Raw genomic sequence first — 57671 nt, 5'->3', positions numbered from 1 at the left:
TTTGCTCAAGTTAGTAGGACTGGATGGTGAAAACCGTAAAATCGGAGCATTTTCACGAGGGATGAAACAACGCTTAGGCATTGCACAAGCCTTACTAAACGAACCTCAACTACTGATTTGTGATGAACCAACTTCGGCCCTTGATCCCATCGGACGGAAAGAAATTTTGGATATTTTACTGACTATCAAAGGCAAGACCACGGTTGTCTTCTCTACTCATATTCTGTCAGATGTTGAAAGGGTCTGCGACAATCTAGCCATTCTACATCAAGGCAAGTTAGCCCTTCACGGAACACTTGCTGAACTCAAGAAAAACTATAGCTCAAATGCCTTTATGATTGAATTTTCAAATGAAAAAGAATTGAATAACTTTTTAACATCTACTCACTTAAAAGAAAATGGCGTCACGCTTATGAAAGATAGAAATACCATAACTGTTACTCTTCAAGATCAGAATAAAAATGGAGCTTTCTTGATTGATATTCTTGCACAAAATAATCTAGTTCCCGTCAAATTCGAAAAGCTTGAACCATCACTAGAAAACTTATATGCGGAGGTGGTCCAATGACACACTATGTAGCTTTTCTAAAAAAAGAAATCTTAGAAAGCATTCGAACTTATAAACTCTTTATTATGCTTGCAGTATTTGCTATATTCGGTCTACTTAGCCCCTTGGCAGCACTCATGACGCCATACCTGATTAAGAATCTCTTACCAGGTGGGCAATTAATTCCAATACAAGACCCTACTGCAATAGATTCATGGACTCAATTTTTCAAAAACATCACGCAAATGGGTGTCATGGTCATGGTGCTTATTTTTAGTGGCATAGTGATTACAGAGATTTCCAAAGGCACTTTAATCAATATCTTAACCAAAGGACTATCCCGCACGGTTGTTATTCTGGCTAAGTTTACTTTGATGGGGGTGGTTTGGACACTTAGTCTTCTGCTTGCATTTTTCATTTGCTGGCTATATACTGCATATTATTTTTCTGCTGATGATATTCATCATTTACTTTTTTCAATCTTTTGCTTGTGGTTTTATGGCATTTTCCTGCTAGCCTTGTTACTTTTAGCCTCGACCCTTACCAACACAATCTATAGCTGCCTAATGATTGTTGGGCTTGTCTTTGTGACTTGTATGTTATTGAATATTATCCCTGATGTTCAGCAATACAATCCTGTAACTCTTTCCTTACGAAATATGGATTTGCTAGTCAATCATCTTGAACCAAATTTTTTCTACCCTACTATTGCTGTTACAATTGGATCTATTATTGCCTTACTTACCTTTTCTATCCTAGTTTTTAGAAAGAAACAGATATAGGTATTTGAATTGAGAAAAAGACTGTCTTAGTAGAAAACAAAAGAGTTTCCGAGAACAGAATCAAAAATAAGAACGGTGGCACCGCCGTGAGCCAAGGTCTCACGGTCTTAGCTGTCTACGTGACTGTAAATCGGCTAAAGCCGAAACAGTCACTGTGCGTCAGCTATGCTTTACACCGTTATTGCTGATTCTGTTCTCGGAAACTCTTTTGCATTTTAGTAACTAATTTATAAGTCAAATATTTTCCCCATCTCCCTTAATGATTTATAGTTGCATATCCAGAAATTATCCATTATCAGTATTCTAATTGTTAAAATTTTTCTCCATATAAAAAATTAAAAACCCAAACTAAAAATAAGACTTGGTATTTTTTTGTACATCACGTAGTTTTTGATTAATTCGCTTTGCTTGAACTTTACCACTAAAATAAAAACATGCCCAAATTCCAAAACTAATCGTTATTGCTACTATTACGTAAAGTATAATATTATTTACGCCTTGATTTGTAGGTATCCATTTGAAGTAAAATGCCAAAGGAAAATATACAGCGAATCCAATAGACATATGAATTGTAACTTTTTTCCACAGTGGTATGGTGTCAGATTCGTAAATTAAAGATGGTATAGAAAAAGCAATACCGACTAACATACTGCCTAAGCTTTGCCAAACATAGTTGTTTACAATGGGCTCCAAGATTTGTGGCCCGCCAATAAGAAAAAGTATCATGCATGTTATTGTAAATAATAGACTGCCTAAGGCAATACCACTACCAATAGTTGCAAGAATTCGTTTCATTATGGTTCCCTCCTTTTTATATTCCAACTCTTGTTTTAAAGGCTTGAACATATCTTCTTGAAATAGATTCGACACACCCATTTTTTGTTACCACATCCAAAGTACCAACAATATTCGTATCTACATGGTCTATTTTCAAAAGATTAACAATGGCACTCTTTGAAATACGAATGAATTCATTATTTAACAGGGCTTCAATTTCATATAATCTTTTTGTAGATGTAAACTTTTGTTTTGACGAATCATAAACACAAACTTCTTTTCCTTCAGTTCGTATCAGTTGAACATCACTAATGTTAAGAATAAACAATCTTTCATTTTGCTTCACTGTGAGTATTTTACCTTGTGAGTTTTCAATCAGCATCACTACCTGTTGAATTTCCTCGGTTAGCTCTTTTGTATGTATGATTGCATAAGGTTCATCAATATCAGATGACAATCTAATCTCAACTCGCACGATATCCCCCTCCATTTCTTTGTATGATATGTCTACATTTACTACTATAAGTATACCATATGGACTGATTCTAGTTTCACATGTAGTAGTTCGTTTTCAACCGCTTATCATCGAAAATCAACCGTTTGTCCAAAAACACCCTTTAAAAATTTTTTTATTCGTATACTTAAAGTACCAAAATAGAAATGGAGGTACCTACCAATGAATAGTGAAATTCAAGTAGATGTAAGACATCTAAATGTATCCTATGGGAAAAATGTTGCTGTTCGTGATATTTCTTTTGACGTAAAAAAAGGAGAAATTCTGGCGATTATTGGTCCTAACGGATCGGGAAAAACTTCAACAGTGGAATGTATCGAGGGCTTACGTAAGCCTACTTACGGACAAGTGAATGTATTTGGGCTAAACCCACAAACACAAAGAAAAGAAATTTATAAACACTTAGGCGTTCAGCTTCAAGAAACCCAGTACCCTGACAAAATCAGAGTTCAAGAGCTCTGTGAACTATTTGCTTCTTTTTATGAAGAAGCTGCAGATTGGGAAATTTTACTAAGAAAATTGGGACTAGAGGATAAACGGAATCGTGATGTAAGCAAACTTTCAGGTGGAGAAAAACAAAAGTTATCTATTTTGCTGGCATTATTGCCTAAGCCTCGTGTACTGATTCTTGATGAACTGACAACTGGTCTTGACCCCGAAGCTAGACGTTCCTTATGGAATAGCATACGTGCTGTAAAAGAAGCGGGAATATCTGTCTTACTTATATCTCATTTTATGGATGAAGTTGAATATCTTTCAGACCGTATTTTGTTTTTAAAAAAAGGAGAATTGTTTTTTATAGGAACTTCTTTAGAGATGAAAGAACTTGCTAAAAGTACCTATAGCTTTTTAGGACATAAGGATAATGTATCACTTGAAGATGTCTATCTTGCTATGGTTGGCAAACAGGGTGAATTAGATGTGGAGGTATTGTTATGAAATCATTTTTAGTAGCTTTTAATATCGAGCATAAACTGTTTTGGCGCGGTTTCTTTGGACCCTTCTTCACCTTGGTTTTCCCTTTACTGATGCTATTTTTATATGGAAGCATATTTGGAAATGAACCTGACCCTGTCTATGGTGGATATGGTGCTATGGACGTATCCATTCCATCCTATTGTGCTATGGTAATTGCTGTTACTGGCATCATGGTTTTTCCTCTGACCATGGCTGAATACAAAAGTAAAAAAGTGTATAAGCGTTTAGACGCCACATCACAAGGGAAAAACACAGTTATTTTGGCACAATTAGCTGTCAACGTGCTTATGAGTGTTATTGGGATTGGTCTATTAGTTATTGGTGGGCTATTGTTTTACAATGTTCAGATAGATGGGAATCCCTTCATTATTGCACCGATTCTTTTATTAGGGATTACAAACACCTATTCTTTTGGATTTTTACTTTCTGCCATTGCACCTGACTATAAGACAGCTCATGTCCTTTGCTATTTAACTTACTTTATTATGATTTTTGTATCAGGAACAACGATTCCTATTGAACGGTTTCCTGAAAGTTTACAAACATTTGCCAAAATCTTGCCTTTAACCTATGTCACTGATGTATTTCGTGCAGTATTCGCTGGAAAACCAATGACAGATTATGTATCGGATATTGTTATAGTTGCCGTTCTTGGTCTCACTTTCAGCGCCATAGCAATTGCTATAAACCGTCGCAAAAGATGGGATTGAAATTCTTTTGTTATGTTTGTAAGTCAAAAATTTACCCCAATTTATGCTGGAATTCGAAAAAATTATTATACTCTTATACGGTTTATAGTTATCTAGTCCTTATTCGTTTAAAATACTTTTAGGTGCTTTGAACGAATAAGGACTAGATAATAAACGCATAGTAACAAAACAAGAGAGTTCCTGGTAAAAATTCAGAAATCAAGAAGTGTCACCGTCTAAAGTCGAAACAGCTACTGTACATTGGTTGTGCTCTACACCGTGATTTCTGAATTTTTCTCGGAAACTCCTTTGTGGTTTAGAAATGGTTGTTATTTTTTAAGGACTTTTTTTACCCAATCCCTTTTACATATTTGAAAATACTGCACCCCTGATTTACTCTACTGTACAAGTAAACCCTTGAGCTTCAAAAGCACTAACGGTTTTTTGGAGAGAAACAAACGCAACTTTATCCGTATCTTTTGCATTTAAGAGTCCAAGTTGTCTTAATGTTTGAATGCTAGTTTTCATAAGATCATATTCTGCTATATCTTTTATTTTTGTATCACCAACTTCCTCAAAGTGGGGTGTGATACCCTCAAAAGAGTTTGCTGCTTCAATGTTTGCATTGAATTCTTGCATTGCTTTATCACGTTCTTCCTTACTTGAAAACTCAATCATTCCCTCGAAAGTTATCTTTTTCACTATATCATATTTACTACTATATGTTTGTTTAATTGTTGAATAATCTTGAAAAGGCGTATCAATGGAACAGACAGTTGTAATTGTTTTTTCACTTTCATCCACTTGTTTTGTTGTAGAAACTTGTTCACTTGTTGCTGCTTCTTTAGTTGTACTTACCTCTTCCGTTGTAGATGAAGTTTCTTTTTCTCCACTACCACAACCAACCAGCACAAACGCTACAAAAACTAAAATCAATGTCTTTTTCATTTTCTTCCCTCCTTTAAGATACCCTTATTATAATGAAAATCATTTTAACATTCATGTTTTTCTCATGTTCTTCTATAGTAGTTGTCTGAATATCTTGGTCCCTATTTGCCAATATTCATGTACAAAAAAAGACGCTAAATGCGTCTTTTCTTCGTATCGTATCTTATAGACAAAGTCTATTCTACTGAACAGGTAAATCCTTGTTCTTCTAAAGCTTTAACCGTTTGTTCAACAGAGATTGCTTTTGTTTTCTCGTTAGCCGATGATTGTAGCAAACCAATTTGGATTAATGTTTGTAAGCTAGCTTTTTCCAAATCATAACTTGCAATATCTTTAAGCGTGACATCATCAACCTTTTCATAAGCAGCTGAAACACCTTCTAAAGAGTTAACTGATTTTACAGCTTCATCAAGTTGGGGCAGTGTTGCTTCAAGAATTTGATTATTTGGCATTACCATAACCCCCTCAAATTCTATTTTTTTCGCAATGTCACCTTCACTAATAATTGTTTGTTTGGCTGACGAATAACCTCTATAAGGCTTATCTGTGGTACATACAGTTGCTGTTGTTGTCTGCCCTACACCGTTACCGCAGCCAACCAAGGCAAATGCTGCAAGTAATACAACTAATCCCTTTTTCATGACATTCCCTCCCTTAATATAGCTTTATAAAATGAAAATTATATTAAACATTGAACTTCTCTGCAACAATTTTTTACGTGTCCTTATTCTTATTTATGAATATCCATGCACAAAAAAGACACTAGATGTGCCTTTTCTTTATATCCTATATCACTAACCTATTCTACTGAACAGGTGAATCCTTGTTCTTCTAAAGCTTTAACCGATTGTTTAACAGAGATAAACTTAGCTTGTTCATTCGTTTGTCCATCCTCTGTTGTTTTCATCAAGCCTACCTGTTGTAGGGTTTGTAAACTAGCTTTCTCTAAATCATACTCTGCCATATCTTTGATAGTTGTGTCATTAACTTTTTCATAAGTAGCAGTAACACCTTCTAAAGAGTTAGCTGATTTCATAGCTTCATCAAGTTGTGGTATTGCTGCATCCAGTGATTCTTTATTCGGTGCCTCTAATATTCCCTCGAACTCTATTCTTTTCGCTATGTCACCCTCACTAACAATGGTTTGTTTAGCTGATGAGTAGCTTATATAAGGCTTATCGATAGAACAGACAGTCGTTGTTGTTTTTTGACCTTCACTGCTACTGTTAGCGTTACCGCAACCAACCAAGGCAAATGCTGCAACTACTAAAACTAGTGTTTTTTTCATAAATTTCCCTCCCTTAATATACCCTTATTATAATGAAAATCATTTTAAAGTGCATGTTTTTTCTATATGCAAATGCCTTTATTTTTGTCGCCGCTATTGATTTAATACCTGATGTTGACTAATTTCTAATAAGTTTTTTCCATCTTTTAGTTCAATAATTTTCTTATAAATTTCCTATGTATCCTTGGTTCTACTTGTCAATATCTATGTATAAAAAAAGACGCTAAATGCGTCTTTTCTTTATATCTTATATCACTCCCCTACTCTACTGAACAAGTGAATCCTTGGTCTTCTAGACCTTTAACCGATTGTTCTACAGAGATTAATTTTGCATTCTCGTCATCTGTTGATTCTAACAATCCGAGTTGTATTAATGTTTGTAAGCTAGCTTTTTCTAAATCATAACTTGCAATATCTTTAAGTGTGATATCATCAACTTTTTCATATCTAGCTGAAACACCTTCTAAAGCGTTAACTGTTGTTACAGCTGCATCAAGTTGTGGAAGTGCTGCTTCAAGACTTTCTTTATCTGACGCTTTCAAGATTCCCTCGAAATCTATTTTTTTCGCAATGTCACCTTCACTGGTAATTGTTTGTTTGGCCGACGAATAAACTTTATAAGGCTTATCAATGGCACAAACTGTCTTTGTCGTTTTTTGACCTGCACCGTTACCGCAACCAACCAAAGCAAATGCTGCAAATACTAAAACTAATGACTTTTTCATATATTTCCCTCCTTTTAATATACCCTTAGTATAACGGAAACAATATTAAAAGTCATTTTTTCCACATAAACGATAAAGTAATACTATAAATATCATTTATTAGATGATATTTTCGGAACTTATCGTCTGTTTAACCAAACAACTAACTCACGTAATATACTATACCTTTTTAGTTTTTTTGACCTGTTCAAACTTGCTCATTAAAATTTTCTTCAATCCTTTTTGAGCTAAACTACATAAATTAATTTATCTTTAAACATGAGCTGGGATATCACTAATCACAAATCATGGTAAACAGGTACCATTTTGTCAAAACTGCAATATTGTTTGAAGCCTATTTCTTTTAAGATTTGTAAAGATTCTTTGATATTAAAACCTAGGTGTTCTGGTTTGTGGCTGTCTGACCCAACTGTAATAATCGTCCCACCTAACTCATGATAGAGCTTCAAAATTTCGATTGACGGTGTTAAGCCTTTGACACCATAACGCACGGAGGAGGTATTGACCTCAATCCCCTTCCCATCAGCAATAACAACTTTCAAGATTTGTTCAATCCATTCTTTGGTGCTTGGGAACATATCCACTTCTTTATCCAAGTAGCGTCGCATCAAATCCATGTGAGCCAATACACTGTAGTCTTTATAATGAGTCACTAGCTTATACATTTCTGAGTAATATCCCTCGTAGGACTGCTCATGGCTCAATACCTTTTGATAATCACCCGTCCAAAATTCCTTATCGTCTACTTGATGGATGGATAGTAAGATAAAATCATAGGTATAGGCATCATAAAGAGCTTGAAATTGTGGAATAGTATGAACTTGCATACCAAACTCTAATCCTGCCTTGATAGCAATTTTCCCTTGATACTTTTCCTGCAATTCTCTTAGTTCCTTGAAATAGCGCTCATAAGGAACATTTCGTATCAGGGTATTTTTCCCTACCAAATATTCTTCGCCCTCTTGCCAATCATCCTTCACCCCATAATCTACATGGTCCGTAAAACAAATCTCAGTCATGCCCATCTCGATAGCGTCTTTCACAACATCTTCCATCAAATACCAAGAGTCGTCACTATAGTCTGTATGCACATGATAGTCCGCAAAAAATTCTTTCATTATTATCCTCCGTTCCTCTTTATGGTTACATTTTTCACTTCAATTTTACCATAAAAAGACCCCGATTCAGAGAAATCCAAATCGAGGTTCTGCTTTAAAATAGTTCTTTGTAGTAAGAAATTGTTTCTTCTAAAGTTGGTGTAAATGGATTGCCCGGTGCACAGGCATCGATCATGGCATTCTTAGAGAGGTATTCAAAGTCAAACTCCTCTTCTGTGATGCCTAAATCAGTTAGTTTAGTAGGAATGCCCACTTGTTGAGAAAGCTTAAGAATCTCAGCAACCGCATAGTCAGCACATTCCGTATCACTTTTTCCTACAATATCCATTCCAAGAGCTTTTGCTACTAAACGGAATTTTTCAGGAACACGTTTAGCATTTTCACGCTCAATAATCGGTAGCAACATAGCACAGCAAACCCCATGTGGTAAATGGTAAACAGCACCCAGTTGATGTGCCATGGAGTGGACATAGCCAAGACCGGCATTGTTAAAGGCCATACCTCCTAAGAAGATGGCATTGACCATATTGGTTCTACCTTCCAAGTCATGTCCGTTTTCAACGACTTTAGGTAAGTTTTCTTTGATTAATTCAATAGCTCCCATAGCCAATTTTTCAGTTACTGGATAGGCACCTGGAGTTACAATGGATTCAATGGCATGAGTCAAAGCATCCATACCCGTTGCAGCCGTTAAATCTTTTGGTTTGTCTAGCATTAATTCAGGGTCATTAACAGAGAGGACAGCCAAACTATTCTTGTCCACCATTACCATCTTAACCTTACGTTCTTCATCGGTAATCACGTAGTTAATGGTAATCTCAGCAGATGTTCCAGCTGTTGTATTGATAGCAACCACTGGCAAGCCCTTTTTTTGCAGACTTATGTAAGCCTTCGTAATCCTGAGGTTTTCCACCATTTGTAGCAATGATAGAGATAGCACTAGCAGCATCTTGCGGTGAACCTCCACCGAATGAAATGATGAAATCACAGCCATTTTCTTGTAGCATGCTAACACCGTCGTTTACATTTTTACAAGAAGGATTAGGATCAACATCCTTATACAATACATACTCAATACCTGCTTCATTTAAAGGAGCTGTTACCTTGTCCAATAATGCACTTGTTGCTAAAAAATTATCCGTTACCAATAGGGCTTTTTCATAACCCAAGTCTTTCACATAAGTTCCTAATTCCTTTACTACACCCTCACCAATCAGATTCACTGCTGGTACATAAAAAACAGCCATTTCTCTTCCTCCTAAAATTTATTTTGTTATCGTTTACACATATCATTTTAAAGGTTTTTATTTGTGATAACAATAGCTAACAGGATTTTTTCTAAAACTTGTCTCAGTTCTCATTAGTATAAACAACATACTGGTCAAAAATTCTTATTATGACTAAACAAAAGAGTTGCCGAGACAGGCATCAGAAGACGGTGTAAAGCATAGCTGATGCACAGTAGCTGTTGGGGCTGGGCAAAAAGTCCAAATGGTCACTAAATAAAATAGTTCCCCAGAAATCTATCCGAAATAACGGTGTATAGCATAGCTGACGCACAGTGGATGTTTCGGCTTCAGCCGATTACAGCCACGTAGACAGCTAAGCCAGTGAGACCAAGGCTCACGGCGGTGCCACCGTTCCCATTTCGGATAGATTTCTGGGGAACTATTTTATGATTTAGAACTATTTTATGATTTAGAATTCTTTTATTTTATTACAGAGTCTTTGCCCAGCCCCTTACAAATACGTAGACAGCTAAACCGAAAGACCTAGGCTTTCGGTGGTGTCACCGTCCTCATTTCTGATGCCTGTCTCGGCAACTCTTTTGTGATTAAAAAGCAGATAAAATTCTATACAAACTTTTGCCCATTCCCAATTTTCTAAAGATTCCTTTCAGTTTGTATTTCTTGACTTGTATTTTTCTAGCAAAAAAGCAATAATAACAAAAAGACTTAATGAAGGAGTGACTCGTATGCCCAAACCATTTAAAAGAGCTTCCTCTAAACAGTTCCATACAGAGGATGAAATTATTGCTGAGTTAATTAATCTTGAAGCTATCTTAGACTTACCCAAGGGCACGGAGCACTTTGTCAGTGATTTGCATGGGGAATATTTCTCCTTCCAACACATTCTGCGCAACGCTTCAGGTAGCGTACGAGTTAAGCTGCACGACCTCTTTGATGGCCGCTTGACCCAGCCTGATATCTCAAAGCTATCTACACTCATCATTTATCCCGAAGAAAAATTGTCCCTAATTCAAGAGGAGTTTGACTCACTTGAACTGCTACAAGATTGGTATGGCATCACCATCTATCGCTTGATTGAGTTTTTAGAATTTGTTGCTAGTAAATATACTCGTTCGAAGGTGCGTAAAGCTTTGCCGACTCGCTTTGCCTATATCATCGAAGAACTCCTTTACAAATCCAATATTGGCGGCGACAAACAGGCTTACTACAAAGCAATTTTGGACAATCTTATCGAACTGGGGCAAGCAGACGACATGATTGTTGCCCTGTCCTATGTGATTCAGCAGTTAATTGTTGACCATCTACATGTGGTGGGTGATATTTATGACCGTGGCCCCTACCCAGACAAAATCATGGAAACCCTGATTCACTACCATTCGTTGGATATTCAGTGGGGCAACCATGACATGATTTGGATGGGGACTATGAGCGGCTCTCTAGTCTGCATGGCCAATGTCATTCGGATTTGTGCTCGTTACAACAATTTGGATATTATCGAGGATCAATATGGCATTAATTTGCGACCACTTTTCAATTTTGCTGAACAGTATTACCAAGACCAAGCGGTTTTCCGTCCTAAAGGTTCTGAAAAAAACACCTCCTCTAGCGACCTTGCCGAGGCTATACAAGTTTCCAAACTGCATCAAGCTATTACCATGCTACAATTCAAATTGGAAGCAGCCATAATTAAACGTCGTCCAGAATTCCAGATGGAGCATCGTCTACTCTTAGATAGGATTAATTATTCAGAAAATACCATTTCCATAGATGGTGAGACCTATCCTCTGGAAGATTTTAATGCAACAACCATCAATCCCTTGGAGCCAACAAGTTTGACTAGTGAGGAAGAAGAGCTGCTCAATAAGCTTTTACACTCTTTCCAAAACAGTGAAAAGTTGCGCCGCCATATTGATTTCCTATATGAAAAAGGTAGTTTGTACCACATCTACAATGATAACCTACTTTTACATGGCTGTATCCCACTCAATAAGGATAAAACCTTTGCCAGTTTGACCCTTGAAGGAAGGTCTTATCATGGGCGGGCACTCTTGGATCAGTTTGAAAGCTACGTTCGTGCTAGTTATCAAAATCCAGAAACCACAGACGACTTCGCTACTGATATTGTTTGGTATTTGTGGACTGGGTCTTACTCTTCTTTATTTGGAAAACAAGATATGCGAACCTTTGAACGCTACTATATTCATGACAAAGGTGTTCATAAAGAAGAAAAAAATACCTATTACCAAGCTAGAGAATCACTAGAAACTGTTACTTCCATTCTAAACGAGTTTGGTCTGACTGGTCCTGACAGCCATATCATTAATGGCCATACTCCCGTTGAAGAAATCAATGGTGAATGCCCCATCAAAGCAGAAGGCAAATTAATCGTTATTGATGGTGGTTTCTCTCACCCTTACCACAAAACAACTGGGATCAATGGCTACACCCTACTCTATAATTCTTATGGCATGCAGCTGGTGACTCATCAACATTTTGAGACCAAAGAAGAAGCTATCAAGAATGAATTAGATGTTTTATCTACGATGAGGATTGTTGACCGCGTGCTAGAACGCAAACGAGTTAGAGATACCTCTGTTGGTGAACAAATACTAGAACAAATTGCTGGGTTGAAAAAGAAGTTGAAGTAGAGTTAGTAGATGAGCCAAAATTATCAACTACCAATAAGCTGGACAAGAATTCCAGAAAGAATAAAGGTGAAAGTGTTATCAGTTATGCAGATTACGCTATCGCTATGGTAGATGAAATTGTTTCGGGAAATCATATTCAAGAACGTATTTCAGTTTTACAAAAATAATAGTCATTTGATGTGAGTGACTAGTAGCAAGAAAAATAGGCAAAACGTCTACATTATAACCAAACAAAAGAATTTCCGAGAAAAGAAGCAGAAATGATGGTGTATAGCTTAGCTGACTGGGACTGGGCAAAAAGTCCAAAAGGCAACCAAATAAAAGAGTTCCCCAGAAATCTATCAGAAATAACGGTGTAAAGCATAGCTGATGCACAGTGGATGTTTCGGCTTCAGCCGATTTACAGCCACGTAGACAGCTAAGCCAGTGAGACCAAGGCTCATGACGGTGCCACCATTTTAATTTCTGCTTCTTTTCTCGGAAACTCTTTTGTGATTTAGAAATAGATATATTTTTTTGCTTTTCTACCAACCTCTTCAAGCCACACAAAATTTTTGTTCAATTTTAAAAATAAGAACCATTATAGATAGGCTAGCAGCATATTCAATAGCGGCACAACTATCACAAACAGCAAGGTAGATATGGTTACTACATTGGTAGCATATTCCACATCACCATGGGATTGACTGGCTAGAATAGGTAACACAGCTAGAGCTGGTACAGCAGATTGAATAATCAAGGTATGGGCTTCTATAGTCGGTAAGGCACCAAATACTCCTGAAGCACCTAATACTAATCCAATCATAACCAGTGGAGCGAACACAAAGCGACCTAGCATGGCGACGATAGTATCTCTATCAAAATGAATACTCTTCAATCCGGCAACCTGTAAGCTTATTCCAATATAGATTAAGGATAAGGGTGTTACAGTCTCCCCTAGATAGGTCAGCGTAGAATTTAGTGCAATTGGAACAGGGATATCAAAAATTAAAAATACTAAGGCTACTAAAAAACCAAGCAAGGGAGCTGGTAAGAGTTTCTTCCAATTGAAACTGTTCCCACCTTGACTTCCCTTTTCTTTAGTTGGGTCATCTTGAGCTATAATAATTGCACCGATAGCCCATGTCGATACTGTATTGGTTACATAATAGACTAAGAAATAAGGTAAACTATCATCACCAAAAAGTGCAATATTCAGTGGCAGACCGATAAAAATAGTATTGGCATTGACAATTGTATTGATAAAAATACCACGGCGTCCCGGCTTAATCTTCATAAGTTTCACAAGGGCAAAGGCCATAGCATAACCAATAATGATAGAAGAAAATGAATAAAGTAGACCACTTGATAAAGAGAGCAATTTGTCCCTCGTTAGGTATTTCAAAACAGAGACAAACACTGATGCTGGAAGTGCAGCATTCATGATATACTTCGATAAATCAGCTGGAAATTTTTCAGAAAACCATCCTCTAGCATTGAGAAAATAGCCTAGAGCAATCAATAAAATAATAGGTACAATACTTTCAAGAGAGGTAAGAATTGCCATAAGAAAACTCCTTTTTTAAGTTGACCAATCCCAAACTTACAAGGTTCCCGTTTAATATGGGAACCTTGTTTCGTCTTAGGAACAATTGTTAGATTGAAATAGTATTAGGTAAGTTCCTTATATACTGGCTCCCATTTCATATCTTCAATGGCTTTTTTAATATCGCTAACGGCTTCTTTGTTTAGTCCTTGGTCCAAAGCACTTTGACCTGTTGCAATAGCAACTGTTTCAGAGAATTCGGTTAACTTGGACACTGGTGGCAAGACGCCCGCACCTGGTTTGCTAGTGTCAATCAATCCACCAAGAGAATGTGTAGCTTTAGAAATCATGGTATCATTAAGAACTCGTGCCGTTGATGCTAAGGTTCCTAAACCTAATCCAGGATAAACTAAGGCATTATTAGCCTGACCAATATCATAGGTCACCCCATTGAATTCAATTGGTTCATAAGGAATTCCTGTTGCAATCAAGGCTTTACCATCTGTCCAAGCTAACAAATCTTGTGCAGTAGCTTCAGCTAGTTTTGTTGGATTACTTAATGGAAAAATGATTGGACGTTCCACATGGGCAGCCATTTCTTTAACAATTTCTTCTGTAAAGGCACCATGAATGGTAGAAGTACCCACTAATGTCGTTGGATGAACCGCCTTAACCACAGCTAGTAAATCCGTTAATTCATCCGCATTACTAAACTCACTTCTTTTTCTGGTAAATGGAGCTTGCTCAGGAGTCAACCCTTCTGTGTCTTCAAAAAGTAAACCTTGTTTATCCACTAAGTAAAACTTAGCTTTTGCTTCTTCTTCAGATAAGCCTTGTTCTATCATTTCTTGATAAATTCGCTTAACGATTCCGGCACCAGCAGTTCCAGCGCCAAAGCAGACATATTTTTGATCAGTAAATTTCATCTTAGAAATATTGAGTGCTCCTAAAATACCCGCTAAGGTAATGATACCAGTTCCTTGAATATCGTCATTAAAGGTAACAATCTTATCTTTATACTTGTCAAGAATATTAGCAGCATTAAGTCGGCCGAAATCTTCCCAATGTAGATACAATTTAGGGAAAAGTTTTTCAATTGTAGTTACAAATTGGTCAATAAAGTCATAGTAGCGGTCACCACGGACTCTTTCTTGTTTATTTCCTAGATAAAGATCATCATCTAGAAGACTTTGTCTATTGGTTCCTGCATCAATAACGATTGGCATAATAGATGCTGGGTCAAGACCTGCTGCTGCTGTGTAGACCATAAGTTTACCAACTGAAATGTCTACCCCGTTAGTTCCCCAGTCACCTATACCAAGAATTCCTTCCGCATCAGTCAATACTACTTCCGAGATTACTATTGTAAACATGAAATATTGTCGTATAAATTCAGCATGTGAAATACACCTTATGCAATTTTTTCTACAAAAAATCCATCAATTTCGTCCTTATAGACCAAAATTGATGGAAAGTTTTATAGAATTATGCAGCAACTTCACCTAATTCTTCTTTAGCTAACTTGCGGTCATACATGATAATAAATGGTAAGTAGATGAGTAAGGATACCACCACACAGATTAGGCCTAAGAAGAAGGCATTGACATCACCACCGGTACCGATAAAGGCACCAACCCCACCTGGAGAAGTCCAAGGCACTTGGGCAATCATTTTCTTAACAAAACCTAAGCTAGTTGCAAAGTAACCTAGAGAAGCTGTCACCATTGGAGAAAGGAAGAATGGAATCGCTAGATATGGGTTATACACGATTGGTAAACCGAAGATGATTGGTTCATTGATGTTGAATAACCCGGGCACTACTGATGCTCTTCCTAGAAGTTTCAATTGTTCAGAGCGAGCAAAGAAGGCAATGAAGAGTGTCAAACCTAAAGTACCACCAGAACCACCAATTGTTACCCATGCATTGGTAAATTCACCAGCGAAGGCAATATTAGCACCATTAATATTTTCTTGCATATTGATAAGAAGGATTGGGTTAACGAAAGCCATAACGATATTGGCACCGTGAATCCCTACAATCCACAAAGCATGAACTAGGAAGTAAATAACCATAATACCTAGCCAAGAGTTGGTCATATTGATTACAAATGAGAATGGAATAGCGATAACTCCAAAGATATCTGTTCCTAAAACGATAAAGATTCCATTGATAATCATAACTACAAAAGCGACCATGAAAGCTGGAATCAAAGCTGCGAAGGCACGTGAAACACCTTCTGGAACAGAGTCTGGCATCTTGATGGTCAGATTTTTAACAATACAGAAACGATAGATTTCAACAGCTACAACAGCCATGATGATAGCTGCAAAGACCCCAATAGTACCAAAACGAGCTACACTGTCACCACCCATTGCCCAACCATGAATAATGGTAGCGGTATCTGACACTTCATGAACTAAAGAAATTTTACCATCTGCCCAAGTCAATTGTGGTACACATAGGAAGAAAGCAAACATACTAAGTAGGCCAGCATTCAATGGACTGAATTTTACTTTTTCTTCTTGTTCGTAGATTTTAGCATACTCATAGGCAATAACAATAGCAAAATAAATAGCTAGCATTCCCATGGTTGTCTTGTAGCCTAACATAAATAGGTCATACACTCTAAAAACTGTGTTGTCGAAGAATGCTTGTGTACTAGGAAAAGTAGTTGGAATATTCCCAAATACTAAGAACATAGACCCGACGATAGTAAATGGTACACTGGCCATCCCAGCACCCATAATGGCACGAACAATCTTAAAGGTCGCAATTTTCCCCATTGGTCCCATAAGATACTTTTCCAAAAAATTAAATATTCCTTGCATTTTTTTCATCTCCTTATTGATTCATTTTCTTCTCACTACTCTTTGACACTCTTTTCATAAGCCTGAATTTTTGCATAGAGTCTATCCCTTTTTTCTGCCACTCGTTTTAATTTAACTAAGCCAATCATTGAAAGTAATATACCACTTAGTAATATTAATAAGAGAATATTTTGTGTTGTTGGACTTTTTACAATGAATGGGTATAAATTGCTAAATAATGGGGTCATAACCATCACGCCACTGATTACATTGATGGCAACTGTCACTTGTAATAAGCGTTTGGTATGTGGTGCTTCATGTTCTCTTGCTCGGAATAATCTGACTTGTTCAGCAATAGCTGGCAAACTGACGGCCAATGGAATAATCGGCAAAATCCATGCCCAAGAAAATCCGCTGAGTATTAAGGCAATTAACCAATAAACGTTCGTAACAATCAATAAGGCACTCAGATAACGAACCCCTAAAAAACGGTTGTAATAAAAATTATCCACACTAGTTTTCTTACGATGCTTGTCTATGGTGTCTTTCAACTCTGGCTTCACGCTTTCACCTCCTTTATTGTTTTACAGACTATGCGATTGTTGCTAGTTTTCTATGAAGAGCCAACATTTCAAAGGCCACTTCTCTTAGGGTCATGGTCGTCATCAGGTGGTCTTGTGCATGTACTAGGATGACTTCCATGACAATCTCCTTACCACTAGCATATTCTTGTAGTAGGCCAGTTTGGGCTTTATGGGCTAGAATTAATTCTTCATTGGACTCTTCTAACTTTTCTTCAGCTAAGGCAAAGTTGTCTTCTCGCATAGCCGCAAAGGCCTCATGTACAAGAGTTCTGGCATTACCACTATTTAAAATGATTTCAAATGCAATGACTTGTATTTCTTCACTCATCTCGACTTCCTCCATTTTCTATAGCTTGTTTAAAGAATCAGTTTGGAAAACTCTTCTCTAATTGTTTGATAATCTTGACTTTCTATCATCTTTTTTTGAATGTCTGGCTGTTCAATCAGGGATACGATAGCTTGGCTAATCTTAATAAGATTTGGATTTTCCTGTTTACTCGGTGAAAAAGAAAAACAAACTGAATCTTTTGAAAGTCTTTATTCCAGGCTAGACCTTCTTTAATAATAGCCAAACCTACCTTTCCTTTTTTGCTGATACCTTTTAGGGGATGTGGCACGGCAATCGCCTCTGAGAAGACAAAGGAACTTAATTGCTCTCTTGACTCAATGAGACTGGATAGCTCTTTCCTATAAGTAGCTGCTTCTCCTTGACTAAGTTCTTTTATCAAATCCACAAGTACCATTTCTTTACTGGCAGACGTGTAAAACAGAACAGAATTTTCTTGGAAGTAATGATCAAAGATTGATTTACCTGTTTCTGCTGCCTCGTTTATCAAATCAAGTTTTTCTCTCTGGCTATGTTTTGTTTTCAACTGATTGACAGCTTGTTTCAATTGGTCTCTTTCCTTGTCCTTCAAAAAAACGCTGACATGAATCATTGGGATCGTAAAAATCAGATTGGACAAGTCGATTGACGTGACAATTAGGTCAATATCCCTCAATTTTTCTTCGTTCAAGTCATAGTAACTAATGACATCGGCAATCAAAACAGATGAACCGAATTCTGATTCTATTCTACTCTTCAACATCTGTGCACTTCCATAACCTGTGGCACAGATGACCAACAGTCTTGGCGTATTCTCTTGGCTGTGTCTTTCCAAGGATGCCATAATATGCAAAGCAACATAACCTACCTCATCATCCGAAAAATGGAAACCGGCAAAAGCTGGGATTTGCTCAAACAAAAATTTAGAGAGTAAAAAGGATTGGTAATACTCTTTGATAATCTCTTCTTTTAGAGGATTTTCCAGTTTCGTACCATTCGCTAGGCGGATATACAATTGTTCTAGATGGGTCAAAATCCCTATTCTTAGCTGTTGATCAATGACTAATTGGCCATTGGTTTTTAAGTGTAAAGCTTCCAAAGCTTGATCCACTTGTTGGCCTAATTCATCATTAGTTTCTTGACCATTTTGCTTTAATTGAAGGTTTCTCGACTTGCCTAAGAGGTGGATAGCTAGGTAGTTGACTTCATTTACTGGTAAGACAATATCCGTAGCTTTTTCAATCCGGCTTAGAATTCGTTGAGCAACTTCAAGTTCCTTATTAAGGGCACAAGGGCATTTCATCTCCAAAGGCGCAATCTCAAAACCATCTGCCACTCGTCTTATGGCTAAGGAAATATGAACCACAATATTTTGGATAACAAAATCCGATAAACGTAAGTTAGCTTCACGGCATTCATCTAAGACAATCAAGGTAATCTCCTCAAAGCTGATGGTATTGATGAAAAAACTATTACCAATATAATGATTGATGGTATTGAAATACTGTGCACTAAAAAAGTAGTCCATAATAAACCTACGCTTGTTGGTCTCACTACCTTCAATCACCAAGGCTTTATTAGACTTAACACTTAATTTTAGCTGATACGGCAAAATGGATTTTTTAATTTTCTTTATATCCCCAGAAATGGTTGAACGACTAACATACAACTCCTCCATAAATGATTCCATATGGTATTTGTCTTGCTCAAAAAGAAGTTTATTGAGGATATAGTTTTGTCTATCCCTTGACTCAAAGTTTTCATTGGGCGTTGCTGTAATTGAGAAGTTGTCTTCTCGCAGTTGATGGATAAATACATCAAACTTTTCTAGATCATGAATGTGCATTTGATAGCCATAGCCCGGCTTTGCATCTATGGTCAAGGTTGTTTTTGGAAAAAATTCCATAATGTTTTTGATATATTTTCGAACAGTTCGGTCGGACACAACAATATGATCAGCTAGAACGTTACTGGTTAAGTAATGCTCTCTATTTTGGTAGAGGTATCTAACAATTTCTTTTTCTTTTTGTGTTAACACGCACAGTCCTCACTTTTTTCGTGTATTAGACATTTTCCTTAATCAGGGTTGCCATTTTTTCTAGCCCCATTGGAATTGGAATATAGGCTTGAGGTGGGATTGAGATGATTGGTTTATCAACTGATTTGGCTGCTAATTCTAATTTAGGGAAGTACATTTTAGCTTGTGGGCTAACCATATAGAGGTCAAATTCTGAGGTTCGGATGGCTTTGTCGCCTTCACTAACGTTGATGGCATCAACTTGAATATCGTCTCCTTTGGTCTTTAATAACTCTGTTACTTTCTTTGCCATCATGGAAGATGACATTCCTGCTGCACAGATAATTAGGGCTTTTTTTGTCATGATTGTTTTCTCCTTTAATGAATATATTTTTTACTTTCCTTATCTACGCTTAGAATAACAGAAACCGGATACAAAAACTATAGAAACAGCTTCCGTATCACTACGGAAGCTGTTGTCTATTTTTTATTTAAGTCAACCTTTCGTTCCAAGAATACAGCTGACAAAGTCTGAACTGCCGGGATGACGGCTTGGCTATTGCCATGATTGTCATAGGCTTTGTACCATAACTTTCCCTTGGAATCGTATGCGTAAGCGTAGACCAATAACCAATGATTCTTATAGGAACTGCCTAAAAAACTTACTGTGCCGACGATAATGGGTAAAGGGCTCATTTTGTTAAGCTCATTAAGCACGGTTCTTTCCGTAAGAATCGTAGAATGAATACGATATGGCTGCTTTTTACCCAACATCTTCTTGAAGCCTCTAGTCAAATCCCAAAAATAGGTGCCAACATAAGGAGCAGCCCCATCAACAATTTTTAGATAACCATCAATCAACTGTTGCATATCCAGCTTGTAGCCGGTATCTTTTTTTATGGTGTAATGGGTTAGAGCTGCCAAAGCATAGGTGCCACAGACCCCGGGAACCTCTCTATTAACAAAGGGTTTATAGTAGGTAAATTCTTGCTCTGGGATACCAATCCATTTCAAATCTTGATCCAACTGGTGCTTCTTTACCGCAAAAGCCAAACCATCACGCTCCTAAAAATCCATAGACAATCAGACCAACAATTCCTGTTGCAACCATATATTGAATCGGACCAATTTTTGTATAACGAAAGAGTAGTAAGCCAATCATGATTAGCCCCACTGCCAATAGATCAAAATTGGCTGCGGTCATAGTCTGGTCGCCACCTGAAAAGATTGCAGACAAGACTAGAGAAACACCTGCCGAAGCAATAAAAGCTACAACCGCAGGACGTAAAGCCTTAAGAATAGATTGAACCAAGCTGAGCCCTTTATATTTATAGTAGAGAACTGCCAAACTTAACACGATAATCAAAGATGGTGTCACTGCCCCAAGTGTCGCAACAATTGCTCCCGGTACACCAGCAACTTTAGTCCCCACAAAGGTCGCCGCGTTAATCCCGATAGGTCCCGGTGTCATCTGAGAGATGGTAATAATATCCGTAAACTCCTGCATAGTAATCCATTCACGGTTATTGACAATCTCCTCTTGAATTAATGGCAGAGCAGCATAGCCACCACCAAAAGTAAAGAGCCCAATCTTACAATAACTTAAAAACAACTGTAAAAATATCACGACTTAGCTCCCTCCTCTTTGCTTGCTGCAGCTACCTTAGGAGGCCATATTTTTTCTGCCGTAACCCCATAAATAGCAGCAAATACAATCACATAGATAATATTTACTTTAAAGAAGTATACAGCAACAAAGGCTGCGAACATCAACACAATTGCTGGAATCCATTTTTGCTTAAAAATATCTCCCGCCATTTTGATAACCACGTCAATAATCACGGCCGCAATACCTGCCTGCATTCCACGTAATACTGCCGCCACATAGACATTCTGGCTAAATGCCAAGTAAAAATATGAAATAATCGAAATAATAATCAGTGGTGGCAAAATAGTTGCCAAGATAGCAATAAGACTGCCTCTAAAGCCCTTGAGTCGGTAGCCAATTAAAATAGATGCGTTAATGGCCATGACCCCTGGAGCTGATTGGGCTATCGAAAATAAATCAATCATTTCCGGTTCATCAATCCAATGCAGTTGTTGAACAAAACGACGACGCATTAGCGGTAACATGACATAACCGCCACCAAAGGTAAAGGCACTAATGTAAAATGTCTCTTTGAACAAGGTCCAAAGTGAGGCTTGACTAGCTTGAACCAACGAATCATCCATCTGGATATCCTTATTGGTCTCTTGAATATGGTTGGTCATTGGTTTCTCCTCTTCATGTAGTAGAATAACGTTTTATAAGAAATACTTATTGGTCACTTGTAGTTCTTTGTCCATTTCATAAACTAGTGGTTGACCTGTTGGGAGTTCAAATTTTAGAATTTCCTCTGAGGTCATTTCTTCGATATGTTTGACCAAACTACGCAATGAATTGCCATGCGCAACGACTAGAACGGTGTCTCCAGCCAACATGTGAGGGGCAATGGAATCTTGCCAAAAAGGAATGACTCTTTGTAAAGTTGTTTCCAAGGTTTCACCCATCGGAATAGTTTCTTTTTGCAAGCGTTTATAGCGACGATCATGAATTGGTGAATCTTCCTTGTCTGTCGTCAACAATGGTGGCATAACATCATAAGAACGCCGCCATAATAAAACCTGGTCAGCCCCATACTTTTCGGCCGTTTCTGCTTTATTCAAACCTTGAAGTGCACCATAATGACGTTCATTCAGGCGCCACGTTTTAGTTTCAGGTATCCAGTTTTGATTCATCTCGTCTAGAATAATATGGCAGGTTTTAATAGCTCGCTTGAGGACTGACATATAAGCACAGTCGAACTCAATCCCACTAGCTTTCAAGCGTTGCCCCGCAAGCCGCGCCTCTTCCTTTCCCTCTTCTGTCAAGTCAACATCAGTCCAGCCAGTAAACAGGTTCTTTTGATTCCACTCACTTTGTCCATGCCGTACAAGTACTAATTTCATTTCCAAGACCCCTTTATGTTCTGTTTTTTATAAATGGTAGTTTGTAACTAGTTTAATTGTAACTTTTACGAAAAGAAATTTCAAAGGATGCAGTAGGTTGGGTGATAAATACTTTAAACGACTATTGAAATTAGGATGTCTCTCGCTAGTCATTAGTATGTCAAAAAGAAAAAAACTGAGTAATTGTGCATAAGTAATTTATTCCAAATAAGAAAAGAGTCTCGAGATGAAAATAAAAAATGTGCTGCTAAGACTCATGATCTGATCTGTTTACGAGACTGTATATTTGGCTTACAGTGCGTCAGCTATGCTCATATATCTTTATTTTTAACACCTAGCATGTAACTCTAATCAATTAGGTGATAAACTTGACAAAATTCCCAGCTCCAAAACGAATTATGAGAAAAGACTCCTTTTTTTGAGCTTTTACTGGGAATAGACTAACTCTACTCCCAGTAATTTGCTGTATTTAATGCACTTTTCTCATAATTCGAAAAATATTTCATTATTAGATTACAAACGAAGAAAAGTAATTCTCACAAATTATGTTAGAATTACCTTTCTATTCTTAAGAATTTTTATTTCACCTTATTTTTAGGTCGTCTCATTTCATGGTATTTTTCATACCTTATAAATGTTTACCTAGCCACAAAAAATCCAGCTCCTCTATCGAAAACAACGGGACTAGCGTTCTATTTTCGACAGAAGAGCTGGAGATTTTATTATTCTAAAAAACTACTCTATTTTATCAAGTTCCGCACGTTTTTAAAGACATCCTTGTCCTTATCAATCTTAGCAGAATTCCCGATAACCACTAAGGCATTTTTGTCCATCATCTTTTTCAGAATTGGAGCATAATTCTTCATGTCTTGCGGTGTGGTTTCTAATACTTGTTGGCGTTGCTCTTGTACCTTTTCTTGAGATACATGAGTCAAGTAGCGGTTAACGGCGATTGATCCTTTTTGGACAACTGATAATGGTCGGTCTAAGTCACTAAAGGTACCAATCACATATTTTTCAAAATCTTCCTGACTAGATTCAAAGTTTTCTAGGTAGGCAACTGCATCATCATAATTCTTGAGCGTTTGCACTAGGTTAGGGTCACGGTAAGATAGGAAGATATTATCCCCAAGATTATTGACAATGTCAAATCCACCATAGGCACCACCCTTAACACGGATGGTATTCCATAGATAATCCAAGCCTAAAATATTTTTTAGCACATAATTACTTCCACTAAACTCGTCCCCTAGCAAGAGCTGGTTATACCCCTTAGCCACGTATTGAATTTCTTGTGCTGTTTTAAAGCCTTCATTTAATATTTCGACAGGCACCTCAAATGGTTGAATGTCCAACTCATGACCCGATAGGCTAGCATAGAAGTCTTTGCTGACTGCTCTATAATTAGAAAAGTCTTCCTCAGACCCAACAAAAGCGGTCACCAAACCTTGTCTAGTGAATAGTATCTGACTAACTTGTTTGATGTCTTCAATAAATTGGTCCAAGCGTTCATCCAAATTGGCAGCCAAATCAGCGATATAGTCATAATAGTCAAGTCCGGACAAGAATTGGTTGTACTTAGCTGGAACAGAGTAATAAGACTCTAACCGTCTAGCTGCCGCTATATGGGAAGCATGGTTCAAGTTCATTTCAAGACTGGCTTTGGAATTTAATAGGATTTCTTTGACCTTGTCCTTGCTATCCAACTTAGAAGTCAGGAGCACTTCTTGGATTAAGTTCAAGAGTTGTGGCACATACTCCGTCAACGCCTTGCCTTGAACAGTGAACTTAGGATAGTAAATCGCATCCTTAACTGATTCTACCAAAACAGTCGTATTAGTAGAAATTCCGCCTGTATAGAAATCAATTTCCGTTGATAAATCATCTTCACTAAAGGATTTCGTTGCTACTTCCGTCAATAGCTCGGATAAAAAGGCTGTGGCCGGTAGTAGTGGTGTTGGAATTGAACGCATATCAAAGTACATCGTAATGTATGAAATTCCTGCCGTGAATCCTGGAGAATGCAAGAAGGTATCTTGTTCTTCTTCAAAAATATTCAATGGATAAACTTCAGCTTTAGGTTCAAGATCAGTAATGGTTAAATGTGGAATCTTTGCCAAATCTTCAACTGAATCAGGTCTTCCTTGTCGCTCAATCAAGGCCTGTGTTTGAGCAACTAAGTCTTCAAGTTCACTATCACTGAGTGAATCTTTATAGTCTTGTAGCTTTTTAGCCAAGTCTGCTTCCTTTTGAGCCCCTAGACCAGGTTTTGGTACCAAGCTAATAACCGTTGAATGTTGGTTATCTAGTAGGTATTTTTGAATCAAGTTTTCAAAATAGCCTTGGTCTATCTCTTTAGTAATTTGCTCAAGGTGTTGTGGGAAATTGAAAGAGTCATATGGCGAACCATCGTATGCCCAAGCCGTCAATAGTCGAATGGCGTAGCCAATCCCTTTCGGTGTGCTTCCTTCTAGAGCTGTTGCTTCTTTAAAGATAAAGGCTACCTTATTCAATGCAGCCTGAACAGCCTTTTTAGGAATTCCTTCCTTAACCAAACGTTCTAGTTCTTCCCTAACCAAAGCAACAACTTTTTCTTGCGCCTCAGGATTGGTATCTTTCAAGGTGATATCAAAGATTGGTTTAAACGTGTAAGCAGCATAGCCCCCCGTCACATCAGAACCTAATCCAGATTTTAAGAGAACCTTTTTAATCGGTGCCGTATTGCTTCCAATCAATAGCTCCTCAAGAATATTCATCGCCAAAGCCTCTTGAGCATCGAAACTATTGCCAATGGCCCAGTTCATATTAATCAAAGAACGATTGTCAGTCGGTTCATCTTCCGATACTGAATAATAAGCCGTAATTTCTTTGGTTTGCTCAAATGGTGCCTGTTCTAAACTTTCAAACTCAATCGTTTCAGGCTCATATTGATCGAAATAGTCATCCAATTGAGTCAAGGCAACTTCTAAATTTAAGTTTCCATATAGAATAACCTTTGCATTGCTCGGGTGATAATAAGTCGTATGGAAATCAATAAATTTTTCTTGTGTTAAACTTGGAATGGCTTCAGGCAACCCTCCTGAATTATTGGCATAAACCGTATCAGGAAATAGCTCTTTTTCAACCAAGCGGTCTAATTCCGACTCTGCTTGTGAGTAGGCTCCACGCATTTCATTGTAGACAACCCCTTTGTAAATGATTGGGTCTTCAAGGTTTTCTAAATGATAATGCCAGCCTTCTTGCATCAGAATTTGTGGATCCTTGTATAAGTTAGGATGGAAAACAGCATCTAGATAGACAGCCATCAAGTTTTCAAAGTCCTTCTCATTCCGAGATGCTACTGGATAAATGGTCTTATCTGAAAACGTCATAGCATTCAAAAAAGTATTGAGTGAGCCCTTTAATAAGTCCACAAACGGTTCTTTAGAAGGGTATTTTTCTGAACCGTTTAGAACTGAATGTTCTATGATATGAGCAATTCCATTGTCATCATATGGTGGTGTTCTAAAAGAGATAGTGAAAGATTTGTTGTCATCCTCATTGCTAAGAAACAAGACTTGAGCCCCTGTCTTCTTGTGTTGATAGAGGTAACTCTTAGTATGAATAGCATCAAGATCTTTTATTTCTTCGAGTTCGAACGCTTTTTGTAGTTTTGAAGATAGTTCTGTCATTTGTCATCCTCATTTCAATGTATTTGTGATTCCTATCTACTATTCTACCATTTTCCAATTGTTTTTTCGCCTTATGCAACCTTGAATTCTTAAGTAATCTGAAAAGACGTGTTCTAAGCCGTCCTTGGCGTATTTTTTCAATATCAGCTTTTACTTTAACTGGGTAGTCCGTTATCAGTCCATCCACTTCTAGTTGGGCGGTTTTTAGGATTGCTTCATCGTTATTAACGGTCCAGACGATTGATTTTTTATTGGCTTCTGTAATACTGGCTAACTTGGCTGGCGTGGCTTCTACCTGCTCTATCAGCATATAATCTCCTAGTAGATTCTTGATGTCCCCTAGAGAAATAAAATAAAGTGGGCCAGTTGCTATCTCTGGTGTTCTGGTTTCAATTTCGACAATAATTGGATAAACAAAGGTGATGATAACTGTTTCTGATTGCATGCCCAACCTTTTAATCAAAGCAACGACATCCTGTCCCATTTTACTGTCTGCAGTTGGTGACTTTAATTCAATAAAGACTTTCATCTTTCCCTTTGCTGCTCTGAGAAATTCTTCTAAGGTTGGAACGGTTGCTGTTTTTCCATCATGGCTTAAGGTTAGTGCCTTAATCTGACTTAGGGTCATATCGGTCACTTTACGGCTATCATTGGCCACTCGTTTAAAGTCAATATCATGATTAAGAACATAAAAGCCATCTTTTGTACGATGCACATCAATTTCTACGGCATCTACTTTTTGGCTAATAGCCTCCTGTAAGCCCACAATGGAATTTTCTGGGCTAGTAACACCACCTGTTCGATGAGAAATCAAGCTGATAGGTGGTTTGTCCATAATGCGATAGGCTACATAGAAAACAGACATGGATAAAGCTGTAAAGAATAAAAGAAAAGTCGTAATAATTTTATGTTTGAAAACCCATTTTTCTAACCCTAATCGTTTAGTTCTTGCCTCCAAGTTAGGATAGGCATGGCTAAGGTATTGATAGGTTGGGTCAATGGCGACCAGTTCGTAAAAATGACAAGTTAGGTCATGAATCGTTACCGGTACAGCTATAAAACTAGCAAAGACGAGTCCGCCTACATAGAGGAACATGGTCTTTGCTAAGACAACAATACTTACCCATACGATATCATCTTCCGTTAGCCGGTTAACAAAAAACTGATTAAGAAAAGTAGAAAGAAGTACAAGTACCACAACCATTAAGAAGGCCAGAAGGAGTATTTTCAACATATCCCCAATAATCCGTCTCAAATTCCGCTTAACTAGCCTTGCACTAGCTCGCATAGCTTGAAAGGTTCCCATATTGCCAATAATAATGAAATGAAACGTAAAGAGAGACGCAAACATAATGAGTGTTAAAATACCTAAAACCGCTCCATAAATAGCTAAATAGGTATAATTTGCAAAAATAACACTAGTGATAAAATCAGGAATCTTTAGTCCTTTTAAAAAACTAAGGCCAATCCCCATATCGGTTAAAGGTGCAACTAGAGCAAATAAGAAGATAACTAAAAAACCACCAAATCCTAATAATTTACGCATCAAGCCAAAATTATATTTGACTAGAGAAGTAAACTTGATTCGTCTTCTAGCCTGAATCATATTACTTCCGGTAATAATAACCCCACCAATTTCAAAAGCAAGTCCAAAAACCACCAATAGAATTGTTAAAACTAGTAAAGCCACTCCTGGAAGAGTTAGGACAAACTTAGCAATGGATTCATTGGTTAGTACAGTATAACCTCCTGCTTTTAACAAAAAATTTCTAAGTAGTTGATAGGCTGGTAAGATAGCAAGTCCCATAAGAAGCTTAATTAAGATTTCATAACGTATCATCTCTGGAAAATACGTTCTAGTCTCCTTTATTCTATTAATGAATCTATTTCTGAATTTATCTTGTTTATTTTTGGATAATTTGTTCATTTACAGCACCTTCCTTTGCACCAGTATACAACAGTTAGACTTATATAAGGAAGAGAACTCTACTTATCTATAGGAATCTTTAGATGTGGTTGGTAACAACTCAAATCCGTTTCAAAACTGCAAAGACTATCCAGATCAGCTATCAGAAATAAAAGTGTTAGCATAGCTGGAAATCTAAATCTTTTGCCTTGACAAGATATGTTTACGGATGTAAACTAACGATATAAACAAATTACACCTGTAAACAATTTCTTTGGAAAGGACGTCAGTCAAATGGAAGAAAAATCAATGTCTCAAGCGGAATGGCAGGTTATGCGTGTTTTATGGGCACACCCAAAATCTAGTAGTAATTATATTATTCAAGCCTTACAGGAAACCTATTCATGGAAACCTGCTACCATTAAAACCCTAATTGGTCGACTCATCAAAAAAGACTTTATTCTTGCCGACACCAGTAACACTAAATTTCTCTATTCAGCCAGTATTCCAGAAGAAGCACACACACAGAATCAATGGCAGAATTTATTTGACCATATCTGCAATACCAAGCACGGAATGATTATTGAGGATATGATAGAACAGGTACCCATTTCGAAGTCGGACTTACAAGCTATCATCAAGGTCGCTCAAGAAAAGTTGGACCAAGCTCCGGAAACTATCACTTGTCAATGTATTCCAGGCCAATGTACTTGTCGACAACATGCGTAAAACATACATTTAGGAGGAAACAACTATGATAAAAGAAAGTTATAAAGTAGAAGGAATGACCTGCGCCTCCTGTGCTATGACGATTGAAAATACACTTCAAAAACTAAAAGGAATCGCAAAGGTCAGTGTCAATCTCGCTAGTGAAAAATTAACCGTTGAATACGATGGAAAAATAGTAACTCCAGAAAAACTAGAACAGACTGTCAAAGATGTAGGCTATACCCTTGTGCTTCCTCAAAAAAGTGAGCAATTGCGTTTTGCTATCGAAGGAATGACTTGTGCCTCTTGTGCTGCTACTATTCAAAGTGCTGTGGACAAACTTGACTTCGTTGACAATGCTAGTGTGAACTTGGCTACTGAATCTATGACCGTACAACTTGGTAGTTCTGCTACCTTGTCTAAAGAAGATTTGATTGAGACAATCGAAACAACGGTTACTAACGTTGATTATAAAGCTATCTTCAAGCAGGAAAAGGCTAGCAACTCTTATCAAGAAGATGCTCAAAAGAAAGAAAAAGAACGTCAAAGTTTGTGGCGCCGCTTTTTAATTGCCGCCATTTTCACAGTTCCTCTTTTATATATTGCTATGGGGTCCATGTTAGGTGCTCCAATTCCTCAAGCTATTTCACCTGATCATTACCCTCTGCGCTTTGCCTTGCTCCAATTAGCCTTAACCGTTCCAACCGTTATTGTGGGATTTGACTTCTACAAGCGAGGATTCAGGAATCTCTTTAAGGGCCATCCTAATATGGACAGCTTAATCGCTATTGGTACTGGCGCAGCTTTCGTTTATGGGCTCTATGCCATTTACCATATTAGTCAAGGTCACGTTCACTATACACATGATCTCTATTTTGAATCTGTTGGCGTGATTATCACCTTGATTCTTCTTGGTAAATTCATGGAAGCAACTGCAAAAGGGCGGACATCTCAAGCCATTAAAACCTTGATTGACCTAGCACCAGAAAAAGCCAAAATTCTACGTGATGACCAATGGGTTATCATCGATACGTCAGACCTAAAAGTTGGCGACATCATCCAAATCAAGCCTGGTGACAAAATGCCAGTTGACGGTGTCATTGTAAAAGGCACAACGACAGTTGATGAATCAATGATTACTGGGGAAAGTGTTCCGATTCAAAAAAGTATTGACGACACTGTTATCAGTGCCACCATCAATAAAAATGGTGTCATCGAATACCGTGCTACCAAAGTTGGTGACGACACGACTTTAGCGCAAATCATCAAATTAGTCGAAGAAGCACAAGGATCCAAAGCGCCAATTGCGGCCATGGCTGACAAGATTTCACTTTATTTTGTACCAACCGTAATTGTTTTAGCTACCCTAGCCAGTCTAGCTTGGTATTTCATCGGTGGTGAGCCACTTAATTTCTCCCTTTCCATTTTCATCGCAGTTCTTATCATTGCCTGTCCATGTGCTCTGGGATTGGCAACACCAACTGCCATCATGGTCGGTACTGGTAAAGGAGCTGAAAATGGTGTCTTAATCAAATCTGGTGTCGCTCTGGAAACCGCTCATGAAGTGGATACAGTTGTCCTAGACAAAACTGGTACCATCACAGCTGGTCAGCCAACCGTTACTAATCAAGTCGCATACAATGGATGGAACAAGCAAGATGTCTTACAAATAGCAGCTTCTGCTGAACAAAGTTCTGAACACCCTCTGGCTCAAGCCATGGTAGATTTTGCTAAGGAAAAAGAAATCAGTTTGTTTGATAACCAAGACTTTGAAGCTATTCCAGGGCACGGAATTGTAACCACTGTCGACAGTCACCAAGTCGCTATCGGTAATGAAAAATTAATGGAAAAACAAGGCATTGATGTTCAAATGGCAAAAGATGACCTTAAGAGTTTGGCTGTAGAAGGTAAAACACCTACCTTAGTTGCTATCAATCAAGAGTTGGCTGGCATCATTGCCGTAGCTGACCCAATCAAACCTACAAGCAAAAAAGCTATTGCTGCTATGCAAGAAATGGGTCTTGAAGTTATCATGATGACCGGAGACCACCACGATACTGCTCAAGCGATTGCCAAACAAGTTGGTATTAGCCACGTTCTAAGCCAAGTGTTGCCTGAAGACAAGGCGGCTCAAGTAGCCAAACTTCAAGAAAAAGGTAAAAAAGTTGCCATGGTTGGTGATGGTATCAACGATGCCCCTGCACTAGTTCAAGGGGAAATCGGAATTGCCATTGGTTCTGGAACAGATGTTGCTATTGAATCAGCTGATATTGTGCTAATGCATAGCGATTTGCTAGATGTTCCTACAGCTATCCAACTTAGCCATGCAACCATTCGAAACATCAAACAAAATCTCTTCTGGGCCTTCGCATATAATACCCTAGGAATCCCAGTGGCTATGGGCCTATTGCATCTTTTCGGCGGTCCATTACTAAATCCTATGATTGCTGGACTTGCCATGAGTCTAAGTTCCGTATCAGTTCTTATTAACGCTCTACGACTCAGAAACTTTAAACCAAAATTCTAAACAATTATGAATGGAGAGAAAAATCATGATGCAAACAATAACTATCGAACAAATGCACTGCCAAAATTGTGCCAACACTGTAACCCGTAACTTTAAAAAAATGGAGGGTGTGCAAGAAGTAACGGTCAATCTTGAAGCGAAACAGGCCAAAGTTCAAACTGATCTTGCACATTCTAAGGAAGATTATGCTGCTGCCTTAGAATCAACACCTTATCAAGTAACTGCGGTAAGCTAAAAATTTAAATAAAGAGTTGGTCAAAATTGTATTCGAGGCACTAACTGGGTTGTCAGAAATCAGAACGATGGCACCGCCGTGAGCCTTGGTCTCACGACTTAGCTGTCTACGTGGCTGTAATCGGCTAAAGCCGAACAGTCACACTGCGTCAGATATGGCTGATACACCGTTATTTCTGACAACCCAGTTAGTGCCTCGAATACAATAAACAAAAAGTTTTTCCGCACCTGTCTGTTATCACTAAATCATTAAGACAGTAGATACAGTATCAAAAATCAATAAAACAACTCCCTGATAAATGGATCCTTAAAGTCCATTTATCAGGGAGTTTGTCTTTTCTGGGTATTTCCGCCACACAAAAAGGACAAGTATCGCAAATTTTGCTTTGTTCTGCTAGAATACATAGTATAGAAAAACAATAGACATTCGGAGAATGGAGTCTCTACATTGAAAAAATTATTCAAACAAATTGCAGCATTTACCCTTGTAGGACTAGTAGCTACTGCTATAGACTTTTCCATCTATTTTATTTTAACTTATCTTGGTCTCTATCATTTACTATCAGCAACCATTGCTTTTATCCTAGCGACTCTATTTAACTATCGAGCTAGCTTATCTTATGTTTTCGAATCAAAATTCAAGGATCAAAAAAATATAATGGAACTTATCTTATTTGTTCTCTTAAGCGTTATTGGACTGGCTTTAACCGTATTCTTCTTATGGCTTTTTGTTGATTATTTCAAGCTCAGTCATTTGTTAGGGAAGATCCTAGCAACTGCTATTGTCATGGTCTGGAATTTTGTCAGCCGAAAACTACTTATCGAAAACAAGTCACCAAAGGGCAGTTCCCGACTTTAATGAAACCCTAAGGAAATCATAAGGTTTACGTCTGTTTCTTATGGTATACTAAACTATTGGATTCTACTTATTTTTGAAAAATATCCATTTTAAAAAGATACTCATTAACTCTTAAAGGAGTCACCATGAATAATATATTCTTTATTAAACAATTAAAGGGCTTGTCCAATCAAGAACTAGCCCTATATCTTATCTCCGTTTCTATCTTCTTGCCTTTTTATTTATTTTTAACTTTATTTATTTCTTACTTTATCCTATTAATGGTAACAGGGAAATTAACCACTATCTTGAAATCCATCACCAATCAACCTTTTTTACTTGGTTTTATTGGTTATAGTGCTGTCCTATCTATTATTGCCAGCAACTGGATCGGTTTAGTCGTCACGGTATTTTTCTTTTTATATTTTATTTTTTTTAAGTACTACCAGAAGATAATCACACCTAATCTCTTTCATATGATTATTCAAACTCTTATCGTATTCAGCTTATTTGCTCTTGCCTTTGCTTTCTTAGAGCATTACATGTTGGTCAATAAATTTGACTACAGTTTTATTTCCCCTACCCTTCAACGTATTCATCAAAACCGAGCTGAAGCAACTTTTTTCAACCCAAACTACTATGGACTTGTTTGTTGCTTTTGCATTATGCTCGCCATGTATTTCTTCTTTGTCACAAAGAATTGGAAATGGAAGATTATCTGCTTTATAGCAATTATATCTAATAGTGTTGGTTTGAACCTTTCTCAAAGTCGTACTGCATTTCCAGCTCTGATCTTAGGTGCAATTGTCTATCTCTTTGCAACCATCAAAAATTCTAAAGCCTTCTTGATTAGTTTGGCGGTCTTTGCATTTGCTATCTGGCTTTTGTTCTCCTCCAATCTAGGCATGCGTATGGGAAGTCTGGAAGAAGCACTTGATGACAGAGTTCTAATCTGGACATCCGCCTTGGAAATGTTGTCCAAAAATATGTGGTATGGCAAAGGCCCATTGACCTACCTGCATGAATACCAATCCATTGGGGCTCCCTACCACGAACATGCCCACAGTCTTTACATCGACACACTCTTAAGCTATGGCTATATCGGTCTTTCTCTCGTTCTAGCAAGTCTAGTCAATCCTATCAGACAAGTTATTCGTTTATCAGGTGACTTTTCTAAAAGGCCAATCGTTGGCTTAATTCTCTCTTTCTTTGTCGTTGTAGCTGTACATGGAATTTTTGATATTGCCATCTTGTGGATTCAAACAGCTTTTATCTTCTTTCTCGTCATCACCACCCTTCCAATATGGGGAAAGGCTGACAAAATCACCTATCCACTAGATAACTTTGAATAAAACATCTAAAGTATTGAAAAGCATGAAAAATCACTCTAATCTAGACCGTGATTTTTCATGCTTTTTTAGATGCTACTTATTTTACTTCGCTATACCCATATCCTTCATATAATTTAATGACTGATTCTAAAGAATAGGTATCATCTTTAACATCTTTTATCTCTTTTAACTCAGAAACATTGGCTTTATTTTCAGCATCTAACATGATATCTGTAAACCCAAATATTACTGTGTTGGTACTATCAAGCTTTGTTTCTGCACCACCCGTATATTTTTTTACCGTAAATACTTTAATCAAGTTTCCATTATCCGTACCGTTGAATGTCCAAGCAGAACTACTTGCTTCACTCTCTTTTTTAAATTGGCGGTACATTTCTTTTTCTTCTTGTATTTCAAATCTATACCCATAACTGTATTCCGCGTAAAAATCTTGGTATTTTCTCTTAATCCCCTCATCAATCATACGTTCAATATCTGCTAGATTGGCAATATCTTTGGCATTGGCCGCTACAATTTTTAATCCTTTCACTTCAAAGGTCGGATTAAAGCCTTCTTCAGGCAAATAACCCATTTGTAGCAAACTCTCTTCATCTTGCTTAGATAAAACAATCTTAGCCTTATCACCATTTTTCAATTGTCCATCATTTTCTACCGTGAACTTCACACTATTTAAAGGACTATCAAACACATTATCGATTTTAGCTATTCCACGACCACTAACGCCATTGAAATTCAATACTAAGTGTTGCTCAACATCTTTCGTGGTTATTCTTTTGGCTTCTTCTAATCCTTCAACTTCAATGACCTTTTCTCCAGATTTATATTTTTTAGTCTTATTTTCATCAACGGTAACAACCACTTTAACCTTATCACCATTAGACAAATTATCCGTTTTATCGACAACAATTTTATAGGCGCCATCTAAGGCTGCTAGTTCCTCTAGATTAGACATAGCCTTACTGCGATCGTTATTTGCTTCATCCAGCAAAAGTTTTTCTAAGTCTATACTATAGCTTATTTTCCCTTTTGTATTTACTCCTGAAAAAGAAACATCTACATAATCAGATAAATCTTTTGCGTTAGCACACGAAGTTAAGACAAGTAAACTCAACAGACCTAAAACAATAAGCAAATACTTTTTCATCTCTTTCCCTCCCGTAAATAACTATTATGTACTTGTTAATTATATCACACCAAATTCTATTTAGCATACTATACCTATGTTCCTTCAGAATTATTAGTGCCTTTTAGTATGTTATTACTTTCAAATTTCTAGAATTCGTAGCATTATACCTAGTCTTTATCTCATTTAGCTTTCAACAGTTTTGCATTACTTACTCTTAAGGGGCTGGACAAAAAGTCCAAATGGTAACCAAATAAAATAGTTCCCCAGAAATCTATCCGTACAGAACGGTGTATAGGATAGCTGACGCACAGTGGATGTTTCGGCTTCAGCCGATTACAGCCACGTAGACAGCTAAGCCAGTGAGACTTCGGCTCACGGCGGTGCCACCGTTCCCATTTCGGATAGATTTCTGGGGAACTATTTATGATTTAGAAGCTTTTTTATTTTATTACAGACTTTTTGCCCAGCCCCTTGATAGAATTAGTTTCCAAGACATAAAAGAGTCCCCCAACAAGAATCAGAAATGACGGTACTACCGTTTTATTTCGGATGCTTATTAGGAGACTATCTTGTTAAACTCATAAAATGAATTTTTTGACTTACTTTTTCTTGCTTAATTCTTATTCATAAAATGAATAGTAGCCTTGAATACCTTTTACAACAGCATCAGCTAATTGTTCTTGGTAAGCTGCCGTTCTCATTTTGGCATTATCAGATAGGTTGTTCATAAAGCCTAATTCCAAAAGGACAGCAGGTGTGGCCGTTTCACGCAAGACGGCAAAGGTGTCGCGTCTAACGCCACGATTAAATGCACCTGTTTTACTAATTAGACTATCTTGAATCAGTTGTGCTAATTTTTGACTTCTAACTAAACGTTCTGAGTTTTCATGCATAACAGCATTAATTTTTGGTTGATAATTTGGGTCATATTCATACCAATACGTTTCAATCCCATTAGCCGTTGTTGGTGCACCATTGATAGTTGGCATGGCATTGAAATGTACACTCACAAAAATATCCGCATTGGTTGCATTTGCAAGAGTAGAACGCTCTGTAGTATGGTCTACAAAAACATCAGTCGTACGACTCATAATAACCGTATAACCAGCATTTTCCAGTTTTTGCTCAATCAATTTTGACACACTAAGATTCAGATTCTTTTCTGAAATGCCAAAGTAAGCAGCACCTGAATCTTTTCCGCCGTGACCTGGATCTAAGAAAATAATTTTACTTAATTGCGAAAAATCTCTAACACCTTGGTTATTTGCGGTAGATGGTGGAATACCAGGATTCCCTGCATTAGCCTGAATATCTTGAGCCGTTACAAATGGTGTATCTGTTTTTCCTGGAGCCGCTTGACCTTTTTTAACCAGCTTAACTTCATAGGCTTCCAGTCGTTTACCAGCACCAATCGTACCAGCTGTTTGACCATTTGAAGCCCAATCTAACCAGCCATAACCTTCAACATTAGCGCGGTAATAAATATCGTATTGTTTGTCCATGTCATCAGTTAGATTAATGGTCATGGCTTCTAATTGATGATTGGCATTCGTCGCAAAGGTTTGTCCATTGGATTTATTGGTCACCCACCCTAAACGACTAAAATGGCCAGAATACTGAACATTTCCCTTAATCGTTGGACTAACAGCTAACTTCAACTGGAAGTTATTAATGGTCTGACCACTACCACCACTAGTTTGGCCATCCTTGGCAACACCAGTCCATCCTTGGTTTTTCAGATAAGAAGCATATTGGATAGATGTTGTTTGAGCAACTGGCTTGGATACAGTTGTTACGAAAGGTACTTCGGTTTTGCCTGGAGCAGCTTGACCTTTTTTAACCACTTGAATCTCAATCCCTTCTAAACGAAGACCTGGCCCTTGGCTACCAGACATTTGATCATTTTTAGCCCAATCTAACCAACCATGGTTCTGAACATGGACACGGTAGTATACGTCATATTCTTTCTCTAATTGTTTGGTTAAACGAATTTGAATTCCTTCCAAACGCAAGGCACGGTTTTCTGTCCCGCTGAATTGACCATTACTAGAGTATTTTGATTCCCAACCAACATTTTGAATATGGGTACGGTACTCAATGTCTCCTAAACCTACATGTGAAGTTGGAAGATTAATTTTAATCCCTTCTAATCTTAAGGCACGGTTTTCTGTTCCACTCATTTTTGGCGCTTGAACAGGAGCTTGCCACCCCACATTTTGAATGTGAGTAGAATAAGATAAGATTGGTGCTTCAAGTGCTACAACTGGTGTATCTTTATAAGAAACGAAACTCTTCTCCGTAGAACCTGGTGCAGCACTACCTTTAGTCACCAATTGGATTTCGATGGCTTCTAAACGATAGCCTTTTCCTTCTGTACCCGCGTAGTTATCATTTTTTGCCCAACCTAACCAGCCATAATTTTGCGCATGGACGCGGTAATATATATCATATTGTTTTTCTAACTCACCGGTTAATTTGATCTGAATGGCTTCAAGACGTAAAGCCCTATTCTCTGTGCCACTTAGGCTACCATTTTTTGCATAGTTGGCTTCCCAACCGATATTCTGAATATGGGTTCTGTATTCAATATTTCCTAAAGTTTTCAGTTCTTCCGGAAGATTAATCTTAATCCCTTCCAGTCTAAATGCACGATTAACAGTACCACTCATGTTCGGTGATGTTACAAATGGTTGCCAACCAACATTTTGCACATGAGTAGTGTAGCTCAGACTTGGGACCACTGTTTGCTTAGCTCTTTCATTAGCAAATGTTGTAACAGACTCCGATGTTGCAACGCTAGAGCTCTCACTTGAAGAAGTGCTTGAACTAGAATCCACTTCAATTAGTGGTTCAATATCAAACGCAGTGTGATAAGGCAAAGAAAAACCTGTTGTTTCTGCTTTGTCATTCATTTCTTTGAAAGGTAAGTTGACCTCTTCTTCGGCAACTGCTTGACCCAATTCTGTTAGTTGCTCTTGAAAATGACTTTGATTAAGCTTTTCTAAATCAATCCCTTCAATCTTGATTGGGCTATCTGTAGCCTTCTCTTTAATCTCGATAGATTGTAAGTGATAACTAGCTTTTTCTTTATAATCTTTGGCAGCTACCGTATAGGTATAACGACCACTATTTTCATCAATCTGAAAGTCTGTGACCATTTCTTTCTTATTAGCGTCTAACCATTTAGCAGAGACAGCTTGAATAGCCTCTGTATCCTTTATCCCTAAACTGATAACGGTCAAATGGTTGATATCATCTATATCTATTTGTAAAGACTGTAAAAGAGGCTTAGACTCAGCTTGGCTGGTCACGGCTTCTTCAACTAGACTAGTGCTAGTTTCATCTGTAGTTGTTTCTTGCGTCGTTTCTTGTTTGTTCTCTTGACTAGTAGCATATTCATCTGCACTAACCACTGTAGGCATGATGCTAGCCAGCAGAAAACAGCTGACGAATAATACTTTAAGATTTTTCTTCATGCTTTCTCCCCTATCCTAATTACTTTACTATTCATTGTAACATAAAAATAGAGAGGCAAATATTTCAAATTCATGAAATATTCATCTCTCTATTTAGAACTAAATTTTATTCGACAGTAAGAATTTTTTCATCTTTTATCCGGTTATACTGAATCAACTGATAATCATGGTACAAGCCAGTCTCATCAACATTCTCATGGTAGTTTCCGTCAGCATCAAAGTAGCCCCACGTCGTCATGACAGGATAACCCTTTTCCATCTCAGCCAAGAAATTATAAAAGGCCGAAGTATTTAACGGGTATTGACTCTCTTTGAGACGATCAATGGTATAAGGAATAAGATAGTTTGGACTTAAAGGAACACCTGAAGATTCAGGAATATCAAAGTTAGCCCAGACTACAAATGGTGATACGTATTTATTTTCCTTATAATCACCTGTAAAGATGCTGCTATAGAACACCTGAGAAAGGGCTGGTTGATGGTCTCCATACATAATAATCACAGTCGGTTCAGGGTATTTTTGGAAATGACTTACTAATTCAGCAAAGGCCTCATCCGTTTTCTTTACACTAGTAAAGTACTCATTCTCTGCTTCTAACCCCTTAGCATTAACTCCTACCTGAACCTCGCTAGCAACTGCTCCAGTTTGATAGCCACCATGTCCTTGCATGGTTACGACAAAGGTAAACATCGGTTTATTACTAGTTTTCTTGTCATACAAACTTGCTACGCCTTCAAACAAGGATTTATCTGAAACAAACATACGCTCATTGCTTAGTGGGAAGAGAGATTTCAAGTCTGGTGTTGAATCGAAAAAGTATTGCTTATCGAAACCTAGGTAGTTCCAAACCTTATCTCGATTATAGTTTCTACGATTATTAGGATGAAGAGCAATCGTATCATAACCAAATGAACCTAAAAGTCTGGCATAACTGGATCGGTTTTCCGTAATCAACTGTTGATATGGAAAGGTATTTGGGGGCAAAATAGCTAAAGAATTACTAGTTAATACTTCATATTCAGTGTTAGCCGTACCACCTCCAAACACAGACACATAAAGATCACCATGAATGGTATTTTCCGCTAAACTATGTTGGAATGCCATTGGGTCCGGACTAACAAAGTCATCCCTATAACGCATAACGTCCATTTGTGACTCGTTTTGAATCAAAATAATATTTGGCTGTTGTGTCGTTGGCTGTGGACTGGTATACCCCTCCAGAATTTCATCCACCTTAGCCACCGAATAACCTTCTGGTACAGTTAACTTTGATTGATTATAGAAATCAACAAAGCTCAGTGCTGCTCCATTTTCCGAATACGTTTGGTACATCTTCCAAAAGTTTAGTGTGGTTGTCGTACGGTTTGCAATAATAGAAACGGCAGAAGGAAAAATAAAGTAGGCTGCCACCGTCATGATCACCATAATTGGAATACGCTTGAGCCAATGAATTTCATAGGGCTTAACTGGCAAGAATAGTATGAAAAGAACAAAGGCCAAAGTAATAACAATCGAAATAATAATCTGGTTGTCAAATTCGATATTGACCACATCGGCAACATTAGCAGCATCCCTAAACTGTTTCAAATGGTAATACTGCAAAGGCATATCTCGAACATCAATCATCATCTTATTAACAATTCCAGCTACCAAACAAATCAATAGCGTCACAATTGCTCCTGCTTTTCGATTCATAAAGACTAAGGTCAAGGTGAACATCAGCAAAGAAACAATTAGATAATTAGCAAGATAGTATTCTTTCCCAATTAATCTTAGATAATTATAACTATTTTCTAGCACAAAAATCCCTACGATTGGTACCAAATAAATTAACTTATTAATCCATTTTCTAATCTTGATATTTTCTGCCACTGAATGACTCCATAACTTCATAGTCATAAAAAGCAAAAACAAGAAAGCTGGCAGAGTTACTATCAGTTTTTTCATGGAGAAAATACTGGTATGAATAATAATGTAAGGTCGATTCATATAGAAAAATGAAAAATAAATGGCTAGAACTGCCGAAATTAAGATAATACCTAAGTAAAGCCATTCTTTTTTGGTGATTTCTGACAAGATATTCTTCTTATAAAATTGAATTATTACTACTATAAAGAAGCTTAAAATCACCCCCATAAAGATAGCATGCCAACTTAAACCATAACTGCTATCAAACTGAATCAGTTTCGATTCTAAACTCACGGTCGGTGAATAGGTGTCAACAGACTCCAAAAGTTTGTTATCTAAGAAAACTTGAAGGACACCACCATTATAACTATAGAAATAATCATAGGTAAGATTCTGCGCTTGCGAAATGGGAATAACTACCTCGTTGTTATCTCCATTGATGGTGTAAAATTCTGTTAAGGTATTGCTATCCGCATTAATCCATGTACTTCTTCTAAAGTCTGTATGGTTAACATAGTAGCCATTTACAAAAATCCCTGTTACCGTTTGAGTAAATCCCTGTGATTCTTCATTTTTTGAGCTTGTGGCAACGAATCTCAATTCACCGCTTCCTTGCCCAACCATAAACTCATCCTTGAAAGAAAAAGCTAAAATAGCAATGGCTAGAAAGCCTAGACAAAGCATGAAATATTTTTTGATAAGTTTCATCTAATCATTACCCTCCCAATTAGATCCTTGCATGTATGATAGAAAAAACCTATAGTCATAAAACTACAGGTTTTCAAATAGGCATATTTATAATAACACAGTTTGTAGAAAAACTAAATTTCTTTCAACTGTTTGAAGGATTGAACAATGTCATTTTTCTTAACAACTAGATAGATAGCCACAACGACCACATAGATAGCTGCTGCAAGCGGAATAGAGAAATTCCAACCGACAAAGATAAAAATAACGGTTAAAGCAAGCTCATACAAAATATCACGACTAACAGAAATTTGAAGTCTTTTAGCTAAAATTAATTCAGCAATAATGCTTCTAAGTGCTAGCAAAATAACGATTGAGATTAAGGCAGCTTCTAAGTTTTTGAAAACTACTGTTGTCAAGATGGTTAAGAAAATACTGAACATCATGGCAATAAAGTTAACTTTAAAGATATCTTTTTCCATTCGTAAGGCTTTCAAATACGTACCAATTAATAGAGCCATTTTGCCTTCATAAACGGACATAGGAAATACCAAAGCCATATAGGCAAGACTTTCAGAGTAGTTAGGTAACCATGCATTTAGAATGATTCGCAATGGGAAATAAAGTAGTAAAATAATAAACATTCCCGGCATTAAAATATTTTGTAATAGAGAATAGATTTTACGAAATTGCTCTTGACTCACCCGTTTAATCAAGGGGAAAACAACAATTCCAACTGCATTGATAAAAGTCATCATAAGGTTTGAGATTGATAAAGTTAGAGAAATTTTTCCGAACGTTTCAATGTCCCAGTTCTTCTCCACCCCAAATCTAACAATTCCAATAATCAACATACTGGCCACGTTGGACAGCATTAACTGACTACCCACCCGAATATTATCAATACTCTCCCAGATATCTAGACTATAATATTTTATATTCAACCAAAGAACGTCACGACAAATATAGACACCATAAAGTAGTGAAATAAGTTTAGCCACAACATCAGACAGTACCATAACTTGATAGTTTCGATTTCCAATAGCTAATAAGAATAAAAGCAAGGAAATATAGATAACACGGTCATTGATTAAGATAAATGAGCTCAATTTTATCTTATTGGTAGCCTGTAAAAGGGAAACAATATAGGTTCGCGAATTAGTGATTAAAATGTTGAGTGCAAACATAGCAAAGATAAATTTACGATCAGGCTCTATTACAAAAATCTGGCTAAAAATTAAAACTCCAATAGCTAAAAAGCTCAGAAAAAAATTAAAAGTAACAAATTGTGAGTAGAATTTTGGCTTGTCTAAGTCAGAGTAAGATGAACCACCATACTTTAAGTAAATCCCATCAACCCAACCCAGATGGAAAAATCCAACATAGGCAGCATAAAAAATATATAGCTGCCAATAGCCATAAGCAGCAACCCCAATAAGTTTCGGCAATATTAAAATAGCAAAAGAAGAAATAAAGACCGTTAGCAAATTGGAAGATACTAAATAGCCAAAGTTAGCCAATATTCGTTTTAATCTATCATTCAAAATAATTCTCCTAGTCTTTTAGTTCATTATGTTTCGTTTGATATTAAGACCCCATGCAATAAAATGATTCAGTCTCATGGAATAAATCAAGTCCCCAATATAGGTGTTTTTTGCATTATAATAAGACAGCAATTGTTTTAATTGCTTATATGTTTTAAAAGAAAAACGGGTCAGCAAGTCTTTTCGTAGCTTGGTCATAAGAATAAAGCTATCTATTTCTTTTTGAGCCAAGAGGTTTTCTGGCGCAATTTTTTGAGCTATCTCTAGTTGTGCTTGGTAGCGTCCTAGATACTTATTTACGTCAAGAATTCTATCTTGTAAGCTGTGGTTAAAGCTTTTGCTTTCAATGGTTTTAGTAGCATTTAGTAAATGATAGCGATGTTGGTCCAAACATTGGTCTAAACAAATCACCTTACCCATCAAAACACTGGTAAAAGTAACCAAGATATCATGGAAATCCATCCCTTTGATGGTTTCCAACTGATTGTCAAAGATACAATCAATCACCTGTTTTTTCACAGCTATCTGATAGCCAGACGGCCAAACCTTCATTAAGTCATTCAAGGATTTTTCTAGTTCAAGACCACTAGTAGGGTCCTGTCCAATGATTTGGTCATTTTGATCAATGTATTGAGATTTGCAGTAAACCATCTGCGTGTCTGTTTCTTGTAAGGATGCAAGCATCTTTTCGATTTTGTTGGCATGCCATACATCATCTTGGTCAGAGAAGAAGATGTAGTCTCCTTTAGCCTCTTTGAGCAGTTTTAAAAATGTGGCATAGTGACCTATATTGGCTTCATTTTGGGTTATTGACCAATTAGCTAGTTGGTGTTCTTTCATATAGTCAGAAACCAGTGCCACAGTAGCATCCGTTGATCCATCATCTATAATAACGACTTGATCGGGTGAAACACTCTGTCCCGCAATGCTATCTAATTGTTGTTTCAAAAATTCTTGCCCATTGTAGGTCGCCATAACAACTGAAATCATTGATCCCGCCCCCTTTTTAAAATGACCACAACAAATTGTGCTGAAGAATCGGGTAGATAACCCCTTCCCGATTAGAAAACCATAAAAATGCACCAGTAGATGCTAAGACAAAACAAACAATCGCAGCCAAAAGAACCCACTTAATATAGCGCTCTTTCTTGGTTTTTGGCTTAATTCGAAAGATTAATAAACAATAAACCATGTAGAAAAAAATAAAAAAATTACGATAAATCCGGTAAAAATCTACCGTTAAAATTAACAATGGATAAATCATTGTTAAAGCAATAGCTATTTTAAATGTAAAGCCTTGAATCCGAAGATCTCTTGGGGTCATATCATAATTCCCATGTTCTATTAGATAGTTAATACCATACATAATAAAAATATTAAAGGCTAAATAGCCGACAAATAAAATCTGTGCCTCCCAGCGAATACTATCCGTAAAATATACATCATAGCGATCAAATGGTGTCTCCATAGCAGCAAACATCGGTAAGAGTAATTTTACTCCTAGAACCCCTAATACCAAGCCAATCCCACTTAAAATTGCCGTCATTTTCAAGGAAAGAAAATAAACAATTGGGATAAGGAGAAAGAAGATGGCGCTTCGATGAAAGAAAAATGCCAACAGATTTCCTGCTAGATAAACTAATAGTCCATACTTTTTCTCCTTAAATAAGAACCAAGTTGATACAAATATAATGGCTAAAGCAATAAAATTTCTGATCTGAACAATGTCCAAAAAATAGGGGAAGAAGGCATAAAGTAACATGACCCAAAAATGGTCTCTGGAAAACTGTCGGCTAACAAAAAATAGAGCCGTTAACCCAAGAAAAGAAATCAAAACCAATAAGAACTGAAAATCAATTCCTAAAGCCACAAATCCTTCAAGGAGTAAGCTAAATAATTTCTCCAACTGGTTGGTGTGAGACAGAGTATTGCCAGCTTTAATTTCTTGGTAAAAGAAATCATAAGCTGGTCTGTCAATATTAAAACTATTAAAGGCAAATAAAATCCACATCAAGAAAAATAAGACGCCATATGGTACTAATGGCTTTAATTTACTAAGTCGTTTCATATAATCTCCCATTCGTTCCTCAATCCCACTCTTCATATGGTTTATACGCTTGACGAATTCCTTGATACATAGCGCCTAATTTCTTAAGCTTATCTTTTTCAAAGAAAACAACCGCCATAGCATCATGAATTAAACGATAAGTCATTAACTTACGAAATCCAGGAAATTCTTCCTTGTAAAGTAGCATGGTCTTGACACCATTTCTGGTAATATAGAATTTACGTTTTGAGCTGTGATGATTTGGTTTAATGGTCAAAAATAAGAGTCGTTTCTTAGTTCGGTTGCCAATGGTATGAGCCAAGGTGCATGCTGCTGTGGCAAATATTTTATAGCCATGCGACAAAACACGTAAACAAAACTCTGTATCCACTTGGTCAATAAAAAATTCTTGATTAAAGTCACCAATCTCCTTGAAGATAGCAACTGGCATCATACTACCAGAAGAAATCACAAAAGACACTTCCGCCGTTTCATCTGATTTTAAGGTAATATCTTGATAGCCATTTGGTGTTAGCTTAGCAAAATGGGCATATTCTAAAATATTTTTGTCTAAATAATTAGGAGCTAAAATACCAACTGGTTCACCTTCATCTAAGAGTGTATCAAACGTCCTTGACATGCTTTCAAAGAAATCTTTTGGGATCTGAGAGTCTTGGTCAAAGAAAACTACTCGGTCAAAGTGTAAGTCTTCAAACTCTTTAATGCCGACATTTTGTGCGAAGGCTAGACCAAAATTTTTCTCTAAAGAGGTGTACTTTAATTCTTTATGATCTTGAAGCAAATCGTTGATGGCTAAAATGGTTGGGTCATTTTGATTGCTTCCATTATCTACTACTAATACTTGGGTTGCTTGACTAATGCACTCTTGAATCAGTTGAAGAACATTATTATCTGGATTATAAGTTACTATTACAGTACCAATTCTCACTTTAGATCTCCAACTTTCTATTGATTATTAAGCTATCTTCAAGAGCTTTTCGAACAGTTTGATTGACCGCATCTACTGAAAAATAGTGATTAAAGACAGACTCTACTTGCGACCTCATCAAAGGTTCATGGTCATCCGCCATTTCTAAAACATCTTTAACGGACTTGTTTAAATCATTCAAATTAATATTAACGCCAACTTGATAGTCTTCAACTAATTGCTTAGTGTCCCCTTTAATGGTATTCACAATAGGTAGATTGCCATTAAAATAATCTAAGGACTTCATGGTCAAGCCGACCGCTACCGTATCTTTCATCATGTTAATACCGTAGTGGCAACGATTGAAAATTTCTTGTTTCTCAGCATCATCAAAAATTTTGCCATGGAAAACAATCTCAATACCATGTGCTTTGAGTTTGTCCATGAATTCTTCCGTTCTTTGCCCACCACCGATAATCTCAATCTTCACCGGTCTTTGGTGATTGACTGCATCCAAAAGGCTTACGATACCATCAATATCGATGACATTATTGATAGAACCTAAATAACAAAAGCGAATCTCTTGCTTATCCAAGACAGACTTTTTATCTTCTTGACTTTTTTTACGTGCTAAATAAAAAGTAGAGATTGGAACATTTTTTGGCAAAACATCCCTTAGCATATCCTGATAGTAGTGGCACTCCGTTAAAATCAAGTCAGCATTCTTTAGACTAGAGTTCCTTAACAATGACCAAAAATAAAATGGCAAAGCTAAGACTTTTTTAGCTTTCTCTGATGGAAATGATTGTGGCCATAAATCATAGATATCCAACACAAGTTTGGTATGTGGAAACTTTTTTTTGTATTTAGCAACAAAGTAAGAAACAAAATTTGGTGGTAACATGGCCACAACTAAGTCTGGCTTAATCTCTAGTAGGTTTTGATAAACTCCTTTAGCAAAGCCATAGTGTGAGCGAACTCTATCTATAGAGATACTTTTTTTATATTGAATAACCGGAATTTGAATGGCAGCAGGATTGCTTGAAACAAATTCTCCTCTGATAACTGGGTCATAATTTGATGTGATATAAGTGACTTGATAGCCATTTTCTACTAAATAAGATTCTATTAACTCCAACCTATTGGGATAGTAATCAAAGCAAGAAACTAAGACAGCTGTTTTCATTTTCTCACCCTTTTTAAGCGATATTGTAGAATAGCCCAGATTAGTTTTAAACGACCCATAATTTTAACAGATAAGGGACGATTATGCGTATCTGTTAAGTTACTTCCATGACGAACAAATTGAATCAATGGTTGGTCTAAATAATAGAATGAGTCTGGATCATTAATCAGAGTTGTAATCCCAATCCATTGGTCATGCATTTCAATTGAATTTGGAAATGGCAAACTAATCTCACGGATTTCTGGTTTAAAGGCCATCATACATCCAGTGAAATAGTTTTTGATTATTATAGATTGGACACTCTTACTAGCTTTTAAGTGTTTATGACGCATCCACGAATCAGCAATAAGACCTAAGTTATTGTCTACCACTTGTCCATCGTGCAAAACTAACTTAACAGATGGATTTTGATCGAAAATTTCCATGACATTTTTAACCTTATTGGGCAGCCAAACATCGTCTTGGTCGGATAAAAAGATAATATCTCCATGACATTGACTTAATCCATATTCGAAACTTTTAATGACTCCCATATTTTGAGCGTTCTTAAAAACTTGAACCTGTGGGAGGTGCATTCTCTCAATGATGGCAATCGTATCATCCGTCGAGCAATCATCAACAATGACAATCTCATCTGAGGTCGTCAATTGACTAACAATTGATGTAAGTTGACGCTCAATGAAGTTAGAGCCATTATAGGTCGCTAAACAAACCGAAATCATTTTCTCACACCTTTTCTTTTAAAGTGACTGAATTTATTGCAGCTATTCCGATAACCATTCCGATTCCAATTGGACTGTTCAAAAATGGATTAATATTGGTTAATACAAAAATAGAAAGTAGGATACTAATCGGTAGTGCAAATTGCCCTATAATTTTCTTTAGCGGCAGATACTTAAACAAAAACAGGATTGGCATGAATAAAAAGTTAAGCCATAAAAGTGAACCAACCAAGCCTTGTTCTACTTGAATGTCCACAAAACTCATTTCGATACCAGTTGTCCGATCTAAAATCTTACTTCCATAGCCATTCCCTACTACAAAGGTTACTGGGCTTGAAAGGCTAATATCTTTCGATGCTTTAAACAGTTCAACCCGTTTGTTGACACTACTATCCTCAATCACAACTTCTTCTCCATTGGTTTGTTGGCCAACCTCAAAATCAATGGCACCAAATCGTGAATTGGTCATTTCACGGTACATTAAAGGAACTGAGATAATGAGCACCATATAAATGGCCAGTCGTTGTATGTTCTTACGGCTTAAAAATTGATTTTTAAAGGAACTTAGACCTTGTTGGAAGAAAATACCCAGATAATCTAAAACGGTCAATGCAGCAATTCCGATAGCAAAAACTAAGATTAAACCTCTAGTTTCTGATAGGTAGATAGATAAGTATCCCAAGATAACTAAGGCTAAATTAGGGATAATTTTTTTACCAGAAGTCAGGTCCTTACAGGCAACTAACATGCCCACCAACATCATAAAGTGCCCTTTGTAAAAAGCACCACCACTTGGTCTAAAGAAGAGTTCTTTGCCCCATAGCTGATTTACAAACTCATAGTAAGTTCCATAAGACTGTCTAAAGACGATCATACCCAATAAATCGATGGCTATTGTGAACACAGCAATAAACAGTGAGCCCCAAAGAAGATAGTTCATAATCGTCTTCTTTTGAATCAATTGTTTATCGAAATAATATCTAAATGGGAAGAAAGTCAACAAGTAAACTACGCGTAAGAGGTCAGTAATAATTAAACCGCGTGGATGATGGTACATCAAACCAAGACCAGCAGAAAACACTGACCAAAAAAGGAGCAGATAGATACTGATAGAAAGATAGTCAAATTTTAAGAAGGTATTGACTTCCTTATTCAATATGCCCCCATTTGTTAAGACTCTGATTCCATATACCACTAGCAAGAGTGCAAATAAGATAATTCGGATGGAGACTGGAGAAACACTTGAGATATTAAAGAGATGGCCTCCACCACCAATGATTAATTCAATAACCATTAGATGTAACAGTAATTTTTCAATTTTTTCTAACATAGGTTTATCCTTTAATAAATTTTTTTAGTGTATAATGAGCAATCTTTTTATCTTTTACTTTTAAGAGCTGCTTAAACATGCGCAATAATAAATGAAAACGAAATTTAGAAAATTTACTAGCATCAATTTCCTTATAAAAGCGATATTCTGAATCTAGAATGGATTGGTATCTTTGAAGAGAAACTGTATTGTAATCCATTACAGAAAGCTGATGCGGCATTTGGCTTTCTAGCACCTGAATTGGAACGTTATTTTGCGAAAGTTGAAAAAATACCCAATGGTCTAGATAATCCAATGGAAAATCTAAAGAAAATCCACCCATGTCTTTCAATACCTCTGCCTGAAAGACAGAAGCTGAATTAATAGCCATAATTCCTTCTTTGTAAACACCTGGTTCAGGTAATTCAGCAAAAGATTTAGATACTTTTTCGCTAAATATCGGAGAAATCTGCAACTGTTCCGACATCATTCGTGGCACCCATACACTAACCTTTTGAGTGTTTTTAGATACCGTAGCAAATAATTCTTCAAAATAGGTCAAACTTAAGTGCGTATCTTGATCCAACAACAGTAAGTAATCTTGATCAGAAAGCTTGTCTAAAACTTGATTATAGGCTGCAGCCAAGCCGCTATTCCCTTGATTAGGACTATAGTCACAAGAAATTTCTTTGAAAATGGTCTGCTTGTCAGATGTTTCATTAACTTCAGAACTGTTATCTGATACAGTAAGCGAAAACCCTATGTCATATTGCTTAGATAAGGCTAGCAATGGCTCTTCCATGTTCTGAAGACTTTTTATGGTCGTTGACGCATCAATCTCTGTTTTGTAAAGCACCACTACTGCATGAACTATTATTTTCGTAGAATTACTTATTTCCATCAATTTGACCTAAAAATGTTTCTAGAGCTTCTTGCCAAGTTGGAATGTGGAATCCTGTCGCCTTCGCTTTGCTCAAATCCATAACAGAGTGTTTTGGTCTATAAGCCTTTTGTGGAAATTGATCAGAAGTAACAGGTAAAACAGTCACCTCTGTATCCTTTAAGATTTCTGTTGCAAAATCAAACCAAGTACAACTATTATCATTTGAGAAGAAGTATAATCCCTGTTCAGCATGACTATCAACTAAATGTGTCATAAATTCTGCCAAGTTGCGTGTCCAAGTAGGTCTACCGTGTTGGTCGTTTACTACGGTTAAAGTATCCCTTGTTTTCGCTAGGTTTTGCATAGTGAAAACAAAGTTATGACCATATTGACCAAAAACCCATGAAGTACGAACAATATAGTAAGGTGCACCACTCTCCATAATAGCAACTTCGCCCTCATATTTGCTACGACCATACTCACTCTTTGGATTAACGTCATCTTCAATGGTGTATTCTTCTAATTTTGTACCATCGAATACATAGTCAGTTGATAGGTAAACAATAGTAGCACCTAATTCTGCTGCTACAGAAGCAACATTCTTGGTTCCAACTACATTGACTAAATGGTTTAGCTCTTTTCCTTCATCTTCTGCTTTATCAACTGCAGTGTAGGCAGCACAATGATAGATAGTTGTTGCATTGACTTCTGTTAAGAACGCACGAACATCATCCTCTTTAGTAATGTCCATTTCAGCGATATCTGCCGCAACATATGGGATATTTCTTTGGTCTAATAGGTGTCTTAATTCCGTTCCTAACTGACCATTTCCTCCTGTAATAACAATCATGGGTTTTCCCTCTTCTTTCTAATCTGTGATGGTGTTTGATAGTTTCTACTGAATAAATTCAAGTCTCCAGATCATCAGTCGGAAATCAAAACGGTGACAAGGTTCTGAGCCTTGATCTCAGAACGCACCGATTTTACATATCTGTCATTAGGCGAAAGCACCAAACAGCTATGATGTGTTCGGTGTGCTTTACACCTTGATTTCAAACAGATAAACTGGAGACTCTGTTGTGACTTGATCTTATTCCTTAGTTTTGTCCAATTCTATTGGCCAGCTTTAGCGTAGTTAGCTTCTACTGCTTCTTTTTCACTCTTCCACCAGTCTTGGTTATCTGTATACCATTGGATGGTGTTTGCTAATCCTTCTTTAAAGTTGGTGAATTCTGGTTGCCACCCTAGTTCTTCTCTTAATTTTCTAGAGTCGATGGCATATCGTAAATCATGGCCAGCACGGTCTGTTACATGTTCATAGGCATCTTTTGGTTGCCCCATTAATTCTAAGATTAATTCCATAACCGTATTATTATCTTCTTCTCCATCAGCACCAATCAAATACGTTTCGCCGATACGTCCCTTAGTCAAAATAGCCCATACAGCTGAAGAATGATCGTTGGTATGAATCCAATCACGAACATTTTTGCCTTCACCATATAATTTAGGCGTAATGCCGCTAAGAATATTAGTGATTTGGCGTGGAATGAATTTTTCAATATGTTGATATGGTCCATAGTTGTTTGAACAGTTGGAAATGGTTGCTTGCAAACCAAATGAGCGTACCCAAGCTTTTACTAAAAGGTCTGAACCAGCTTTAGTAGAAGAATATGGACTAGAAGGGTTGTAAGGTGTTTGGTCTGTAAACTTCTCACCTTCTCCTTCCCCATGACCTGGCAAGTCTTCTCTCAATGGGAGATCGCCATAGACTTCATCTGTCGATACATGGTGGTAACGCACATTGTGTTTGCGACAAGCTTCAATCAAAACATAAGTACCAATCAAATTAGTATGCACAAATGGAAATGGGTCTTTTAAAGAATTGTCATTGTGAGATTCTGCTGCATAATGTACTACAGCATCTGCATTAGCAACTAGTGAATCCACTAATTCAGCATCTGCAATATCTCCTACAACCAGTTCAACTCTGTCTTCTGGTAATCCAGCTAAGTTTTCTTTATTTCCTGCATAAGTTAGTTTATCTAAAACTGTTACATGCACTTCAGGGTGATGTTTTACAACGTAATGAACAAAGTTAGAACCAATAAAACCTGCTCCACCTGTCACAATAATATTTTTCATTCCAGTCTTCCTCTCTAATCCTCTAATACTTTTTAAATTTCTCCGTATACAAACGGGTTTTGACTCTCAAACTCTTTTAAGGTTGGGTGCTTGCTATCTTTTTCTGAAGTAATGGCCTTAGAGTAATCAATAGTCCAATTGATATCCAAATCTGGGTCATCAAAAGCAATGCCTCCGTCTGCTGGACCATTATAATAACCATCACATTTATATAAAAAGTTGACATTTGGGGTCAAGGTCACAAAACCATGGGCAAATCCTTTTGGAACCAATAGTTGACGATGATTGTGTTCTGATAAGACAAAACCTTCCCATTTGCCATAGGTTGGGCTGCCTTTACGGATATCGACAATAACATCTAGCACAGCGCCAGATACAACCCTGACCAACTTGGTTTGAGCTGCCTCTCCCTTTTGGAAATGGAGTCCTCTTAAAACACCTGCCTGTGTAGATAGGGAATGGTTGTCTTGAACAAAATCATAAAATAAGCCCGCTTCTTCAAACTTAGCCTTTGAATAGGATTCTGTGAAGAAGCCACGATGGTCTCCAAAAACATCCATTTCAATAATTTTTGCATCTACTAAACTTGTATCTATCACTTTCATCCTATGCTTCACCCACTAATCTAAGTAAATATTGCCCATAGGCATTTTTCTTTAATGGTTGTGCCAATTCAATAATCTTTTCTTTATTAATATAGCCCATGCGATAAGCAATTTCTTCTAAACAGGCTACTTTTAGATTTTGTCTTTTTTCAATCGTTTCTACAAAGGTTGATGCTTCCAACAGAGATTCATGTGTCCCTGTATCCAACCAAGCAAAGCCACGTCCCATAAGTTCAACTTCTAAATCTCCACGATCTAAGTATGCCTTATTAACATCCGTAATTTCAATCTCACCACGGTCAGAAGGCTTAATGTTTTTAGCAATCTCTACCACATCATTGTCATAGAAATAAAGCCCTGTAACAGCATAATTAGATTTTGGTTTGGCTGGTTTTTCTTCAATAGAAATAGCTTTCATATCTTGGTCAAATTCTACTACACCAAACCGTTCTGGGTCATTAACATGGTAGCCAAAAACTGTCGCTCCTTTTTCTTTAGCCGCAGCACGTTGAACCATTTTAGATAATCCGCCACCATAATAAATATTATCACCAAGAATCAAGGCCACTGAATCTTCTCCAATGAAATCCGCACCGATAATAAAGGCTTCAGCTAGACCATTTGGCTGTTCTTGAACAGCATAAGAGATTGAAATGCCTAAATCAGAACCATCTCCTAATAATTGTTCAAAACGTGGTGTATCCGTTGGTGTAGAAATCACCAAAACTTCCTTGATTCCAGCTAACATTAAAATGGATAGTGGGTAGTAAATCATTGGTTTGTCATAGATGGGCATTAATTGTTTGGATACAGCCTTTGTTAATGGGTATAATCTAGTCCCACTTCCTCCAGCAAGAATAATTCCTTTCATTTCATCAACCTCCAAGATATTTTTTTACTCATTTCATTCAGTATAATGGATTGCATTGATTTGTGCAAAAACTCTTTGACTAGTTCATCTTAGTAGCCAAATACTCCTGTTGTTTCATACAATTCACCATTGTCATTTCTATAGTAGTAAGGCGTATCAATGACCACATTGTCATCCTTATCTAGACCATCAAATGTTTCTGACATTCCCGGCACATATAATGATTTGAACTCATCATAAGTCAACTCGTTTAAATTTAAAGAACGGCGCAATTGGTTGCTGATTCTTAGTAGTTCTTGTTTCGAAATATAAAAAGTTGATAGATCGTCCACATACATATCATGCGCATGAAGCGTTTCTTGCGTAAAGTCAGAGACAGATGATAGGTAATTTTGCTGCAAGTCTATTAAGTCATTCATGGTCAGGTTGGTTCTTACATTATTTTCCAAGGTATCGAAAACACTTTGGTAGTTCATAATGGAATCCAAACTAATCGCTTTTTGTAAAATAGCCTTAATTACTTTTTGTTGGCGAACTTGACGGCCAAAGTCTCCATTAGGGTCTTCGTACCGCATACGAGAATAGGCCAAAGCAAACATGCCATCCAAATGCTGCTCCCCTACAGGAAAATGCAAATCATCAAAAGTAAAGTCAAAGTCATTGTAAATATCAATACCACCTATGGCATCGACAATCCCCTTCATACCATCCATACTCACTTCAACATAATAATCAATCGGTACTTGAAGTAAATTTTGCACCGTATTGATACTCATAGCTGCACCACCATAAGCATAGGCATGGTTAATTTTTTCATAGGTATTATGGCCTATAATTTCAGCATAGGTGTCTCTAGGCAAACTGACTAATGTTGTAGACTTGGTTTTTGGATTAATGGTTAGGACCAACATCGTATCCGTTCTTCCACCATCAGCTAAGGAACGAGACTCTTCTTCACCATAATCGACTCCTAACAATAGTATTGAAATTGGATCTGAAGATTTTGTTTTTACTTCCTTATCTCTAAGTGAGATGGTATCTACTTCATTATGAATAGCTTCCAACATATTGGAAAAACTTCCAAAGGCACGGAATAGGAAAAAGACAATTCCCGCTACGAAAATAAGAAGTAGACCTAAAAAAATACGCCGCTTTCTTTTCTTACGGTGTTTACGTTCAAGCTTTTGAGATTGACGTGACTCTACGTTTTTCATTTCATCCCTACTTTCACAAAAAAATAAAGGTCCATCCTTCTCTATATCATCTGCTTATTATACTAGATATCTCCGGCAATTGTAAAAGAGTATCTATTTTTTAACAAAGATTAATATTTACTAGAGAATTGGACCTTTATGGATGTTGCTCTTAATTGGATTCACTTGAAGACGGTACCTCTGTCGAAGATGAAGAAGGTACTTCTGGGATTGGTGCAGTTGAAGAACTTGAACTTGAAACTTCACTAGATTGAGGTGTCTCTGGTGCCTCATAAGAAGATGAACTTGAGTGGACCGAAGTATTTGATTGCGGCTGACTTGGTGCTACATAAGAACTAGAATCAACTTCTTGCCAAGTTGACGTTGAAGTAGACGAGGAAGAATATTCTGGTTGAACTTGGTTGACTTCCAATTCATAGGGTGAAGCAGAATCCGTATCAATAATTTGTGTTTTATCAACTTCAAAGATATTTAAATCACTCATGGTACTTGGTTGTAAGCCAAGTGTTGAACGTAGGAGATTACTTACGCGCAAGAGTTCTTCAGGTTGGATATAAAAATAGAAGATATTGTTAATCATCATGGCATCCCCTTGAATCGTTGCACTAGAGAAGTTGTTGATGCTAGATTGATATTTGGATTGGATAGACATGATTTCATTAAAGCTGAGGTTGGTCAAGACGTTGTTTTCGATAGTAGAAAGAATTGGTCCATAATTGGTTAAACTTTGTAGACTTAAGGCTTTTCTTAAGATGGCTTCTATAACCATTCTTTGGCGTTGCTGTCTACCATAGTCACCTTCTGGATCTTCGTAACGCATTCTAGAAAAGGCCAAAGCTCTCATTCCATCAAGTGTCACAGGTTTATCTTTTTCAAAAGGAATATCATCAAAAGTAAATGTTAACGGACTAGTGATATCAATCCCACCTACCGCATCAACAATCTCACTCAAACCTTTCATATTCACTACAATGTAATAGTCGATTGGAATATTCAACATTTTTTGAACAGTGTTGATAGACATCTCTGCCTTACCAAAAGCATAAGCGTGGTTTATCTTATCATAAGTATTATTTCCAGCAATTTCCACATAGGAATCACGTGGGATACTCACCATAGTGGTTGTTTGTTCTTTAGGATTAACGGTCAAGACAATCATGGTATCTGACCGCTCACCATCTTGCTCAACTGTCCGTCCACCAATCCCAGTATCTGTCCCCAATAACAGAACAGAAAACGGTTGAGAGGCTTCAATGTTGACGGAAGAGTCTCTTAACTTATTGGCATTCACTTCTGATTGAATTTTATTAAGGGAGTTTTGAACATCCAAATAGGCTTTGACCCCATATACTGTTCCAGCAAGAAGAACAATGGCAAGGAAGTATCCAATGTATCTCCAGATTCGCTTTCTTGATTTCTTTTTCTTTCTCTTTTCGATTCGACTTTCAAGTACTTCTTTATTTTTCAATCTCTTGACTCCTCTACTATTGTTTGAGCATCACAATTCTTCAACAGTATACTATTATTTTCACGCAATGAATAGCACTAAGCTATTACATTTCCTTAAATTTTCTTTACATTTTTATTGAAAATAAACTTACAATAAACTGATGTTCTTACTGAGAATGGTTTATTGCTATAAAGCCCTTATCTCTAAAACATAGCATTGGCATCAACTTGTACAACGACACTGAAGAATAGGGGTATGTAGAACCTATATACCATTATAATCATACATAGTTCAATATTACTTAAAAGAGCTACAAAAACCAAGAACTGATTTTTGTAGCTCTACTTATTGATTAGATTTAACCCCTATTTCTCTATTGTGAACCATCTGGTGAAAGAGGTGGTGTTTCTGCTGGGTTAGATGGGGCTTCTGGTTCAACCGGAGTTGATGGTTGTTCCGGCTCCACTGGCGCTGTGTTAGATGAACTTGATTCTACCGGCGGAGTTGGCGTACTTGAACTTGAATCAACTGGTGGTGTTGGAAGTGATGTTTCCGGCTCTTCATTTACTGATTGCTGATAAGCTGGCTCTTCATACACCGGAGGCTCATAAGCTGGCTCTACAGGAGCTTCTGGTTCAGGTGGAACTGGTTGACTTTCAGATGAGGATGAACTTGATGATTCCTCTTTAGCATTTTGAACAGTTCCCTCTTCTAAACGATCATCTTTACCAGGATTGGTTAAATCTGTTAAAGCCACAAAACCTAATTGTCCACGTAATAGGTTCGACATGTGTAGGAGCTCTTCATCGCTAATACCACGTGTTGTTGTGGTGCCATCGGTCGTTTCTGTGATCTTAATTTGTTCAAACACAACTTTCCCAAAGCTATTCTTGTAAAGAGTTTGAATACTACGCATTTCATCTAAGGACATATTAGTTTGAACTGTAGCTGTAAATGCTGAAAGGTACTTTTTATAGTTGAAAACATTAGACACTTGATTCAAACGATCTGCCGTATTAACAAAAATTTGAGCTTTCATATCAAGTAGACGTTGGCTATCGGCTGAATTACTACCTTTTGTTTTTAAGAGTTGACTTGCTTGTTGACCACTAATAACTTGCTTAGAACCTGGTGTATAGTTTACACCACCTATAGTTTGTGTTAATTCACTTGTAATTTCGACTCCACCCAAACTATCAATTAGTCCAACTGCATTCGCTTCATCCACAGCAACAAAAATATCAACTGGTATATTTAACAATTGTTGAACGGTCTGAATAACCAAATCTTCTTTTCCTTCATGGTATGCCTCTGCGATAGTAATCTTTTCATCGTGCCCTTCAATGCTTAATGACAAATCAGTTGGCAATTCAACTAAAGTCGTTTGATTTGTTTTTGGATTTAACGTCACAACAACCGCAGTTTCGGCTCTACGATTGGCATTTTTCTTGGTTAAAGGATCGCCTTCAACACCAATATATAGAAGTGAAATTTGATTTTGACCATCTACATTTAACTTCTTTTGACGTAAGCTTGATTTAGGAGTATTGACATAGACACTATATGCCCCACTGACAATACGTCCATAAACAGAGTACCCTACTGTAATTGCTACTATGCCAATAAAAACAAGCACTCCTAAAAAAATTAAGATTGCTTTTTTATATGGCAACTGTTTTTTAGCTCCTTTTTTTCCTTCTTTACTAAAACTTGAAACATAAAAAAGCGTGTCTAACCCTTGATATACCTAACTTTTACGCCATAAAAATAGCATGAACCTCTCCAAATTGGTAAAATAGAGTTATCAAAAAACCATCTACCAAGG

Annotated in this window: 47 protein-coding genes and 3 pseudogenes (1 of these 50 running past the window's edge); 11 read left to right on the top strand and 39 right to left on the bottom strand. The window is 37.1% G+C overall.

Annotated features, from left to right (window positions below; genetic code table 11):
* A protein-coding gene (locus NPA36_RS05410; protein WP_256945099.1) for an ABC transporter ATP-binding protein crosses the window boundary here: on the top strand, positions 1–568 show its 3' portion. 350 nt of this gene lie to the left of the window's left edge; only the last 568 of its 918 coding nucleotides appear in the window; its start codon lies off the left edge, out of view; its stop codon occupies positions 566–568.
* Positions 565–1329: an ABC transporter permease subunit gene (locus NPA36_RS05405; protein WP_256945098.1), complete on the top strand. Its 765-nt coding sequence runs from the start codon at positions 565–567 to the stop codon at positions 1327–1329. Before NPA36_RS05410 ends, NPA36_RS05405 begins: the two co-directional genes overlap by 4 nt.
* 348 nt (positions 1330–1677) lie before the next feature.
* Here the strand turns inward: NPA36_RS05405 and NPA36_RS05400 are convergent, their stop codons facing one another.
* Both NPA36_RS05400 and NPA36_RS05395 read right to left on the bottom strand, forming a co-directional pair.
* Complete coding sequence (locus NPA36_RS05400; RefSeq protein WP_256945097.1) at positions 1678–2124, bottom strand: DUF3021 domain-containing protein; 447 nt, start codon at positions 2122–2124, stop codon at positions 1678–1680.
* Between the two features lie 16 nt (positions 2125–2140).
* Entirely contained in the window at positions 2141–2581 is a 441-nt protein-coding gene (locus NPA36_RS05395) for a LytTR family DNA-binding domain-containing protein (RefSeq protein ID WP_256945096.1), read from the bottom strand.
* Between the two features lie 201 nt (positions 2582–2782).
* Here NPA36_RS05395 and NPA36_RS05390 point away from each other — a divergent pair, with 201 nt between their 5' ends.
* Positions 2783–3559: an ABC transporter ATP-binding protein gene (locus NPA36_RS05390; RefSeq protein ID WP_256945095.1), complete on the top strand. Its 777-nt coding sequence runs from the start codon at positions 2783–2785 to the stop codon at positions 3557–3559.
* Positions 3556–4308, top strand: coding sequence for an ABC transporter permease (locus NPA36_RS05385; protein WP_256945094.1), 753 nt, complete (start codon positions 3556–3558; stop codon positions 4306–4308). The genes NPA36_RS05390 and NPA36_RS05385 overlap by 4 nt, the downstream gene beginning before the upstream one ends.
* Positions 4309–4680: 372 nt before the next feature.
* Here the strand turns inward: NPA36_RS05385 and NPA36_RS05380 are convergent, their stop codons facing one another.
* The 6 genes and pseudogenes from NPA36_RS05380 to NPA36_RS05355 all read right to left on the bottom strand — a co-directional run bounded on the left by NPA36_RS05380 (position 4681) and on the right by NPA36_RS05355 (position 9613).
* Positions 4681–5235 carry a YehR family protein gene (locus NPA36_RS05380; RefSeq protein ID WP_256945093.1) on the bottom strand — a complete coding sequence of 185 codons (555 nt, stop codon included), beginning with the start codon at positions 5233–5235 and terminating at the stop codon, positions 4681–4683.
* 176 nt (positions 5236–5411) lie between these two features.
* Positions 5412–5876 (bottom strand): YehR family protein, encoded by a 465-nt coding sequence (locus NPA36_RS05375; protein ID WP_256945092.1) that lies wholly within the window; start codon positions 5874–5876, stop codon positions 5412–5414.
* A 158-nt stretch (positions 5877–6034) separates the two neighbouring features.
* A complete protein-coding gene (locus NPA36_RS05370; RefSeq protein WP_256945091.1) occupies positions 6035–6523 on the bottom strand; it encodes a hypothetical protein in 489 nt (162 codons plus the stop codon).
* 260 nt (positions 6524–6783) lie between these two features.
* Complete coding sequence (locus NPA36_RS05365) at positions 6784–7248, bottom strand: YehR family protein (RefSeq protein ID WP_256945090.1); 465 nt, start codon at positions 7246–7248, stop codon at positions 6784–6786.
* Between the two features lie 278 nt (positions 7249–7526).
* The gene (locus NPA36_RS05360) at positions 7527–8366 is read right to left on the bottom strand and encodes a histidinol-phosphatase HisJ family protein (protein ID WP_256945089.1); all 840 of its coding nucleotides are present in this window, start codon (positions 8364–8366) and stop codon (positions 7527–7529) included.
* 94 nt (positions 8367–8460) lie between these two features.
* A pseudogene (locus NPA36_RS05355) lies at positions 8461–9613 on the bottom strand (iron-containing alcohol dehydrogenase).
* A gap of 728 nt (positions 9614–10341) precedes the next feature.
* On the opposite strand from NPA36_RS05355, the gene NPA36_RS05350 reads away from it, so the two are divergent.
* Complete coding sequence (locus NPA36_RS05350; RefSeq protein WP_256945088.1) at positions 10342–12264, top strand: fructose-1,6-bisphosphatase; 1923 nt, start codon at positions 10342–10344, stop codon at positions 12262–12264.
* 59 nt (positions 12265–12323) lie between these two features.
* Positions 12324–12431 (top strand): annotated as a pseudogene (locus tag NPA36_RS05345) (NAD(P)-dependent oxidoreductase); the annotation flags it as partial.
* Between the two features lie 413 nt (positions 12432–12844).
* On the opposite strand, the gene NPA36_RS05340 reads toward NPA36_RS05345, so the two are convergent.
* The 13 genes and pseudogenes from NPA36_RS05340 to NPA36_RS05280 all read right to left on the bottom strand — a co-directional run bounded on the left by NPA36_RS05340 (position 12845) and on the right by NPA36_RS05280 (position 28109).
* Positions 12845–13810: an AEC family transporter gene (locus tag NPA36_RS05340; RefSeq protein ID WP_256945087.1), complete on the bottom strand. Its 966-nt coding sequence runs from the start codon at positions 13808–13810 to the stop codon at positions 12845–12847.
* 104 nt (positions 13811–13914) lie between these two features.
* Positions 13915–15147: pseudogene (maeA, locus tag NPA36_RS05335) on the bottom strand (oxaloacetate-decarboxylating malate dehydrogenase); the annotation flags it as partial.
* A gap of 127 nt (positions 15148–15274) precedes the next feature.
* On the bottom strand, positions 15275–16627 hold the full coding sequence (gene celB / locus NPA36_RS05330) for a PTS cellobiose transporter subunit IIC (protein ID WP_256945086.1): 1353 nt from the start codon (positions 16625–16627) through the stop codon (positions 15275–15277).
* Between the two features lie 26 nt (positions 16628–16653).
* Positions 16654–17160, bottom strand: coding sequence for a hypothetical protein (locus tag NPA36_RS05325; protein WP_256945085.1), 507 nt, complete (start codon positions 17158–17160; stop codon positions 16654–16656).
* A 28-nt stretch (positions 17161–17188) separates the two neighbouring features.
* The gene (locus tag NPA36_RS05320; protein ID WP_256945084.1) at positions 17189–17509 is read right to left on the bottom strand and encodes a PTS cellobiose transporter subunit IIA; all 321 of its coding nucleotides are present in this window, start codon (positions 17507–17509) and stop codon (positions 17189–17191) included.
* Positions 17510–17624: 115 nt separating this feature from the next.
* Positions 17625–19544 (bottom strand): BglG family transcription antiterminator, encoded by a 1920-nt coding sequence (locus tag NPA36_RS05315; RefSeq protein ID WP_256945083.1) that lies wholly within the window; start codon positions 19542–19544, stop codon positions 17625–17627.
* 25 nt (positions 19545–19569) lie between these two features.
* Positions 19570–19887, bottom strand: coding sequence for a PTS cellobiose transporter subunit IIB (locus NPA36_RS05310; protein ID WP_256945082.1), 318 nt, complete (start codon positions 19885–19887; stop codon positions 19570–19572).
* 116 nt (positions 19888–20003) lie between these two features.
* On the bottom strand, positions 20004–20576 hold the full coding sequence (locus NPA36_RS05305) for a dihydrolipoamide dehydrogenase (protein WP_256945081.1): 573 nt from the start codon (positions 20574–20576) through the stop codon (positions 20004–20006).
* 4 nt (positions 20577–20580) lie between these two features.
* On the bottom strand, positions 20581–21150 hold the full coding sequence (locus tag NPA36_RS05300; RefSeq protein ID WP_256945080.1) for a chromate transporter: 570 nt from the start codon (positions 21148–21150) through the stop codon (positions 20581–20583).
* Positions 21147–21794: a chromate transporter gene (locus NPA36_RS05295; protein WP_256945079.1), complete on the bottom strand. Its 648-nt coding sequence runs from the start codon at positions 21792–21794 to the stop codon at positions 21147–21149. Before NPA36_RS05295 ends, NPA36_RS05300 begins: the two co-directional genes overlap by 4 nt.
* Positions 21795–21827: 33 nt before the next feature.
* Complete coding sequence (gene gpmA, locus NPA36_RS05290; RefSeq protein ID WP_256945078.1) at positions 21828–22511, bottom strand: 2,3-diphosphoglycerate-dependent phosphoglycerate mutase; 684 nt, start codon at positions 22509–22511, stop codon at positions 21828–21830.
* A 740-nt stretch (positions 22512–23251) separates the two neighbouring features.
* Positions 23252–26182, bottom strand: a complete 2931-nt coding sequence (locus tag NPA36_RS05285) for an insulinase family protein (RefSeq protein WP_256945077.1) — start codon at positions 26180–26182, stop codon at positions 23252–23254.
* The gene (locus NPA36_RS05280; protein WP_256945076.1) at positions 26121–28109 is read right to left on the bottom strand and encodes a glycerophosphoryl diester phosphodiesterase membrane domain-containing protein; all 1989 of its coding nucleotides are present in this window, start codon (positions 28107–28109) and stop codon (positions 26121–26123) included. Before NPA36_RS05280 ends, NPA36_RS05285 begins: the two co-directional genes overlap by 62 nt.
* A gap of 273 nt (positions 28110–28382) precedes the next feature.
* Between NPA36_RS05280 and NPA36_RS05275 the strand changes: the two genes are divergently transcribed.
* From NPA36_RS05275 to NPA36_RS05255, 5 genes are all read left to right on the top strand, one after another.
* Positions 28383–28817, top strand: a complete 435-nt coding sequence (locus NPA36_RS05275) for a CopY/TcrY family copper transport repressor (protein WP_256945075.1) — start codon at positions 28383–28385, stop codon at positions 28815–28817.
* Positions 28818–28842: 25 nt separating this feature from the next.
* Positions 28843–31323 (top strand): heavy metal translocating P-type ATPase, encoded by a 2481-nt coding sequence (locus NPA36_RS05270; protein ID WP_256945074.1) that lies wholly within the window; start codon positions 28843–28845, stop codon positions 31321–31323.
* Positions 31324–31348: 25 nt separating this feature from the next.
* The gene (locus NPA36_RS05265; RefSeq protein WP_256945073.1) at positions 31349–31558 is read left to right on the top strand and encodes a heavy-metal-associated domain-containing protein; all 210 of its coding nucleotides are present in this window, start codon (positions 31349–31351) and stop codon (positions 31556–31558) included.
* A gap of 447 nt (positions 31559–32005) precedes the next feature.
* Positions 32006–32416, top strand: a complete 411-nt coding sequence (locus tag NPA36_RS05260) for a GtrA family protein (protein WP_256945072.1) — start codon at positions 32006–32008, stop codon at positions 32414–32416.
* Between the two features lie 125 nt (positions 32417–32541).
* A complete protein-coding gene (locus NPA36_RS05255) occupies positions 32542–33747 on the top strand; it encodes an O-antigen ligase family protein (RefSeq protein WP_256945071.1) in 1206 nt (401 codons plus the stop codon).
* 76 nt (positions 33748–33823) lie between these two features.
* Here NPA36_RS05255 and NPA36_RS05250 read toward each other — a convergent pair whose 3' ends face one another.
* From NPA36_RS05250 to NPA36_RS05165, 18 genes are all read right to left on the bottom strand, one after another.
* The gene (locus NPA36_RS05250) at positions 33824–34891 is read right to left on the bottom strand and encodes a hypothetical protein (protein WP_256945070.1); all 1068 of its coding nucleotides are present in this window, start codon (positions 34889–34891) and stop codon (positions 33824–33826) included.
* Positions 34892–35493: 602 nt separating this feature from the next.
* Positions 35494–38349 (bottom strand): N-acetylmuramoyl-L-alanine amidase, encoded by a 2856-nt coding sequence (locus NPA36_RS05245; RefSeq protein ID WP_256945069.1) that lies wholly within the window; start codon positions 38347–38349, stop codon positions 35494–35496.
* A gap of 106 nt (positions 38350–38455) precedes the next feature.
* Entirely contained in the window at positions 38456–40966 is a 2511-nt protein-coding gene (locus NPA36_RS05240; protein ID WP_256945068.1) for an LTA synthase family protein, read from the bottom strand.
* A 113-nt stretch (positions 40967–41079) separates the two neighbouring features.
* Entirely contained in the window at positions 41080–42489 is a 1410-nt protein-coding gene (locus NPA36_RS05235; RefSeq protein WP_256945067.1) for an MATE family efflux transporter, read from the bottom strand.
* Between the two features lie 18 nt (positions 42490–42507).
* The gene (locus NPA36_RS05230) at positions 42508–43479 is read right to left on the bottom strand and encodes a glycosyltransferase (RefSeq protein WP_256945066.1); all 972 of its coding nucleotides are present in this window, start codon (positions 43477–43479) and stop codon (positions 42508–42510) included.
* Between the two features lie 16 nt (positions 43480–43495).
* The gene (locus NPA36_RS05225; RefSeq protein WP_256945065.1) at positions 43496–44569 is read right to left on the bottom strand and encodes an EpsG family protein; all 1074 of its coding nucleotides are present in this window, start codon (positions 44567–44569) and stop codon (positions 43496–43498) included.
* A 7-nt stretch (positions 44570–44576) separates the two neighbouring features.
* Complete coding sequence (locus NPA36_RS05220) at positions 44577–45485, bottom strand: glycosyltransferase family 2 protein (RefSeq protein ID WP_256945064.1); 909 nt, start codon at positions 45483–45485, stop codon at positions 44577–44579.
* Between the two features lies 1 nt (position 45486).
* Positions 45487–46650 carry a glycosyltransferase gene (locus NPA36_RS05215; protein ID WP_256945063.1) on the bottom strand — a complete coding sequence of 388 codons (1164 nt, stop codon included), beginning with the start codon at positions 46648–46650 and terminating at the stop codon, positions 45487–45489.
* Positions 46647–47372: a glycosyltransferase gene (locus NPA36_RS05210; RefSeq protein WP_256945062.1), complete on the bottom strand. Its 726-nt coding sequence runs from the start codon at positions 47370–47372 to the stop codon at positions 46647–46649. The genes NPA36_RS05215 and NPA36_RS05210 overlap by 4 nt, the downstream gene beginning before the upstream one ends.
* 4 nt (positions 47373–47376) lie before the next feature.
* Positions 47377–48702: a hypothetical protein gene (locus tag NPA36_RS05205; protein ID WP_256945061.1), complete on the bottom strand. Its 1326-nt coding sequence runs from the start codon at positions 48700–48702 to the stop codon at positions 47377–47379.
* A gap of 4 nt (positions 48703–48706) precedes the next feature.
* Complete coding sequence (locus NPA36_RS05200) at positions 48707–49582, bottom strand: glycosyltransferase family protein (protein ID WP_256945060.1); 876 nt, start codon at positions 49580–49582, stop codon at positions 48707–48709.
* On the bottom strand, positions 49569–50414 hold the full coding sequence (gene rfbD, locus NPA36_RS05195) for a dTDP-4-dehydrorhamnose reductase (protein ID WP_256945059.1): 846 nt from the start codon (positions 50412–50414) through the stop codon (positions 49569–49571). The genes NPA36_RS05200 and rfbD overlap by 14 nt, the downstream gene beginning before the upstream one ends.
* Positions 50415–50677: 263 nt before the next feature.
* Complete coding sequence (rfbB, locus tag NPA36_RS05190) at positions 50678–51706, bottom strand: dTDP-glucose 4,6-dehydratase (RefSeq protein ID WP_256945058.1); 1029 nt, start codon at positions 51704–51706, stop codon at positions 50678–50680.
* Between the two features lie 32 nt (positions 51707–51738).
* Positions 51739–52311: a dTDP-4-dehydrorhamnose 3,5-epimerase gene (gene rfbC, locus NPA36_RS05185; RefSeq protein WP_256945057.1), complete on the bottom strand. Its 573-nt coding sequence runs from the start codon at positions 52309–52311 to the stop codon at positions 51739–51741.
* A gap of 1 nt (position 52312) precedes the next feature.
* Positions 52313–53182 carry a glucose-1-phosphate thymidylyltransferase RfbA gene (rfbA, locus tag NPA36_RS05180; RefSeq protein WP_256945056.1) on the bottom strand — a complete coding sequence of 290 codons (870 nt, stop codon included), beginning with the start codon at positions 53180–53182 and terminating at the stop codon, positions 52313–52315.
* An 89-nt stretch (positions 53183–53271) separates the two neighbouring features.
* Complete coding sequence (locus NPA36_RS05175; protein ID WP_256945055.1) at positions 53272–54396, bottom strand: LCP family glycopolymer transferase; 1125 nt, start codon at positions 54394–54396, stop codon at positions 53272–53274.
* 151 nt (positions 54397–54547) lie between these two features.
* Positions 54548–55864, bottom strand: a complete 1317-nt coding sequence (locus tag NPA36_RS05170; RefSeq protein WP_256945054.1) for an LCP family glycopolymer transferase — start codon at positions 55862–55864, stop codon at positions 54548–54550.
* A 355-nt stretch (positions 55865–56219) separates the two neighbouring features.
* A complete protein-coding gene (locus NPA36_RS05165) occupies positions 56220–57518 on the bottom strand; it encodes an LCP family glycopolymer transferase (protein ID WP_256945053.1) in 1299 nt (432 codons plus the stop codon).
* Between the last annotated feature and the right edge of the window lie 153 nt (positions 57519–57671).

Origin of the sequence: Granulicatella seriolae, from assembly GCF_024543085.1 — a bacterium.
Lineage (GTDB): Bacteria > Bacillota > Bacilli > Lactobacillales > Aerococcaceae > Granulicatella > Granulicatella seriolae.
The sequence above is the reverse complement of the archived record's forward strand: the minus strand, read 5'-3'. Positions and strand labels throughout refer to the sequence as shown.

Coding starts and splice junctions, on each gene's coding strand:
- NPA36_RS05405 (WP_256945098.1), top strand. CDS start 565: ATGACACACTATGTAGCTTTTCTAAAAAAAGAAATCTTAGAAAGCATT.
- NPA36_RS05400 (WP_256945097.1), bottom strand. CDS start 2,124: ATGAAACGAATTCTTGCAACTATTGGTAGTGGTATTGCCTTAGGCAGT.
- NPA36_RS05390 (WP_256945095.1), top strand. CDS start 2,783: ATGAATAGTGAAATTCAAGTAGATGTAAGACATCTAAATGTATCCTAT.
- NPA36_RS05385 (WP_256945094.1), top strand. CDS start 3,556: ATGAAATCATTTTTAGTAGCTTTTAATATCGAGCATAAACTGTTTTGG.
- NPA36_RS05380 (WP_256945093.1), bottom strand. CDS start 5,235: ATGAAAAAGACATTGATTTTAGTTTTTGTAGCGTTTGTGCTGGTTGGT.
- NPA36_RS05375 (WP_256945092.1), bottom strand. CDS start 5,876: ATGAAAAAGGGATTAGTTGTATTACTTGCAGCATTTGCCTTGGTTGGC.
- NPA36_RS05370 (WP_256945091.1), bottom strand. CDS start 6,523: ATGAAAAAAACACTAGTTTTAGTAGTTGCAGCATTTGCCTTGGTTGGT.
- NPA36_RS05365 (WP_256945090.1), bottom strand. CDS start 7,248: ATGAAAAAGTCATTAGTTTTAGTATTTGCAGCATTTGCTTTGGTTGGT.
- NPA36_RS05360 (WP_256945089.1), bottom strand. CDS start 8,366: ATGAAAGAATTTTTTGCGGACTATCATGTGCATACAGACTATAGTGAC.
- NPA36_RS05350 (WP_256945088.1), top strand. CDS start 10,342: ATGCCCAAACCATTTAAAAGAGCTTCCTCTAAACAGTTCCATACAGAG.
- NPA36_RS05340 (WP_256945087.1), bottom strand. CDS start 13,810: ATGGCAATTCTTACCTCTCTTGAAAGTATTGTACCTATTATTTTATTG.
- celB (WP_256945086.1), bottom strand. CDS start 16,627: ATGAAAAAAATGCAAGGAATATTTAATTTTTTGGAAAAGTATCTTATG.
- NPA36_RS05320 (WP_256945084.1), bottom strand. CDS start 17,509: ATGAGTGAAGAAATACAAGTCATTGCATTTGAAATCATTTTAAATAGT.
- NPA36_RS05310 (WP_256945082.1), bottom strand. CDS start 19,887: ATGACAAAAAAAGCCCTAATTATCTGTGCAGCAGGAATGTCATCTTCC.
- NPA36_RS05295 (WP_256945079.1), bottom strand. CDS start 21,794: ATGACCAACCATATTCAAGAGACCAATAAGGATATCCAGATGGATGAT.
- gpmA (WP_256945078.1), bottom strand. CDS start 22,511: ATGAAATTAGTACTTGTACGGCATGGACAAAGTGAGTGGAATCAAAAG.
- NPA36_RS05285 (WP_256945077.1), bottom strand. CDS start 26,182: ATGACAGAACTATCTTCAAAACTACAAAAAGCGTTCGAACTCGAAGAA.
- NPA36_RS05280 (WP_256945076.1), bottom strand. CDS start 28,109: ATGAACAAATTATCCAAAAATAAACAAGATAAATTCAGAAATAGATTC.
- NPA36_RS05275 (WP_256945075.1), top strand. CDS start 28,383: ATGGAAGAAAAATCAATGTCTCAAGCGGAATGGCAGGTTATGCGTGTT.
- NPA36_RS05270 (WP_256945074.1), top strand. CDS start 28,843: ATGATAAAAGAAAGTTATAAAGTAGAAGGAATGACCTGCGCCTCCTGT.
- NPA36_RS05265 (WP_256945073.1), top strand. CDS start 31,349: ATGATGCAAACAATAACTATCGAACAAATGCACTGCCAAAATTGTGCC.
- NPA36_RS05255 (WP_256945071.1), top strand. CDS start 32,542: ATGAATAATATATTCTTTATTAAACAATTAAAGGGCTTGTCCAATCAA.
- NPA36_RS05250 (WP_256945070.1), bottom strand. CDS start 34,891: ATGAAAAAGTATTTGCTTATTGTTTTAGGTCTGTTGAGTTTACTTGTC.
- NPA36_RS05245 (WP_256945069.1), bottom strand. CDS start 38,349: ATGAAGAAAAATCTTAAAGTATTATTCGTCAGCTGTTTTCTGCTGGCT.
- NPA36_RS05240 (WP_256945068.1), bottom strand. CDS start 40,966: ATGAAACTTATCAAAAAATATTTCATGCTTTGTCTAGGCTTTCTAGCC.
- NPA36_RS05230 (WP_256945066.1), bottom strand. CDS start 43,479: ATGATTTCAGTTGTTATGGCGACCTACAATGGGCAAGAATTTTTGAAA.
- NPA36_RS05225 (WP_256945065.1), bottom strand. CDS start 44,569: ATGGGAGATTATATGAAACGACTTAGTAAATTAAAGCCATTAGTACCA.
- NPA36_RS05215 (WP_256945063.1), bottom strand. CDS start 46,650: ATGAAAACAGCTGTCTTAGTTTCTTGCTTTGATTACTATCCCAATAGG.
- NPA36_RS05210 (WP_256945062.1), bottom strand. CDS start 47,372: ATGATTTCGGTTTGTTTAGCGACCTATAATGGCTCTAACTTCATTGAG.
- NPA36_RS05205 (WP_256945061.1), bottom strand. CDS start 48,702: ATGTTAGAAAAAATTGAAAAATTACTGTTACATCTAATGGTTATTGAA.
- NPA36_RS05200 (WP_256945060.1), bottom strand. CDS start 49,582: ATGGAAATAAGTAATTCTACGAAAATAATAGTTCATGCAGTAGTGGTG.
- rfbD (WP_256945059.1), bottom strand. CDS start 50,414: ATGATTGTTATTACAGGAGGAAATGGTCAGTTAGGAACGGAATTAAGA.
- rfbB (WP_256945058.1), bottom strand. CDS start 51,706: ATGAAAAATATTATTGTGACAGGTGGAGCAGGTTTTATTGGTTCTAAC.
- rfbC (WP_256945057.1), bottom strand. CDS start 52,311: ATGAAAGTGATAGATACAAGTTTAGTAGATGCAAAAATTATTGAAATG.
- rfbA (WP_256945056.1), bottom strand. CDS start 53,182: ATGAAAGGAATTATTCTTGCTGGAGGAAGTGGGACTAGATTATACCCA.
- NPA36_RS05175 (WP_256945055.1), bottom strand. CDS start 54,396: ATGAAAAACGTAGAGTCACGTCAATCTCAAAAGCTTGAACGTAAACAC.